The sequence below is a fragment of the Pseudomonas fluorescens genome, from assembly GCF_902498065.1.
GTDB classification, from domain to species: Bacteria; Pseudomonadota; Gammaproteobacteria; order Pseudomonadales; family Pseudomonadaceae; genus Aquipseudomonas; species Aquipseudomonas fluorescens_BJ.
The window spans coordinates 1,769,016-1,824,004 of sequence record NZ_CABVIR010000001.1 but is presented as its reverse complement, the minus strand read 5'-3'; the positions used below and the strand labels follow the sequence as shown (position 1 = coordinate 1,824,004).

Sequence of the window (54,989 nt, the reverse complement as noted above, 5' to 3'; positions counted from 1 at the left end):
GCGGACATCAAGGACTACGAGGAAAGCGAGCGGGTCGCGGCGCGCATTAGCGCGGCGTTGGCCATGTACATCAAAAAGGGCTTGCCTGACGACTTCGTCCCGCCGACCTCCGGCGAGAGCCGACCCGAACGAACATTCCCGATCGCGCCGGGCATCGTGATCGACACGCTGCTGCCCGGTGAAGACATCGGGATGATTGAAAGCAATCGACCAAACCCGTTCCTTGAGGGGTTTCGCAACGGCCAGCTTAAGGCGGTCGCGGCGGGCACGCGCAGTACCTATTCCAGTGTGGCGCGCAGCTACGACGGCACCTACTCGGCCCAGCGTCAGGAGCTGGTCGAGGGGCAGTTGGGTTATGACCTGCTACAGCACGAATTTATCGACTACTGGTGCCGTCCGGTTTATCGCGAATGGCTGCGCATCGCGATCATGAGCGGCCAATTGGTCGTGCCGGCGGATGTCGACCCGCGAACGATCTACGGCGCGTTTTATCAAGGCCCGGTGATGCCTTGGATCAATCCGGTGCATGAGGCCACGGCCTGGAAGCTGCTGGTCGAGGCCGGTTTTGCCGATGAGGCCGAAGTGGCCCGATCGCGGCAGCGCAACCCTTCAGAACTCAAGGCGTCGCGTCTGGCGGAAGTCGCCGCGAACCGCGAGGACGGGCTGGTATTCAGCTCCGACTACTACCACCAAATCTACGGGAAGAATCAGCCCAATGATGACGAAAAACAACGGGCCGCTGATGCGGCCTCAGGGGGCGGCCCCAAAGACGACTGAGCCGGACGGCGGGCAGAGCTGGTATCAGCTGCGCGCCGCGGCGCGGGGCGTGGTTGACCTGATGTTGTACGGCGATATCGGCGCCTGGGGGATTTCGGCCAATCAGTTCGCCCGGGATCTGAAAGCCCTCGGTGACGTGTCACAAATCAACCTGCACATTCATTCGCCCGGTGGCGACGTGTTCGAAGGCATGGCCATGTACAACCTGCTCAAGAACCACCCGGCGCGGGTGGAGGGCACCGTAGACGGTCTGGCGGCGTCCATGGGCAGCGTGGTGCTGATGGCCTCGGATGTGATTCGCATCCCGGCCAACGCCATGATCATGGTGCACAAGCCGTGGGGCATTCAGGGCGGTGACGCCGAGGAAATGCGCCGCTATGCCGACTTGCTGGACAAGGTCGAGGATTCGCTGGTGGCGGCCTACACCAGCAAGACCGGCAAGACGGTCGACGAGGTCAAGGCCTTGTTGGCCGCTGAAACATGGATGACCGGCGCCGAGGCGGTCGAGCTGGGTTTCGCCGATGCACTGGTGGATGCCCTGGAAACCTTCGCCAAACTCAATTCACAACGCATGCAGGACTTCAACAAAATGCCCGAGACCTTTAAAAACCTGTTCGGCCCGCGCGGCTCGGTAACCCCACCGGCCAATCCTGAGCCTACCCCTCCAGTGCTGAATGCGCTGACTCCCGAGCAAATCATGGCCCAAGGTGTGCAGGCCGAGGCGGCCCGCCGTACTGCCATCGGTGGCGCCTTTGCCCTGTTTGCCGGACATGAGGCGTTGCGCGATACCTGCCTGGGCGACACGGCGTGCACGCTGGAGCAAGCCAACGCCAAGCTGTTGGCGGCGATCGGTGCAAAGACCACCCCGACCGGCAGCCTCGGTCACCCGGGCCATGTCAGCAACGGCAATCTGGTGGGTGACTCGGTGCAGGCCTCGCTGTTGGGCCGCCTCGGCATCCAAGACAACCAAGCGGACAACGCTTACAACCACATGACCCTGCGTGAACTGGCCCGCGCGTCGCTGGCCGATCGCGGCATTGGTGTGGCGACCCTGCGCCCGATGGACATGGTCGGTCTGGCGTTTACCCACGATGCCAGCGACTTCGGCAACATCCTGCTCGATGCCTCGCATCGTTCGTTGTTGGCGGGCTGGGAGGATGCCGAAGAAACCTATCACCTGTGGACTCGCAAAGGCCGTTTGAGCGACTTCAAGGTGGCCAACCGCGTCGGCTTGGGCTCGATGTCGACCCTGCGTGAAGTTCGCCCCGGTGCTGAATACAAGTACATCACCCTCGGCGATACCGGCGAGACGATCCGCTTGGCCACCTACGGCGAGATTTTCAGCATCAACCGTCAGGCGATCATTAACGACGACCTTGATGCCTTGAGCGGGATTCCGCGGCTGATGGGTGCTGCCGCTCGCGCAACGGTCGGTGATCTGGTGTACGACACCCTGATCAACAACGGCAAGATGAAGGACGGCAAACCGCTGTTCGACGCCTCGCGTAAAAACCTGTTCACCGGTGCCGGCTCGGCGCTGTCGATCGCGGCAATGAGCGCGGCCAAAACCGCTATGGCGTTGCAGAAGGGCAAGGTGGCCAAAGAGGGCGAGAAGACTCGCACGCTGAATGTCCGTCCTGCATTCCTGTTGTGCCCGGTGGCGCTGGAAGATCAAGCCAAGCAGTTGATCCGTTCGACTTCGGTGCCGACCGCTCAGGTCAACGCCGGCGTAGTCAACCCGATTCAGAACTTCGCCCAGGTGATCGGCGAGCCGCGCCTGGACGACAATTCGTCGTCGGCCTGGTATCTGGCCGCGAAGCAAGGCAGCGACACCATCGAAGTGGCTTATTTGGATGGCGTTGACGTTCCGTACATCGACCAGATGGAAGGCTTCACCAGCGACGGCATTGCGACCAAGGTTCGCATTGACGCCGGTGTCTCTGCGCTCGATGCGCGCGGCCTGAACAAGTCCGCTGGCGCGTAACACGTCGCCCATCCCATGACCCCGCCCTGTGCGGGGTTTGTTGTTTCTGAAGAGGGAAAAAGTCTATGTCTACCAACTATGTAAGCAATGGCGAAACCGTCACCTTGCCGGCCCCCACCGGCGGTTCTGTCGCGGGTGTGCCGCAGGTGATCAATGATCTGGCTGTGATGCCCTTGCAGGGCGGCGCCAAGGGCACCGTGATCGTCTACCGCACCGGGGGCAACTGGAGCGTTCCGGCGGATGCCGGGCTGAAGGCGGGCATGAAAGCCAGTGTGAAAGCCGGCGCCTTGGTCGCCGACGGCACGGCGGATTCTGCCCCCTACGGCAAGCTGTTGACCGATTCGGTCGGCGGCTATGCCGAAGTGCTGATCGTTCAGTAATGCCGGGCGATCGCTTTCGGGCCATGGCCGATCGCATGGACGCCTTGCTGGTGAGTCGCCTGGGAGACCCGGCGACGCTTGCCGATGGGCGTCCAGTTTCGGGCGCCTTTGCTTCCCCGTTTGTCGGCGCCGAAATCGGTGGCGGCGGTCAGGGCGCGGGCAAGCGGTTGGGCGCGACGATCAATGCCGATGAAGTATTGGAGCCGACCTTTACCGTGCGGGTGGTCGACGTGATCGGTGTCAAAAGGGGCGATTTACTGACCATCGAGCTGCCGGCCAATGTGGGCGGCGGGCTCTATAAGGTCAGCCGGTTGCGCCCTGACGGCGCGGGCATGGTTGATCTGGTACTGAGTGCGAACGATGAGCGAGCTGACGACATTACATGACGCAATCACCGCCACGCTCAGCGCGGCGATGCCCAAGGTGCTGCACGTCGAGGCGTTTCCTGAGCTGGGCTCCAAGGTCAGGACGCCGGCGCTGTTGTATGGTCTGACCGACATGACGCTGGGCACCGATCGGGGCGAGGGGAAAACGGCGCTGATCGGCCGGTTTCAATCCTGCATTCTGATCGATGCCGATCGTGAAAAGGCGTCATTGCAGGCGGCCATTCTGGCGTCGCTAATGGCCGCGGCGCTGAAAGATCAATGGTGGGGTTTGGATTTTGTCCTGGGCCCGCCGTTGCATATTCATGCACAACCAGAAGCCCCGACCAAAGAGCTGGAGCAGTTTGTCATGTGGTCGGTGCAGTGGATTCAGCACTTTGAAGTGGGTGAGGCCGAATGGCTTTGGCCGGACGAGCCGCCGGGCTCGCTGGTGTTCGACATGGACCCCGGCGACGGGCCGGTGAATCCGGAGGATCTGTGAGTTACGCCAGTGCCGAGCATGACCGCATGATTGCGGCCATGCTGATGCCGTGCGTGGTGGTCGGCGTGGATCTGGCGGCGCCGGCGGTGCGGGTGTCGAATGGCGAATGGACGAGCGCCTGGGTGCGCTGGCACAGTCTCGCGGCCGGTAAGGCGCGTCACTGGCGGGCGCCCAGCCTGGGCGAGCAAGGGGTGTTGTTCAACCCCAGCGGGCAGGCGGGCATGGGCACCTTTATCCCTGGGTTGTACGGGGATGCCGGCAGCCAGCCCGACAACCGCGACCATGTGGAAGTCTGGCGGTTTGATGATGGCGGCTCGCTGGTCTACGACTGGCAGGCCAAGAGCTACACCATCACCTTGCCGAGCGGCACGGTCACCATCAAGGTCGGCAGTACCGAGGTGGTCGTTACGGATAACGCCGTGACGGCCAAGGTCGGCGGCACCGAGGCGGCGCTAATGCCTGATTCGATCACACTGACATCGACGGCCATCAAGCTGACCGGTGCGGTGGTGATCGACGGGACGTTACACGCCACGAAGAACATCACCAGTGCTGGCTCGATCATGGATACCACGGGTAACAGCAACCGTCACACGCACTAATCAATAACCCTCTGAGGCCCGCCGCGCGCGGGTTTTTTTATACCTGGAGAAAACATGGCCAAGACCACCGAACAGCCCGCCACGAAACACTCGCCGGCGGAGGATCTGCTGCTGACCTTTCGTGACAAGGTTTACACCTCGCGAACCCTGATCATTCCGGACACGGGCCGCACACTGGCAGTGGCCCGCGGTGTGGTCGAGGTGTCCGTGTCCGATGAACCGGCCGTGAGCTACCTCAAGGCCAACGAAGAATTTGCACAAGCGGAGTGAGTTAGATGATCGGAATGGACCGCCACACCGGCCAACCCATTTCCGGCATCGAGCACTTGCGGCAGTCCATGGGCGATGTCCTGGGTACGCGGCTCGACAGTCGTCGGCACCGGCCGGAATACGGCAGCAAGCTCCACGAATTTGTCGACCTGCCGGTTAACGCCGGCTGGAAAAGCTCGGTGCAGGCCGAGGCGGCCCGAGCCCTGGGGCGCTGGGAGCCGCGCTTGAGACTGGAGAGCGTGCGGGTGCTGGCGGTGCTGGGCGGGAAAATCGATCTGCGCATTGCCGGCGAATACCTCGGCGACCGCTTTATGGTGGAGGTGAGTGTATGAGTGGCTTGGATCTGTCGGCGCTGCCGGCGCCGGAAGTGCTGGAACCCCTGGACTTCGAAGACACTTACGAGGAAGGGCTGGCGGTGTTTCGTGGTTCCATGGGTGAAAACTGGACCGCCACACTGGAGAGCGACCCGGTCACCAAGGTGCTCGAGGTCGGGGCTTACATCAAGCTCGGCAACCGCGCCCGGGTCAACGACGCGGCCAAGGCCCTGCTGCTGGCCCATGCCATCGGCAGTGACTTGGATCAGTTGGGCGCGAACGTCAACCTGAAGCGCCTGGTGATTCAAGCCGAGGATCTGCTGGCGGTGCCGCCAGTGCCGGAGATCAAGGAAAAGGACGACCCGTTTCGTGAGCGCATCCAGTTGGCCTTTGAAGGGCTGACCACGGCGGGGCCGCGCAACAGCTACATCTTTCACGCGCGCAACGCTTCGGGGTTGGTGATGGATGCCACGGCGGAAAGTCCATCGCCGTGCGACGTTACGGTAACGGTGTTGAGTTCGGAAGGCGAAGGGGTGGCCAGCCCCGACTTGTTGGCCGCCGTCGCCGCGGCGCTAAATGATGAGAACGTGCGGCCGCTGGGTGATCGGGTCAAGGTGCAAAGCGCGGAGATTATTCACTACCGTATTGACGCCATTTTGCACATGAACAGCGCCGGTCCTGAGAGCGACGCCAGTCTGGCGGAAGCCGAAAAGCGCTTGGCCGCCTGGATCAACCCGCGCAAACGCTTGGGCGTGGAGGTCGCACGTTCGGCGGTCGATGCTCAGCTACACGTGGCCGGCGTTTCCCGGGTTGAGCTGACCGGGTGGGCGGATTTGGCCCCGACCAAGGCTCAGGCGGCGTATTGCACCGGCTACAGCGTGGTGCCGAAGGTGCCGGGATGAAGAGCCTGCTGCCGAGCAATAGCACGCAACTGGAGCGCGCCCTGGAGGAATCGTTCTACGAACGCACGATTGTCCCGCTACGCACGCTCTACAACGCTCAGACCTGTCCGGTGCATTTGTTGCCGCATCTGGCGTGGGCGTGGTCGGTCGATCGCTGGGATCACCGATGGCCGGAGGCAGCCAAGCGCCGGGCCATTGCCGCGTCGTATTACATCCATGCCCACAAGGGCACCATCGGCGCATTGCGCCGGGTGGTTGAGCCCTTGGGCTACCTGATCGAGATCGTCGAGTGGTTCAACACGGTGCCCGAAGGGGTGCCCGGCACCTTTGCGCTCAAGGTCGGCGTACTGGACACCGGGATCACCGAGGAAATGTATCAGGAGCTGGATCGCCTGATCGACGATGCCAAGCCTGTCAGTCGCAAGCTGACCGGGTTGGCGATCAGCCTCGAAACTCAGGGCAATTTGAACATTGCCGTTTCCCTTTTCGAGGGCGACGAAATCGACGTCTACCCGCCGGTGATGCGTGACATCGAGGTCACGGGCCGCTTTGGCGTGGTCGGTCGCGAACACTCCATAGACACCCTGGACGTTTATTATGATTGATGCGAATTCGAAGTTTTTTGCGATCCTCACGAACGTGGGGATGGTCAAGCAGGCGAACGCCGACGCGCTCGGCATTCCTTGGAAGATCACCGACATGGGCGTGGGGGATGCCAGCGGCACCGACCCGATCCCTAATGCAGCGCAAACCAAGCTGATCAATGAATGGCGCCGCCGTCCGCTGAATCAGCTCAAGATCGACCCGAACAATCCGGCGGTGATCATCGCCGAGCAGATCATTCCGGCCGATGAGGGCGGTAAGTGGATTCGCGAAATCGGTCTGTACGACGCGGACGGGGATCTGGTGGCGGTGGCCAACTGCGCGCCGAGCTTCAAGCCGGCCCTGTCGCAAGGTTCGGGCCGCACGCAAATCGTGCGCATGAACTTCATCGTCACCAGTGCCGGCAACATCACGCTAAAGATCGATCCGGCGATTGTGCTGGCTTCGCGGGCCTACGTGGATGCGGCGATTCTGGAGGTATTGCCGGCGAACAAGACGCCCGGTGTGTTCCGACGTGTCACCGTCAATAACCGTGGGGTGGTGGTGTCGGGTGATAACCCGGAAACACTGGCCGGTTTCGGGATCAAGGACACCTACACCAAGCCCGAAATTGATGCGATTATTGCTCAAGCCTCGGCATTGCCGGTCGGTAGCATGGTGGCGTTTCCAGTGCACAAGATCCCGCCCGGGTTTCTGGAAATTAACGGCGGCGAGTGGCCCATTGCGCAATACCCGGATCTGGCGGCATTTTTGGGAACGGCGTTCAATAAGGGCACCGAAACCGCCGGTTACTTTCGGCTACCAGAATCGCGCGGCGAGTTCCTGCGGGGTTGGGACCATGGGCGCGGGGTGGATGCTGGGCGGGCGATTGGTAGTAATCAGGCTGATGATTTTAAGTCTCACGCCCACGGCACGGGTCTGTTCTTTGGTAAAGATACTGGGCCTATGGCGAACGGCCCTAACTCACCGTACACGTCAGGTGGCTACGGCGCTTTTGTGACTACCGCAACCGGTGGCACTGAAACCCGCCCGCGCAACTTGGCGGTGATGTGGTGCATCAAGGCTTGGAACGCGCCGATCAATCAGGGAAATATCGACATTGCTGCTCTGGCGGCGCAGGTTGCCGTGGCGACCCCTCAGGGCCATTTGTCTGGCTTCTGCCTTGTGATGAACGGCGCCGCGCCGGGCACGACAATCGACGTTGGCCCTGGTGTAGCGCGAGAGGCTGGGAACCCGGTTATTTCGTCTGCAATTATCAGTGGTGTATTGCAGGCGGCAGGTGGATGGTCGGCAGGAACTGGCGGCAACAAGCTCGATACCGGTGTTCGTTCGGCCAGCAAGTGGTATCACGTTTTCGCTTTGCGCCGCGTTGCCGGTGGAGAGGCCGACGTGCTGTTTTCCTTGAGCCCTACGGCGCCACAAATTCCGGCCGGCTATGAGCTGGTTTCTCGGGTGGGGAGCATTTGCACCGACTCGGGAGGGGTTATCCGACCTTTCGTGATGGATTTGATGCGAGGTCGTCGCGCCTTTCGTTGGGTTACGCCAATTTTGGATGTGGCTGACACATCGATCAATACCACCGCTGTTTCCTTCGGGCTGTCGGTCCCTACCGGTGTTCCTGTGGTTGTTCAGCTAAACGCATTTGTGTGGGCAAATAACATGCTTGTGTACCTCAGCGGGCTCGATACCGCTGATTTGGCTCCTGCGAATTTCGGTATTTATACGGGCTTTACCTGCGGTTTCGGGGTTATCACTGACGGCGCTTCTGACTCTGGAGGCATGCAGCTTTTCATCAAGACAAATGCGAGCGGCCAAATTCGGGCAAGAGGAAACGGGTCAGGGAAGGTTTCGTTGCTAACACTAGGTTGGGAGGAATAGTTATGCCATTTGTGCAGCGCAATGAAGCGGGATATGTAACAGGTCGGTTCGCCAACTCTCAGCCTGGTTTCGCCGAAGAGTATTTGCCGGACGATAGTCCAGATTTGTTTGCGGTAGAGCCGTCCACGCTTGTAAATATTGAGCGTGAATGGCGTGACGGTGCGCTGTCGGCGGTGCTGTGGTTGCGCGAGCGGCACCGTGATCAGTTGGAAATTTCAGATTCAGCCACGCTGACGGCCGAGCAATTCAACGAGCTGTTGGTGTACATGCAGGGCCTGCGCGACTGGCCTCAGTCGCCTGACTTCCCTGATACCCAGCACCGGCCAACGGCGCCGGAGTGGATCGCCGAGCAACACGAATAAACGCCCCGCACTGACGGGGCGTTTTCTTTTCCGTTACGCGTAACACGAACATCCCTGACAGCCTCGCTCACGCGGGGCTTTTTTGTTTCTGGAGATTGAGCCCTATGAGTTTCTATCACGGCGTCACCACCTCGCTGATCGACACCGGCGCGCGGACGATTTCGCTGCCGTCGTCGTCGATCATCGGTCTGTGCGACACCTTCACCCCGGGTATTCTGGGCGGCGGCAACGCGCTGGCCGGCGAGCTGAAACTGATCACGACCGAGCGTGAAGCCATTGCGGCGTTCGGGGCGGATTCGGCGATTACCAAAGCGTGCCAGGCCATTTACGTGCGCGCCAAAGCGGTGATCGTCGCCATTGGCGTGCCGAAGCTAGAAGACGCCGCGCTGCAAACCTCGGCCATTATCGGTGGCGTGCTGGCCTCGGGGCAGCGTACCGGTCTGCAAGCGCTGCTGGACGGCAAAAGCAAGCACAACGCCCAGCCGAAACTGCTGATCGCGCCGAAGCATTCCGCCACGCAAGCGGTGGCCACCGCCATGGATGCCCTGGCCGGTAAATTGCGCGCGATCGCCATCCTCGACGGTCCGAACACCACCGATGAGGCGGCCATGGCCTACGCCCTGGAGTTCGGCAGCAAGCGCCTGTACATGGTTGATCCCGGCGTAAAGTACTGGGACACGATCGCCGGTGCGACGATCGACGCGCCGGGCTCGGCGTGGACGGCGGGGCTGTTTGCCTGGACCGATGCCAACTACGGCTATTGGGCATCGCCGTCGAACAAGGAGTTTGTCGGCATCACCGGCACCACCCGGCCGATTGAGTATTTGGACGGTGACGAAACCTGCCGGGCCAACCTGCTGAACAACGCCAACATCGCCACGATCATTCGTGATGGCGGTTATCGCTTGTGGGGCAACCGGACGCTGTCCAGCGATCCGAAGTGGGCATTCGTCACCCGCGTGCGCACCTGCGACATCCTCATGGATGCGATTCAGGCGGGGCACAAGTGGGCGGTTGACCGCTCGATCACTAAGACCTACGTGCAGGACGTGACCGAAGGCCTTCAGGCATTCATGCGCGATCAGAAGAACGCCGGCGCGATCATCAACTTCGAAGTCTACGCGGACAAGGAGCGGAACACGGCCAGCCAGATCGAGCAGGGCAAAATTTTCTGGCGCATCCGTTTCACCGACGTGCCGCCGGCCGAAAACCCGAATTTCCTCATTGAAGTCACCAACGAATGGCTGACCGAAGTTCTTGAAACCGCCTAAGGGGGCCGCTCAATGATTCCTCAAGTTCTCACCAACTGCGCCGCGTTTGTTGACGGCGTGAGTTTCGCCGGCGACGTGCCGACCTTGACCCTGCCGAAGCTGACGCAAAAGGTCGCCGACTATCAGGGCGGCGGTATGTCGGCGCCGATCGAGCTGGCCACCGGCCTCGACAAGCTGGAGGCGGCGTTTACCACCAACGGCATTCGTCGCGAGTCGCTGAAGTATTTCGGGCTGGCCGATCAGACCGCGTGCAACGTGGTGTTTCGTGCGGCCTACAGGGGTTTGAAGGGTGTGGTCACGCCGGTGGTGGTGACCATGCGCGGTGGCATCAAAGAGGTCGACATGGGCGACTGGAAGCCCTCCGATCCGGCCGAGATCAAGCACGCGCTGAAGCTCGTTTACTACAAGCTCGAAATCGACGGTCGCGTGATATACGAGATCGATCCCCTCAACATGATTCAGGTGGTCGACGGTGTCGATCAACTGGCGGCTGAACGCTCGGCCCTGGGCCTTTAAGGACATTTGAACATGACACAAGTAAGTCTGACTAAGCCGTTGCCGAAGTGGCTGGAACTGACCGAGGACGGCGTGACCGTAACACTGGCCTACAAGGCCAATATCAGTGGCGTCCTCGTCGACAAGGTCACCATGCGCGCGCCCAGCGTGAAAGACATGGAGGCCGCTACGGTGGCCGGTGGTGGCGCCATGGACAAGATGGAAAAGAACCTGTTTTGCAGCTTGATCATGGCCACTGACGCGGACCTGTCGACCATGAAAATCAAGGACTACAACCGCCTGCAGGCGGGCTATTTTCGCCTGGTCGAAGAAGACGAGCTGTAACGCACACACGCTTAAGGCACTGGCCCGGCGCTTGGCCAAAGAGACCAGTTTCTCGGCGGCCGAGATCAAGGCCATGCCTTTTTCGGAAATGGTGTGGTGGCTCACGGATTGAGCCGCCTTTGATTGACCCGACGTATAGGGCACGCACATGGCGAACAAACTCGCGCTCGGACTGGTCATTGGCGGGGCGGTCAGCTCCACCGTGGGCTCGGCGTTCAAGGACGTCACCAGTCGCATCAAACGCCTGGAAGCCGAGGGCAAAAAAGCCCGGGTGCTGGAAAAGACCATTGGCGACACCATGCGGTTGCGCGATGAATGGCGCAAGGCGCACATGGCCGGCGACAAAAACGCCTCGGCGTTGCAACGGCAGCTCGAAAGCAGTCTCAGCAGTCTGAAGAAACAAGGGGTCGAGGTTCGCAATCTGACCAAGGCCTATAGCGCCATGGGGCAGGCCGCGGCCAAAGCCGAGTTAAAGGCCAAGGGTCACCAGCAACTTGACGAAGGCAAACAGAAACTCAAAAGCAGCGTGGGGCAGGCGGTGGCCGCTACGGCGGCGATGGCCATCCCGACCAAAATCAGCGCCGACTATGGCGCGATCATTCGTGACATTGCGATCAAGTCGAATATTGCCAACAAGCCCGAAGAGGGCGAAATGTCGAGAAAGATCATCGACACGTCGCGCGATACCGGCATGGCACGCAATCAGGTGGCCGAGGTGGTCAACGCCCTGGTGGGCGCCGGCATGGAGCTGGACAAGGCGCTGAAGTACGCCCCAACCGCGGCCAAGTTTGCCATTGGCCAAGGCTCGGACGGCGGCGAAACCGCGCGCATGATCAACGCCCTGGGGCAGAACGCCAAGATCACCGACCCGGCCGAGATGCAAAAAGCCCTGGAGGCGATCGCCTACCAAGGTCAGGCCGGCAGTTTCGAGGCGGCCGACATGGCCCGTTGGTTCCCTGAGTTGTTGGCGGGCATGGGCAAGCTGGGCATCACCGGCATGGATTCGGTGACGCAACTGGGCGCCATGCTTCAGGTGCAAATGAAGACCGCCGGCGGCGCGGACGAAGCGGCCAACAACCTCAAGAACTGGATGGAAAAGATCGGTTCGGGCGATACGGTCGAGGCCTACAAAAAGGCCGGGATCGACTATCAGGGCTCGATGAATACCGGTCTGCAAAACGGCAAATCCACCTTGGAATCCAGCTTTGAGCTGGCCCAAAAATACATTGCCGCGACCGATCCGAAGAAAGCCGCGGCGATGGCCGAGGCCACGGCCAAGATCAGCAAAGAGACGGACCCGGCCAAAGCCCAGGCCATGATCGCGTCCCTGGAGAGCGCCTTGCGCACCGGCGACCTGTTCGCCGACATGCAGGTCAAGGGCGCGTTGACTGCGTTCATGCAGAACAAGGAGCTGTACGCCAAGCTGAAATCGGAGTCGGCCAGTGCCACCGGGATTCTGGACAAGAACCTGGAGGAGCGCCGGCAGTCGTCGGCGCAGAAGTGGTCGGAAATGGCTCAGGCCAGCGATGACGCCATGCGTGCGATCGGCGACGCGTTCCGACCGGTCACGGATACCGTGGCGGACGGGCTGACCTACGTCACCCAGGAGCTGAGCAAGCTGTCGGACGAATCGCCCAAGGTGGTGACTGGCATCGGTGCGGCCGTGGCGGCGGTGATTGCCTTCGGTGCGGTGATGGCCCACGTCAAGATGGCCAAAGGCCTGATGAACATTGGCCGCGGTTCGCTGATGGGCAATCCGAACATTCCGCAAAAGGTGATCGTCACCAACATGGGCGGCTTGGGTGGCGGTCTGGATGCGGGCGACCTCGATGCCGATGGCAAGCCCAAGAAAAGTGGCAAAGGCGGCAAGGGCGGTGGTCGTGGCGGGGTGGGCGGCGGTATCGGGTCCGTGGTGAAAGGCGCGGCCGTGGTGGCGGTGGTGGATGCGGGGTTTAAAGCCTACGACACCTATCAGAACGCCGAAACTCGGGACGAAAAGGCCGAAGGCTACGGCGCGGCCGCGGGCGGTCTGGCCGGTACGCTGGGAGGTGCTGCGGCCGGCGCCGCGTTGGGCACGCTATTGCTGCCGGTGGTCGGTACTGCGCTTGGTGGGCTGATCGGCGGTGTTATCGGCAGCATGGGCGGCGACGCCCTGGGCGGCTACCTCGGCAAGTCGATGTTTGGCAGCGACGACGCTCTAAAGCGTATGCCCGCGGCGGGGCCGTTGATGATGGCCAATGCCGGCAAGGACATCCCGCCGGTGATGGCCAACCTTGGCCAGTCGTTTGCCAAGCCTTCGGGGCAAGGCACCGGCGCGCTGCTGATGGCGCCGAAGCCCGGGGACGCCGCGCGGGCCATGATGATGCCGAGCGCCAGTGATGACGCCGCCGCGGCGAAACTCGCGCCACCGGCCCCGGCCAAAAGCGAAGGGGTCAAGGTCGACACCAAGGTGGACATTCAGGCGCCGTTTACGCTGACGGTCCAAGGCGACGTGAAGGACGCGGCGACGCTCTATAACCAGCTCAAACCGTTGCTCGATCAGCACTATCGCGACATGGCCGGCAAAGTGGGTAGTACCCAGCTCTACGACGCACCACACGTTTAATCAGGAGGGCATATGGAAGCGTTGGGCCAATTACAGTCGGGGCTGAAATACCTCGCCTCGGCCGGGGAAACCGGGCGGCGCAGCCTGGACGGCATGCTGGGGCCAATGAATGGCGCGATCGGCGAAATCACCGGTGCCGCGTCCGAGCTGGAGGATCTGCCCTTTGTCGGGCCCACGATGGGGGCCAAACTTCAGCGCGTCATGCGCGGGGTGCAGGCGGCTCAGGCCAAGGTCGGGCAAGTGGTGGCCACCTACAACAAGGCCAGTCGCGCGCTGTCGGGGATGGACGAGCGCGTGGGTACGCTGAAGGAACAAGCGGGCAAGGCGGCAACGGCAATCAACAAGATCGCCGGCAAGGTCAGTCCGTCGCTGGCCAACGTCGTGCCCACCGGCGCGTTGGCCACCGATGGCACGCCGGCACCGGAGGCGGTGAAGCCGTTCCCGCACCTGCTGATTCTTCAGCCGCTCGATCCGAAGGCGCAGCCGTATTACTTCAACCTCGACACGGCGGCCTTTGACTCGCTGCGTCGCTCGACCGAATTCCGCTGGGCCTCGCAGGAGCGCCTGTCGCGCCGGCCGGCGCAGCAGGGGGTGGGCATCGGTGACGAGAAAATCACCCTCAAGGGCAAGATTTTCCCCGGGTTCAAGGGCGGGCTGAAGCAACTCGACACGCTGCGCTCGATCGGCGGCCGGCTGCAACCGCTGACACTGACCACCGGCTATGGCGACGTGCTGGGCACCTGGTGCCTGAAGAGCGTCGACGAAGATCAAAGCGCGCTGATGCAAGGTGGCATCCCGCGCAAACAAGAGTTCACCCTGGAGTTCGTGCGCTATGGCGATGACATGCAGAACGTCTGACGGGGATCTGTTGGACACCATTTGCCATAACTACTACGGCCACCTGAACGGCAGTGTCGAGGCGGTCCTTGATGCCAATCAGGGGTTGGCCGACGAAGAACAACCGTTTCGCACCGGCTTGATTATCGTCCTGCCGGATCTGCCGAGCCCGGTCACTGAAGAAGTCACCCTCTGGGATTGATTCCGTCCGGAGTCGCCGCCGGCGGCCGATCGCGTTACGCGTAACGAGCCCTTTCCCCCCAAACCCGCCTTGAGCGGGTTTTCTTTTGGACGCACGCCATGACCCCAATGTTTCGCATCGTCGCCGATGGGGCCGACATCACCGGCCTGATCAATGATCGGCTGATCCAGCTCAGCACCACGGACAAGCCCGGGATGGATTCCGACGAGTTCGAGTTGCGCATTGATGACCGTGACGGGCTGGTAACGCTGCCCCGGCGCGGCGCCGGGATCGAGATCTACCTGGGCTATGCCGAGACGTCCTTGGCCCGCTTGGGTCGCTACGTGGTCGACGAGGTCACGGTATCGGGGCCGCCGGATACGATTTCCATCAAGGGCAAGGCCAGCGACATGCGCGGCAGCGGCAAGACCATTCGCAGCGGGAGCTGGGAAAACGTGCCGCTGTCGAAAATCGTCGCCGATATCGCCGCGCGTAACGGCTGGAAACCGGTGTGCCCGGTGACGACAAAAGTCGCCCGGGCGGACCAGCTCAGCGAATCCGATTTCAATTTCATCACGCGCCTGGCTAAGCAGTACGACTGCACGGCCAAGGTCGCGGACGGCAAGCTGTTGGTGATGCCGCGTCAAGGTGGCCAAAGCGCGAGCGGCAAGGCCTTCGGCGCGATCACGATCACGCGCAAGGACGTGAGCCGCTGGCAGTTTCGCCTGGGCGATCGCAACACGCACGGCAAGGTGGCCACCAAACACCAAGACAAGAAGGGCGGCAAGCTCGCGGTGGTGTCTCTGGACAACGACGACGCGCCGGCGGGCTTACCCTCGGTGCACACCGATCGGCACATTCACCCGAACAAGACCGCCGCCGAGTCGGCGGCCAAGGCGCGCTTGGCGGCGTTCAATCGCTCCAGCGCCGGGGTTCGTTTCGAAATGGAAGGCCGGACGGATCTGTTTGCCGAGCGGCCGATTATTGCCCAGGGCTTTAAGGTCGGGCTCGATGGCGAGTATCTGGCCGACTCCGTCGAGCAGGTTTACACCCAGGCGGGCTGGTCGACCACGGTCGAATGCAACGGCGGCAACAAGGGCAAAGCCAAAGCCAAGGGCAAGAAGAAAAAGGAGGTGAAGCCGGTCAAGGTCGTCAGTCTCGCCTAGCGCTATCGCGTCCCCATTAACCCGCCGAGTGCGGTTTTTTTATGCCTGGAGTTTGTATGCCTCTCACTCAACCGCAGTTGCTGCGGATCTTGCCCAACGCCCGCCCTGTCGCGGGCGTTTTTGTGCCTGCCCTCAATCGGGCTATGGCGCGCTTTGACATCGGTTCGCCGGTGCGGCAGGCGGCGTTTCTCGCCCAGGTCGGGCATGAGTCCGGCCACCTGACCAAGCTGTCGGAAAGCCTGTACTACAAGGACGCCGAGCGCGTCGCGCAGCTCTTCAAGTACGGCTTTGACCTCAATCGCAACGGCCGGGTCGACGCTACGGAGATCGAGGACGCCAAGGCCTACTTGCGCAACTCGCAGAAGCTGGCCAACCGCGTCTATGCCGATCGCATGGGCAACGGCCCCGAGGCCTCGGGCGATGGCTACCGTTACCGTGCCCGGGGCGCGGTCGGTATCACCGGCCGCGACATGTACCGGCTGTGTGGCCAAGCGTTGGGTTTGCCCCTGGTGGAGCAGCCCGAGCTGCTGGAGCAACCGGAGTTCGCGGCGTTGTCGGCCGCGTGGTTCTGGTGGGATCGTGGGTTGAACGAGCTGGCCGACGCCGGGCTGTTCGATCGTATTACCCGCGTGATCAATGGCGGCCACAACGGCGAGGCCGATCGCCGCGCCCTGTGGGCGGTGGCCAAGGAGGTGCTATGTCTGCCCTCGATCTGATTCCGCCAGCGCTGCGCGCCTGGGCGATCGCCCTTGTACTGCTGGCGATCGCGGCCGGCTCCGCGGCGGGAGCCTGGACGCTGCAAGACTGGCGTTATGGCGAGGCGCTGGCCGAGCAGGCCCGCCAGTCCGCCGATCAGGCCACGGCCCGCGTCGACGCGATGCTGGCCACCCTGACCGCCGAACAAGCCAAGCGCGCCGCCCTGGAGCTGCGCGTGAAGGTCAACGATGAAACCCATTACCGAGAGTTAGCCGATGCACAGAAAACTCAGCAACGCCTGTCTGATCGCCTTGCCACTTCTGATCTGCGGCTGTCAGTCCTACTCGACGCCACGGATCCAGCCGGTGGCTGTTCAGTGCCTGCCGGTACCGGCGCCGGCGGCGTGGTTCATGGAGGAGCGCGTGCCCGACTTGACCCAGCGCATGCTCAACGAATTATTGGAATCACCGACGCAGGTGACCAAGGACTGATCGCTTTGGCTGCTTGTCAGGCGTACGTGCTAGAAATATCTCGCCGATGAGGGAAAGGAACTGAGTTGTGCCAGCGATTACACTACTCCTGTGACTTTCCACCGGCGATAACGATATGTTCCTCCTTTTGGACCTGAACTTTCACATGTTTTAAAGATTGTTTTTACAAACCATACAGTGTCAGTGTCATAGACATCCACGGCCATCACGCGAGCTGAATTCTCAGCTGCCTGCTTGTCGTCATGCCATTCAGTTTCTAACTCTTCACCGGATGTTGTTTTTTGTGGGCCGCCATAATTTATACTTACCAGCCGAACTTGAGAAATCCTAGATAGTCTTTTCCTTTGACGTTCAACCTTAGCGTCGTGTGCCTCGGTAAGCTCATGGTCTCGCTGTCGTACGGCAAGCGTGCAGGAGGTAGAACAGGTAAATCCGGCAGACCTCAATGTTGTTTGATCACGAAATATTTTCGGCATTGAAGTTCCGCAAGCACTGCATAAAACTTTTTTGCAATTTATGCAGTTATGTGTCCATTTCATGCGCTTGTTACAAAGCGAGCATTCTCGGCCGAGCTTGTATCCCGCATATCCGATGACACTTGCCGCACCAGCGATGATGTATGGCAGCATGCCTACCTCCATTTATGACATTTATCGCAGAATTGTAGAGCTTTGAGTGGCCTTCCGCTATTACGACGTGATCATTCAAGGTTGGGCGCTCATGGCCGCGGTTCATCAGTACCAACTCTATGCGCTCGGCGGTCTGGCTAATTCGCTCCACTAAACAGGCTGGCCAGGTTACGAATGCCTTGCGTTCGTCGGTCCAGAATCGAGATCCGGCACTAATCCCTCGGTTTGACCCTGTTCGAGCAGACTGGGCCAAGCTGGATCAATTCGGTGTCATTAGCACCGCAAGCGTCAACTTAATGAACTCCTCATTACGGTCGATCGCTTCCAAAGCACCGCGCACGTTTTCCGCGACTTCGGCGGCGCCTTGCTGCTCGACCCAGTTGGACAGTTCGAGTATGGCGGCCTCAAGGGCCAGCTGGTTTTCGTTGATTTTGTAGAGCAGGGAAGGGAGCAGGTCTGAATTTGGCATCGCGATTCCTCCATGAAAGAAGGTCATCGTAGCAGTGGAAATGTGGTGTGACACATAGGGAAATGAAGCAGTCGGCAGGACGCCGGAGGAGGGAAAAAGCAGGAAAGTTTTGTAACGGTTACCAAATAGTTTTGTAACACCTCAAAAAATTGCCGCTGATTCTCAAAACCCAGAAACGACAAAGCCCTGAATAATCAGGGCTTTGTCGGTACAAATATGGCGGAGGCGATGGGATTCGAACTCATGGACCTGTTACAGTCGACGGTTTTCAAGACCGTTGCCTTAAACCACTCGGCCACACCTCCGTTTGCGTTGCGGGCGCCATAATACCTGAATGAAACACACTGTCAAACTCTCTGCATGGCTTGTTACAGAGCGTCTGTTATGATCTTTGCGACTGAACGTTTCAAACCAACAGGAGTGTCGCCATGCGCGAACAGGATTACGCAGTTAATAACAGCGTGCAGGCTGAGCAGCTAGAGGTTAGCCGCGTCCTGCGCAACACATACGGCTTGCTCGCTCTCACCCTCGCATTCAGCGGCGTGATGGCGTTTGTCGCCCAACAGATGCGTGTCGGCTACCCGAATATCTTCGTGGTGCTGATCGGTTTCTATGGCCTTTTCTTCCTCACCAACAAACTCCGTGATTCCGCGTGGGGCCTGGTGTCGGCGTTTGCCCTGACCGGTTTCATGGGTTTCCTGCTCGGCCCGATCCTTAACCGTTACCTGGGCATGCAGGGCGGCGCGGAAGTCGTGAGCTCGGCCTTCGCGATGACGGCGCTGGTGTTTGGCGGTCTGTCGGCTTACGTGCTGATCACCCGCAAGGACATGAGCTTCCTCGGCGGCTTCATCACCGCAGGTTTCTTCGTGCTGCTGGGCGCGACGCTGGCGAGCTTCTTCTTCCAGGTCAGCGGTCTGCAACTGGCGATCAGCGCAGGTTTCGTGCTGTTCTCTTCGGTCTGCATTCTGTTCCAGACCAGCGCCATCATTCACGGCGGTGAGCGTAACTACATCATGGCGACCATCAGCCTGTATGTATCGATCTACAACCTGTTCATCAGCTTGTTGCAGATCTTCGGCATCATGAGCCGCGATGATTAATCGTCGTCCATGAGTAAAAAACCCGCTTCGGCGGGTTTTTTCTTGTCTGCGATTTGGCTAAAGGCTCACGCCATCGGCGGCAATCGGCGTTTGACCGGGGTTTTCTTGACGATGGCGGTGTTCGTTTCGGCGTGTGTGTTCAGGCGGTCGAGGAGGGTGTCCAACTGCTCCATCGAACGCACATGCAGGCGGGCGATGAAGCAGTCGTCGCCGGTCACCTTGTCGCACTCGGTGAATTCGGGAATCGCCTGGATCTGCCGCTCCACCTCCTGCAACTGGCCCGGTAACGGACGGATTCGCACGATGGCCTGGAGTTGATAGCCGAAATATTTGGGATCAATCTCCACGGTATAGCCCTTGAGCACGCCCCGTTCTTCGAGACGGCGCAAACGCTCGGCGACACTTGGTGAAGACAGGCCGCTGAGGTGTGCCAGGGCTTTGAGCGAACGCCGCGAGTCTTCCATCAACGCCGTAATCAGCACCTGGTCGATATCGTCAGTCATGGCGCAACCCCTGTAAGGCAATTAATCGAAACCGCCTTGATAAAAAAGGCAGATATCGAGTTTAGCCTTTTTTTTGCGCTGGAGAAGCCCCCCTGCGGATGGGCATACTTTGGGCTCAAACATAGGAGTCTGATGATGGACAACACACTTCGTCGCGGGTCATTCGAGATGACCGCCGCCATGCTGATTTCCGGAACCATCGGCTGGTTCGTGCTGGTGTCCGGGCAACCGGTGCTGGACGTGGTGTTCTGGCGTTGCGTGTTCGGCGCCGGAACCTTGTTGCTGATTTGCGCGGCTTTCGGCTTCCTGCGCCCTGGCATTCTGACCCGTACCACCTTCCTGCTGGCCGTGCTCAGCGGCGTGGCGATTGTCGGCAACTGGGTGCTGTTGTTTGCCTCGTACTCCCGCGCCTCGATTGCCATCGGCACGGCGGTCTATAACGTTCAGCCGTTTATGCTGGTCGGGTTGGCCGCGCTGTTCCTCAACGAAAAAATCACCCTGCAGAAGCTGCTCTGGCTGGGCGTTTCGTTTCTGGGGATGCTGGCGATTGTCAGCGCTCACGGGCAACAGGGTGAGGGCGGCAACGATTACCTGATGGGCATCGGACTGGCGCTGGGTGCTGCATTCCTTTACGCGATTGCGGCGTTGATCATCAAACGCCTGACCGGCACGCCCCCGCACCTGATCGCGCTGATTCAAGTCAGCACCGGCGTGTTGTTGCTCGCGCCATTCGCGCACTTCTCGGCGTTGCCGCAAGCACCGAGCGCCTGGGCCAGCCTGGTGACCCTCGGCATTATTCACACCGGCGTGATGTACGTGTTGCTGTACGGTGCGATCCAAAAACTGCCGACGGCACTCACCGGTGCGTTGTCGTTCATTTACCCGATTGCGGCGATTTTCGTCGACTGGTTTGCCTTCGGCCATCGTCTGGAAATGCTGCAATGGATCGGTGTTGCTGCGATTCTGCTGGCTGCCGCCGGCATGCAACAAGGCTGGAGCCTGAAGTTTCGGCGGACAGTTACACAATAATCAGATGTTCCAGCGCGGCGCGGTCTTGGCCAGGCGCTGGCGCATCTCGCCAAGGTTGCTGGCCAGCTGCCGGATCAATAGCCGGTAGCCATCCAGCGGGTTATAGACCGGTGCGTCCAGGCTTGAATCAGCCGGCAGTTCGACGGGGCGACTCAGCCGCTGGGACGCGCCGGATTTCAGCGCCCGCGCCATCCCCACCAGTTGCACCCGAATCAGCCGATGCTCCGCTTTCAGCGCCGATTGCAGATGCGCCATTGCGTCAGGGTCGTTGGCATCCGGTCGGGTGTTGCCGAGGATTTCCAGGGTGCTGACACACATGCGCAAATGGCGCTGGATCGCATCGAGCTCGGTCATGGAAATCTTCACTTCCTTGGACACCGACGGCATCAACGAACGCAGTTGCACCATCACCGTGTTCAGGCGATTCATCAACTTCACGTGCTCGTCATCGGTGACGGGCTGTCCATTGATGATGCGCCCGTAAATCGTCGCGCAATCGCGCAGCGCATCGGCCAGGTTGTAGCGCCAGGAATACACCGCGTACAGCGGCAGCGCGAAGGAAAACGCCAGGGCCAGGGCAATGCCAATCAGGATGTCCACCCCGCGCCACAGCCCGTCGGTGACCGGATTATCGCCATGCCCGGCGACGATAAACACGGTGATCGCCGACAGCAGCGCCGTGTAACCGCCCTTGCCGATGGCGTGGTAAGAGAAGAATCCGCAGACCACCGACATCGCAAAATAGGTCAGCCACGGCATCCCGAGCCAGGCTTGTTGCGCCACCAACAACAGGCCGACACCGGCGCCGATCAAGGTGCCGATGGCGCGCTCGGCGGCTTTTTTGCCGATGTTGCCGTGGTGCTGCAAACCGCCAATCACCACCAGCATCGTCACCGACGCCCACTCACCGTGGGGCAGGTGGATGCCGGTAGTCAGTAGAATCGTCGCCAGCAACCCCAGTGATACGCGCACGGCGTGAATCAATTTGGCGTGGCGATAGCGCCGGTATGGATCCAGTAACGGACGCAGTACCCGGCGCAGCAGCGGTGGCAGTCGGTGGGCTCTGAATGTGCTCAGGCTCGTGCTCCTCAGAAGATGTAATCGGTGGTCAGGAAACTCGAGCTGCGGCCGCTGATGATCTCGCTGATGAGGTCCTTGTTGGTCTCCTGGAACTTGGTCGCGACCAGCGTACGAATCGAAAACACCCGCAGCGCATCATGCACCGACAGCGTGCCTTCGGCGGAATTCTTGCGGCCGTTGAACGGGAAGGTGTCCGGGCCACGCTGGCACTGGGCGTTGAGGTTGATCCGCCCGACCTGGTTGGCGAAGGTGTCCACCAGCCTGCCGACCGCCACCGGGTTGGTGCCGAAGATACTTAGCTGCTGGCCGAAATCCGACTCCAGGACGTAATCGATCACCGTGTCCAGATGCCGGTAAGGCACGATGGGCACTACCGGGCCGAACTGTTCTTCCTGATAGACGCGCATCTGCGGCGTCACCGGGTACAACACCGCTGGATAGAAGAAGGACGCACGGGCTTCACCGCCATTCGGGTTGACCACACGGGCACCCTTGCTCACGGCATCCGCCACCAGCCCGTGCAGATAATCGACCTTGCCCGACTCCGGCAACGGCGTCAGGGCGACGCCGCTTTCCCACGGCATACCGGGTTTGAGGCTGGCGAGTTTGGCGTTGAATTTGGCGATGAACGCCTCGACCACGTCTTCGTGGACGAAGAGGATTTTCAGCGCTGTGCAGCGCTGGCCATTGAAGGACAAGGAGCCGGTGACCGCTTCGTTCACCGCGTTGTCCAGGTCGACCTCAGGCAAAACGATGCCGGGATTTTTCGCGTCGAGGCCCAACGCTGCGCGCAAGCGATGCGGTTTCGGGTGGAGTTTTTTCAGGTCGCTGGCGGCCTTGTTGGTGCCGATGAACGCGAAGATATCGATCTTGCCGCTGGCCATCAGCGCGCTGACCGTTTCGCGGCCGCTGCCGTAGATGACGTTGATGACCCCGGCCGGGAAGCTGTCTCGGAACGCCTCCAGCAGCGGACGAATCAGCAGCACGCCGAGCTTGGCTGGTTTGAACACGACGGTGTTGCCCATGATCAGCGCCGGAATCAGCGTGGTGAAGGTTTCGTTCAGCGGGTAGTTGTAAGGTCCCATGCACAGCGCCACGCCCAGCGGCACGCGGCGGATCTGCCCCAGCGTGTCCTGTTCCAGCTCGAAACGACTGGATCGGCGGTCGAGTTCCTTGAGCGCGTTGATGGTGTCGACGATGTAGTCGCAGGTGCGGTCGAACTCTTTTTCCGAGTCCTTGAGGTTCTTGCCGATCTCCCACATCAACAACTTGACCACTGCTTCGCGCTGTTCGCGCATGCGTCCCAGGAACGCTTCGACGTGCTGGATGCGTTCAGCCACGCGCAGGGTCGGCCACAGGCCCTGGCCCCGGTCATAGGCGCGGACGGCGGCGTCGAGGGCGGTCAGCGCCGTGTCGGCATCGAGCAGCGGCGTGCTGCCGAGGATCACTTGTTCGTCGCCATTTTCGCCCGTCAGGTACACCGGGCTGCGAACTTGGGCGAGGGGGCCGGACCAGGTTTTCAGCTCGCCATCGACCAGGTATTCACGCTGTTCGGTCTGGCCGTCGAGGCGGTACTTTTCCGGGATGTCGCTGGAATCGGGAAACAGGTTGCCGAGGATGTGGGCTGTGGTCATGTCGCTACTCCATGTGATGTAAGCCAGGCGCTGGCGGCTTGCAGTTCAAAATTCACTTCAGAGGTTATACGCCTTATTGCCCCGACTTTTTAAGTGCCGATTTGATGAACCCGCGATCTTTTGACCTGAGAACACACAACGGCCGGCGCTGCGGGTAAACTTCGCGCTCTTTCTTAAGGAGTTCATATGAGTTACTACCAGCCGGGCATTCTCGCCACCCCCGTTCCACCTCAAGCCCGTCATATGTTCTTCGCGCTGGAATCCGTCGATGCACTGCCGGCCGCGCTCGAAAAATTGATGTCGCTGGTGGACGGGAAGTCGGCGGTGGTCGGTTTCGGTGAGTCCCTGGTCAAGGCGCTGCACATGCAGATCGAAGGGCTGCGGCCGTTTCCGGCGTTGACCGGTGTCGGCGTCGACAACCCGTCGACCCAACACGCGCTGTGGTGCTGGTTGCATGGCGTCGACCGTGGTGAGCTGCTCAATCGCGCCACCGCCATCGAAGCCGCGTTGGCACCGGCCCTGCGCCTGGTGCAGATGAACGAAACCTTCCGCCACCTGACCGGCCACGACCTGACCGGCTACGAAGATGGCACCGAAAACCCGCACGACGAAGCCGCCGTGGCCGCCGCGCTGGTCGGTGAGGGCGTTGACGGTCTGGTCGGTGGCAGCTTCGCCGCGATCCAGCAGTGGCAGCATGACCTGAAGGGTTTCCACGCGATGCCGCCCGAGGAAAAGGACAACATCATGGGTCGTCGCTTGAGCGACAACGAAGAAATCGATGACGCGCCGATCTCTGCCCACGTCAAACGCACCGCCCAGGAAAGCTTCGCCCCCGAGGCGTTCGTGGTCCGTCGTTCGATGCCGTGGATTGAAGGTGAGCGGGCCGGTCTGATGTTCCTCGCGTTCGGTTTCTCCCTCGACGCTTTCGAAGCGCAGCTGCGGCGCATGAGCGGACTGGAAGATGGCATCACCGACGGTTTGTACCGCATCAGTCGCCCGATCACCGGCGGCTACTACTGGTGCCCGCCGCTGAAGGACGGTCATCTGGATATGCGCGCACTGCGCATTGGCTGATCTGTAGAAGCCCGGCTTGCTGCGGGCGGCGTTCCGACGATCAATGCAGTGCGGTGCATCAAGTACGCCGGCCATGGCCGTATCTTTCGGGCCTGAGCTTATGAAGCGCTTCATCGGTGCATGGGCTCACCGATGAAGTGCTGCATCGGGGTCAGGCTTTGCTGGCGGCGAGGTAAGCGCCCAGTCGGCGTCCCATCTCTTCACCCAAGGCTTGCAAGCCACTCAAGGGACGGACCATCACCTCGAACTCAACGATTTTTCCCTGTTCGTTGAAGCGGATCATGTCGATGCCCTTGAGCTGCTTTTCGCCGACCCTGGCGCTGAACTCCAGGATGACGTTCAAGCCGTCCGCGGTCGCCAATTCGCGGTGGTACTGGAAATCCTCAAACACGCCGAACACCGTGGTGAGAATCATCGTGACCACCGGCGCCCCCGGATAAGGCGTGTGCGCCATCGGCGAGCGGAATACCGCTTGTGGGTCCAACAATTCGGGCAAGGCCTGCAAGTCAGCCTTGTTGATCATCGCGTGCCATTGGTTCAAGGATTCTGCGGCGTTTGGATGCAGTTTGAGTTCCGACATTTTTTAACTCCTGTATTTTTGTTGTTCTGCAAGCGTCGGCGAAGACTGTACATCAAAGGACTTGAAGGGAAACCTCTCTGTGGCAAAACCCTCAAGCATTGCCCTGACCGACCGGTTAGTCGTTTTCCGTCCTGGCACCCGTCGCCATGGACAAAATCGTTCTAAAAATTCAGCTTCGCGGTTCGGGAGGTGTACTACTCTTCAAGTTGTAGGTGAAGACGCAGACTGATGCGCAAGCGGATGGCAAGGACACGTGGGGCGCGTTCCGAAGGGTACACGGTTAGAAAGATCTCCGCGCTGAGATCCAGCCCTTATGCCGTGTGAAGCAGAAGAGCACAAAACTGTTCTGTGAGAGTCCTGATAAACCTTGTAAGCCGGAGACCAGCACCGGCCACCTACTCGAACCCCAAAGCCCGCCTTGTGCGGGCTTTGTCGTTTTTCCCATGTCCAGCAAACACCACAATTCCCTGTGGGAGCGAGCCTGCTCGCGATGAGGCCAGCAGCTTCAACATGGAATCTCCCACAGTTGCTCGATATCCCCTCGACCGGATCTACCGGGACACCGATATTGGCCATTTCGATCCCCTTTTGGCCGACCTCGCACTATGAACTCTCTCGTTCGTCAGCAAGAATCGAAGCGACGTAGCTGTTCCAGCACGCTCGCGAAACCAACTAGAAACCCGTTTTCCTTGCCCTTGGCAATTTTTAAGGCCTGCCGTGTACAGAACATAAAAACCAACGAGCGACATATTTGGGGAATTCATTCATGGTCATGATGAAACGCATACTGGGCGCCACTGTTTGTGGGCTGACGCTGTTGGCCAGTGCCGTGCACGCCGAACAGCGGGAATTGCGGGTGTACAACTGGGCGGACTACATCCTGCCGTCCGTGCCCAAGGACTTCGCCCAGAAAAGCGGAATCAAAGTGACCTGGGACACTTTCGACACCAACGAATCACTGGAAGCCAAGTTGCTCACCGGGAACTCGGGATACGACCTGGTAGTGCCGTCGAACCAGTTTATCGAAACCCAGATCAAGGCCGGGGTGTTCCAGAAACTGGACAAGTCCAAACTGCCGAACTGGAAGCATCAGGACCCGGCACTGCTCGCACTATTGGACAAGAACGATCCGGGCAACCAGTACGGCGTGCCCTACATGTACGGCACCGTGCTGATTGGTTTCAACCCGGCCAAGGTCAAGGCCGCGCTGGGCGAGAATGCGCCGGTGGACAGTTGGGATCTGGTGTTCAAACCGGAGAACATGGAGAAACTGAAATCCTGTGGCGTGGCCATGCTCGACTCACCTTCGGAAATCCTGCCGTTGGCGCTGCACTACCTGGGGCTGGACCCTAACAGCCAGAACCCGGACGACTACGAAAAAGCCAAGGCGTTGATGCTGAAGATTCGTCCGTACGTCACCTACTTCAACTCGGCCAAGTACATGACCGACATCGCCAACGGCGATATCTGCGTCGCCATCGGCTACTCCGGCAGCTTCTACCAGTTCGGCAATCGTGCCAAGGAAGCGGGTAACGGCGTAGTGGTTGATTGGCGCCTGCCGAAGGAAGGCGCGCCGATCTGGTTTGACACCTTTGCCATTCCCAAAAGCGCGAAGAACGTCGACGAAGCCCACGAGTTTCTTAACACCTTGCTGGACCCGAAAGTCATCGCCCCGATCAGTGATTTCCTCGGTTACCCCAACGCCAACAAAGACTCGATTGCGCTGATCAACAAAGAGATCACCGGCAACCCGAACCTGACGCCGACCAGCGAAGCGTTGAAAACCCTGTATGTAGTGCAACCGTTGCCGCAAAAGCTTGAGCGGGTGCGCACGCGGGTCTGGACCAGCATCAAGTCCGGCGAGTAACACTTCGGGCGGAGCGCGATTGGCCTGCCACCCGCGTTCCCCTGTAGGCGCCGGCTTGCCGGCTTCTACAGGGGTAGCATCCTCGTTTTGCTTAGATCCGCGCCAGCGCCTGGGCCAGGTCGGCACGCAGATCCTCGACATCCTCAACCCCCACGGACAACCGCACCAACCCATCGCCGATGCCGAGCTGCGCGCGGGTTTCCGCGGGGATGGTGGCGTGGGTCATGATCGCCGGGTGTTCGATCAGGCTTTCCACGCCGCCCAGACTCTCGGCCAGGGCGAAGATGCGCACGCTCTCGAGGAAACGCGTGGCTCCGGCCAGATCGCTCTTCAGATCGACAGAAATCATCCCGCCGAAACCGCGCATTTGCCGCTTTGCCAGTTCATGCTGCGGGTGCGACGGCAGGCCCGGATAGTAGACGCGCGCCACTTGCGGCTGGCGCTCCAGCCACTGCGCCAGTTCCAGCGCGTTGCTGCAGTGACGCTCCATGCGCAACGCCAGGGTTTTCACGCCGCGCAAGGTCAGAAACGCGTCGAACGGCCCGGCGATCGCGCCTACCGAGTTCTGCAGGAAACCCAGGCGTTCCGCCAGTTCCGGGTTCTGCCCGACCACGGCGATGCCGCCGATCACGTCGGAGTGGCCGTTGAGGTATTTGGTGGTCGAGTGCAGCACGATGTCGAAGCCCAGCTCCAGCGGCCGCTGAATCCACGGGCTGGCGAACGTGTTGTCGGCGACGCAAATGATGCCGCGGCCGCGGCAGATACGTGCGACGGCGGCAAGGTCGGTCAGGCTCAGCAGCGGATTGCTCGGCGTCTCGACCCAGACCATTTTTGTGTCGTCCTGCAAGGACGCTTCGAAGGCCGCGAGGTCCGTCAGATCGACGAAACTGAAACGATGCCCGGCGCTGCGTTTGCGCACCTTGTCGAACAGCCGGAAGGTGCCGCCATACAGATCATTGCCGGAGACAATGTGCGAGCCGGCGTCGAGCAGTTCCAGCACCGTGGAGATCGCCGCCAGGCCGGAGGCGAACGCGAAGGCCTGGGTACCGCTTTCAAGGTCGGCGACGCAACGTTCCAGGGCAAAGCGCGTCGGGTTATGCGAACGGCCGTAGTCGAAGCCCTTGTGCACGCCGGGGCTCTGTTGCAGGTAGGTGGAGTTGGCATAAATCGGCGGCATCAACGCGCCGGTGGTCGGGTCCGGCGTTTGCCCGGCGTGGATCACCCGAGTGGCGAAGGCGCGTGCCGCGGCGTTTTCATCGTGTTGACTCATGCAAGGGATCTCCGCAAATGATTGAGCAGGTCGACGCGGGTAATCAGACCGTGAAAGCCCGAGGCGTCGGCGATAATCGCCACCAGCCCGCGATCGAGTTCTGCCTGCAACTCGGCCATGTTGGCGCTGGCCGGCAGGGTTTGTACTTTGTCGGTCATGGCGCTGGACACGGTCAAGCGGAAGTGTGAAGGGTCTTCCTGCATGCCCAGCAAAATGTCGGATTCGTCGATCACGCCGACCAGTTTCTTGCCGTCCACCAGCACCGGCAATTGCGACACATCCGCCAGGCGCATGCGCTGGAACGCCGTCAGCAACGTGTCGTCGGGGCCGACGCTGATCACCCGGCCATCCTCGAAACGGCGTGCAATCACGTCGCGCAGATCGCCATAAGGTTTACGCTTGAGCAAGCCCTGATCGTTCATCCACTGGTCGTTGTAGACCTTCGACAGGTAGCGGGTGCCGGTGTCGCAGACGAAGCTGACCACGCGCTTCGGCGTGGTTTGTTCGCGGCAATAGCGCAGCGCCGCCGCCAGCAAGGTGCCGGTCGAAGAGCCGCCGAGAATGCCTTCGGCGCGCAGCAGTTGGCGGGCGTGGTCGAAGCTTTCCTCGTCGCTGATCGAATAGGCGTGGCGCACGCTGGAGAGGTCGGCAATCGAGGGGATGAAGTCTTCGCCGATGCCTTCCACCGCCCACGAGCCGGGCGTCTGCATGGTGCCGCTGCGGCTGTATTCGGCCATCACCGAACCGATGGGATCGGCCAGCACCATTTCCAGATTGGGCTGTACGCGTTTGAAGAAACGGGTCAGTCCGGTCAGCGTGCCGGCCGAACCGACACCGACGACAATCGCATCCACGTCATGCTGGGTTTGCGCCCAGATCTCCGGCGCGGTGCTGCATTCATGGGCGAGCGGGTTGGCCGGGTTGTTGAACTGGTCCGCGAAGAATGCGTCGGGAATCTCCAGCGCCAGCCGTGCCGCGACGTCCTGGTAATAATCGGGATGGCCCTTGCCGACGTCGGAGCGGGTGATGTGCACCTCGGCGCCCATGGCCTTGAGGTGGAGGACTTTCTCGGTGGACATCTTGTCCGGCACCACCAAGACCACCCGATAGCCCTTGGCGCGGCCGACCAGGGCCAGGCCGAGGCCGGTGTTGCCGGCGGTAGCCTCGACGATGGTGCCGCCAGACTTGAGCCGGCCGTCGCGCTCGGCTTCGTCGATCATCGCCAGGCCGATGCGGTCCTTGATCGAGCCGCCGGGGTTCTGTGATTCAAGCTTCAGAAACAGTGTGCACGGTCCCGTGTCAAAGCGGCTGACGCGCACCAGCGGCGTATTGCCGATCAGTTCAAGCACGGCAGGGCGGGAATCGTTCGGCATGTTGTCACCTCTTTGCGAAAAATCGCAGGGGAAGGACGGCAACTGGCGGCACGTCCTCGCGCGACCGTTGCCAACAATGCATCGCTTGGACCATAGGCCGCGATTGCCTCACTCGCAACCTTGTGCGGCCAGCCGGTCGCGAACGAAGGGGCGAACACCGGGCGATTGATGTGCATGAGGGCGATGCGATTGATGAGAAGGCGTTGAAGGCGCTCATTCGTGCGGCGGTGGTGCTCAACACTTCCAAGTGACCGGGCCCGTTTGTATCCCTACGTATCCTCCGCGCCCACAGCGATCTTCGCTTACAAATCCATGGTGTCCGCGACACGTACGGGATACACGGCGGCCGCCTAATGAGGGCACCACAACGGTATAACCGGAGAAGCGCCATGTTCCGCATCAATGCTCGTCACACCGTCAAAATGCTCGGTGTCGCTGTTGTCACCACTGCCGCGCTCGCCGCGTTGTCCGGCGTGTCTCAAGCCGAGGAAGTGAAGGCCCCTGCAAAAAGCTGGCAGACAGGGATTCATCGCACCGACCTCCTGAAAAAGGATCTCGACGTCGACGGTCGCGAAGTGATTCAGGTACGGGTTGATATCGATCCGGGCGTCTCGTCGCCCAACCACTCCCATCCAGGCGTGGAAGTGGCTTATGTCATCGACGGTACGTTCGAATATCAACTGGAAGGGCAACCCCCGGTCACGCTGAAGACCGGTGATTCGCTGTACATTCCGGCTGGCGTTGCGCATATCGCGAAGAACGTCGGCACGAAAACCGGTTCGGAACTGGCGACGTACATCGTGAAGAAAGGCGAGCCGCTGGTGGTGATCAAACAGTAAGTCAAAGCCGCCGAAAATCCCTTGTAGGAGCCAGCAAGCCAGCCCCTACAAGGATTTCAGCGTTCGGCGGGCTAGCACAACACCCAGTGCAACAACGATCAGCCCCAGCGCTACCGCGAAGGTGATCTGCATCCCGTGGGCCACGGCTTCGGGCTGCGCGGTGGTGATGTCGGCTGCCTGCGAGGCGATTGCGAACACGGCACCCAACGCCGAAGCCCCGGTGATCAATCCCAGATTTCGTGACAGATTGAGCATGCCCGAGACAACACCGCGCTGGTCTGGCGCAACATCGGTCATGACCGTGGTGTTGTTGGCCGTCTGGAAGACCGCATAGCCGAGGGTGATCACGACCATCGGCGCGACGTAGCCGCCGATGCCAAAGGTCTGCGGCAACACCGATAATGTGAAGCAACCGATGGCCATGGCGATCAGCCCGGCAACAGTCATCCGTGGTGCGCCGAAACGGTCGGCGATCCGGCCAGCAGGCACACCTGTCAGGGCCGCGACACAGGGCCCGACCGCGAGCACTATTCCCACCACAACCGCTTTCAACCCCAGCCCGTGGGCCAGATAAAACGGCCCGATCACCAGCGTTGCCATCATCACCGTCGCGACCAGCGTACTCATGGCCAGGCTTACGCTCAGCACCGGGTTGCGAAACATTGCCAGTCGAATCAGCGGCGAGGCGACTCGCGTCTCGACGAACGCAAAGAGCCCCACGCCGACCCCCGCCGCCAACAGCAAACCCATATTGAACAGCCCGAAATGGCCGCGTCCGAGGGTCATGGCCAGCGCATACGCCGCCAACGTCAGCGCCAACACCAGCGTGCCCCACGCGTCGAAACGGGTGCTCCCGGTGGTTGGTTTCTGGCGGTCGGCGGGCAGATAAAGATGCGCAAGCAGCAACGTCATCAGGCCCAAGGGCACGGTGACCAGGAAGAGCGCCCGCCAGCCGAAACCGGCAATCAGCAAACCGCCGAGCGACGGTCCCAGCGCGGTGCCAATCGCCGACATCGTCCCGAGCAAACCCATGGCGCTGCCGGTTTTGTTCTTCGCTACCGTTTCGCCCACGAAGGCCATGGTCAGCGCCATCATGATCGCCGCGCCGAGACCCTGCAGCGCTCGGGCGCCAATCAATATCCCCAGGGTCGGTGCCCAGGCGCACAGCGCCGAGGCCAGCGTAAACACGCCAATGCCCGCGAGCAACAGACGCTGGCGACCGATAAGGTCACCGAGCCGGCCCACGCTGACGATCAGCGTGGTAATCGCCAGCAGATAGGCGATGACGACCCACTGTACGTCCTGAAACGTCGCACCGAACACCTGGGCCAGCGTCGGCAAACCGACGTTGGCAACACTAGTGCCGAGCGAGGACAGCAGCATCGACAGCGAAAGGCTGACCAGCGCCCAGCGTACGGCGGGTGTCTGTGTTGCGTTGTCCACGATGGCGATAGTCGGCTTCATGCTGTCCCTCTGGTATCTGGCCACTCCCGAAGTGGAGCTATCAGAAATCTACGCCGGCGCCTAACATGGCGGAAGGCGCACGGGTTGCACTGTACTCGTGCGTTGAACGCCATCTCACCCGGCCATGGGGCAATGCATGTCGACTCCCGATTTCAATTTGCTGATCACCCTTGACGTGCTGCTCGCCGAAGGCAGCGTGGCGCGTGCCGCCAAACGCTTGCGGCTGAGCCCGTCGGCGATGAGTCGGGCGTTGGCGCGGTTGCGCGAAACCACGGGCGACCCGCTGCTGGTCAGGGCCGGGCGCGGACTGGTGGCCACGCCGCGGGCGCTGGAATTGCGCGAGCAGGTCAGCCAGTTGGTGCAGGATGTCGAAGCGGTGCTGCGCCCGGCGCAACAGCCTGACCTGAAACAGTTGATCCGCACGTTCACGTTGCGTACGAGCGAGGGTTTTGTGGAGAACTTTGGCGCGCCGCTCATCGCACGCGTCGCCGAGCAAGCGCCGGGCGTGCTGCTGCGCTTCGTGCACAAGCCTGACAAGGACAGCACGTCGCTGCGTGATGGCACCGTCGATCTGGAAACCGGAGTGGTGGGGAAGGCCGCCGGGCCTGAGCTACGGACGCAGGGCTTGTTTCGCGACCGCTTCATCGGCGTAGTGCGCAGTGGGCACCCCCTGAGTCAGGGTGAAATCACCCCGCAACGTTTTGCGGCGGGCGGTCACATCAGCGTCTCGCGGCGAGGGTTCGACAAGGGGGCTGTCGATGAAGCATTGGCGGCGCTGCAACTGCAACGGCAGGTCGTGACCATCGTCGGCGGTTTCTCGACGGCGTTGGCGCTCGCCCGTACAACCGACCTGGTCGCCACTGTTCCTGAGCGCCATACCGAAAACCTGCGGGCAGGCCTGCACAGTTTTGCGCTGCCGGTTGCCTTGCCGGCGTTCACTGTCGCGATGCTCTGGCATCCACGACTGGATGCCGATCCGGTGCATCGTTGGTTACGCGGTTGTGTTCGTGAGGTTTGTGCGCAATAGCGCGTTCTTCAAATAGAAAATTGACTCAAGTGGCTCTGATGAGGAAGCCATATGTTCCCAATGCTGCCTGAACCTCCCTCAGGCAGAAGTGCCGGTCGATGCACTGAATGAATGGCACTGAATGGCAGCACTCAAAAAGTGAACGAACGGGAGGCGTGTTGGGCCAGTTCGGCATCCAGCAGATGCTCGGCCAGCACATCATTCAAAAAGCGGAACTGATCGTTGAGACCGACCACTTCGTTACTGAAGTGGTTGGCAGCGGCCGGCATCAGCAGCGCCTCGAAATTCTTGTCGAACACCAGCGACAGCACTTTGCGCGAGACGACCTGCTGCGAGTAGTAGTTGTTGCCGAACACCGGAAAGCTCACGGCAAGGGTGACGGTGTGGATCATGATGTGCGCTCCTCGGTCAGGACGTACCACGAAAAAACGGTCAGCGTGAGGGCTGTCAGGGCCAGGCAGGTCAGCAGATGGATCAACATGATTTGCCCCTCCGGTTCGGGGTTGTGTGTCGGGTTGAGGTTGATCCTACGCTGACGGATTTTGAGCGGAAGGCATTCGCGGCGATGGTGAATATCGACGCAAGTGATGGTCGGGGTTTGTGGTGTTGCTGAGGGCCTCATCGCGGGCAAGCCCGCTCCCACAGTGATCGGTGGTGGGGCTCACATTCGTGAACGACGCTGGTCCTGTGGGAGCGGGCTTGCCCGCGATGAGGCCCTTGAGACACCATCAACCTCAGACCAGGCCCCCACCGCCGCCTATACTCAAATCAGGGTGCTTTAACCCCCGAATATCCTGTTCGGGGGAAGACTGTAGGACATGCGATCTTGAACCTGCGTTCGCTGATCGTCGCCGTGCTATTGGTGTTGGCGGGATGCGTCACGCCTGCGCGTGCCCCGGCGCCAGCGCCGCCGGTGATCATTTCCCAGAGCACCTGGCAGCAGGTGGACCGGGACATCGTCGCGGCGTCCCAGTCCGCTACCGAACAGGCGAAAATCTACTCGCGCGGCGCCATGGATTACTGGCGAACCCGGGTCTATCAATTGACCGAAGAAAACTTCATTCCCTGGTTCAGTAGTTACTGGACCCAGGAATGGCTGTCGATGAAGGTCAGCTGGTACTCCCTCAGTGCCAAGAACGAGCAGGATGCTTCGTCCAAGCGCCTGGCGGCCTATCTGCTGGAGCAATACCAGAAACGCGTGCTGGCCCCGGTCGCCGTCGAGATTGATCCCGACCAGATCCTCGGCCTGGCCACGGCGTTCTACGTGGACATTCTTCAGGAAGAGCTGCAGAAAATCTCCCAGCGCCACGGCGTACCCATGGCGCAACTCAACGGCCGTATCCAGAAAATCCCGGCCATCGCCCTGGGACCGCCGCCCGCGCGGGACGCTTCGCTGTATCAGATCGTGCACACCCAGCCGCTCAATACCCTGCCGGCGTACGCGGCGCTGATCGACAAGATCCACAAGGCTGGCGGTGACAAAGGCGTTGATTCCACCGACACGGCCATGGCGCCGGTGGCCAAGCGCGCCAGCCAACGCATGGAAGCCGAAATGGCCCCGCGCGGTGCCGCCAGCGTGGTATCCGCAGCGGCGGGCAAACTTGCCGGCGGCTTGATTACGCTGGGCGTAGCGGGGATTCGCGCATTGATTCAGGCCAGCGACCGGCCGGACAGTGAGGCGCTGATCCGCAGCAGTCTGGGCAACACGTTCGACAAGGCCTGGATAAAACTGGTGCAGAACCCGACCACCGGTGTGATGGCGGGGACGTTGTACATGGCAGGACAGATCGAGGGCAATCTGGCGGGGAGTGCCGAAATACCGTCGGTCAGTTCGGGCGGCGGCGCTGTCGATTGGAGCCCGCCCGAACCGACTAACCCGCAGATCGATCCTCTACCCCCAGCAGGAGAATGACCATGTCTTACGTCGATGGCTGTGTCTTTGCGGTGCCCAGCGCCAACCGCGAAAAATTCAAGCAACACGCCGAATCTGCCGCCGTGATTTTCAAGGAAAACGGCGCCCTGAGCATTGTCGAATGCTGGGGCGATGACGTGCCTGACGGCAAAGTGACCTCGTTTCCGCTGGCGGTGAAACTCAAGGATGACGAAACCGTGGTGTTTTCCTGGATCGTCTGGCCGGACAAGCCCACCCGCGATGCAGGCATGCAGAAAATGATGGCCGACCCGCGCATGCAGCAGGACGTCAACCCGATGCCGTTTGATGGTCAGCGAATGATCTTCGGCGGTTTCAACATCCTCCTGCAGGCGTGACACGTGAGGGGATCACTCCGATGCCGGGGTGATCCTGCAACTTTTTCGATTGCGGATCTCGCTGTCCGTCGGTCGCTCTTTGACAAACTCGAAACGCGGTTCACCTTCGCTATAGTGAACCAGCCAGCCCCATTCCAGCTCTGACTCATCCTGACCCGGTTGCGGTGGCATGGCCCACCATGGCTCTTTGCTGATGATCTCTCGCATGGCCCCGTCCCGTTTATTCGGTGGTTTCAACTATAACGTGCATGTCAGGAGGTGCCAGGCGTGAGCGACGAAACCCCGGAGCCGGTCAAGCGGCTGTTTTTCGCATTGGCTTGCCCGCCCGAGCAGCGCAGGGCAATTGCCCAATGGCGCAGCGCGCTGGCACTGCGCATTGGGCGCCCGGTGCCGGCGGAAAACTTCCATCTGACGTTGCTGTTTTTGGGCGCTGTGGAGGTGGCGCAGATTGCCGAGATCTGCGCGGTGGCAGCAAAGGTTCGCGTGCCGGGTATCGCGTTGCGGGTTGCACTGGATCGGCTGGATGTCTGGCGCAGGGCCGGGGCGTTGGTGCTCGCGACGGAGCAGGCGCCGCCGGAATTGCTGCGGCTGGTGTATGCGCTGGAGCAGGCGATGTTGCCGTTCGGGTTCGAAGACGCCCCCAAGGAATTCAGGCCGCATCTGACGTTGATGCGTGACTATCGGGTGCCGGTGCCTGAATCGGCGACGCCGCCGGAGTTTTTTCTGCGGGCAGACCGATTTGTCTTGTTTGAATCCCACAAGGGTCGCTATCGGGCGCTGGCCGAATGGCCGCTCGTCCCCGCATAAAAAAAGGCGCCCGAGGAGGGCGCCCGAATTCACCTGAACCGAGGAAGCCAGGTGAGGCCGTTCGTCAGAGAGGAGTGCAGCGGTGGTAAGGCGCTGCGTGAACGGAAACAGTTGAGTTTTGTGTTGGCAGTGATGGCCTCATCGCGGGCAAGCCCACTCCCACAGGGATTCGCGTCGTACCATGAATCGGTATTCCACCACCGACCACTGTGGGAGCGGGCTTGCCCGCGATGGCCATTTCAAATACCACGAATATATCGAGGGAATTACTTCCCGAGCTTCACCCGCGTCCAGCCGCGCGTCATCACCCGCTGAACCCCAATCGGCATGTCCGGAATCGCATACAACGTCGCCATCACGGCCAAAGGCGGATACGACCCCGGATCATTGCGAATTGCTTCATCCACCAACGGCGTCGCCGCCGCGTTGGCGTTGCTGTAGCCGATGTTGTTGGTGATCTCGGCGATGATGTCCGCACGCATCAGGAAGTTCATGAACAGGTAGGCGTTTTCGACGTTCGCCGCATCCCGGGGGATCGCGACCATGTCGTAAAAACTGCCGGCGCCTTCTTTCGGAATGCTGTAATCGATCTTCACCTTGTCGCCCGCTTCCTGCGCGCGAGCCTTGGCTTGCAGCACATCACCGGAGTAACCGACCGCCACGCAAATGTTGCCGTTGGCCAGGTCGGAGATGTACTTCGACGAATGGAAGTACGCCACCGATGGCCGGATCTTCATGAACAGCGCTTCTGCTTCGGCGATCTGCGCCTTGTCCTGCGAGTTCACCGGGTAGCCCAGGTAGTGCAGGGCGGCGGGCAGCATCTCGGTCGGCGAATCGAGGAAACTGATGCCACAGGCTTTCAGCTTCTCGGCGTTTTCCGGTTTGAACAGCAGATCCCACGAGTGGGTCGGCGCATTGGCACCCAGCACTTCTTTGACCTTGGCCGGGTTGAAACCAATGCCGATCGAGCCCCACATGTACGGGAAGGCGTGACTGTTACCGGGGTCGCTGGCCGAAGCGTTTTTCAGCAACACCGGGTTGAGGTTTTTCCAGTTCGACAGCTTCGATTTGTCCAGTTCCTGATAGACGCCCGCCTTGATCTGCTTGGCCAGGAAGCTGTTGGACGGCACGACAATGTCGTAGCCGGATTTGCCCGCGAGCAGGCGTGCTTCAAGGGTTTCATTGCTGTCGAACACATCGTAGGTCACGCGGATGCCGGTCTCGTCTTCGAACTTCTTGACGGTGTCCGGGGCGATGTAATCCGACCAGTTGTAGACGCGCAGTACCTTGTCATTGGCCTGGGCAACTGTGGCGATCGCGCCCAATAAGGACAGTGTCAGCAGAGTCCTGCCAAACATTTTCATCGGTACAACTCCATTCTTTTTATTCAGTACGCAAAGCTGTGAAACGCGACGGCACTAGGCCGTCGCTTCTACCATTTGCTTTTTCGGTTGTTGCCAGGATTCGCTGGCGGTCTGGTCCATCGCTTCCTGGATCGCCCGTTTGCGGGAGGCTTCGGCGCGACGGCTGAAGTACCAGACCATAAAGGTCACGATCGAAACGGCGAGCAGAATCAAGCTGGCCACGGCGTTGATCTCGGGTTTCACCCCCAGACGCACCGCCGAAAACACTTCCATCGGCAGGGTCGTGGAACCCGGGCCGGACACGAAGCTCGCCAACACCAAATCGTCGAGCGACAGGGCAAACGACATCATGCCGCCGGCCGCCAGTGACGGCGCGATCATCGGGATGGTAATCAGGAAAAACACCTTGAACGGTTTCGCCCCGAGGTCCATGGCCGCTTCTTCGATGGACAGGTCCAGCTCGCGAAGGCGGGCGGAGACTACCACCGCCACATAAGCGGCACAAAACGTGGTGTGGGCGATCCAGATGGTGACAATGCCACGCTCCATTGGCCAACCGATCAACTGCGCCATGGCCACGAACAGCAGCAACAGCGACAGACCGGTGATCACTTCCGGCATCACCAGCGGCGCAGTGACCAGGCCACCAAACAGCGTGCGACCCTTGAAGCGCGTGACGCGTGTCAGCACAAATGCCGCCAGTGTTCCCAACGCCACAGCGGCAATCGCGGTGTAGCAGGCGATTTCCAGCGAACGCACCACCGAGCCCATCAGTTGGGTGTTGTCGAGCAGGCCGGCGTACCACTTGAACGACCAGCCACCCCATACCGTCACCAGTTTCGAGGCGTTGAACGAGTAGATCACCAGAATCAGCATCGGCAGGTAGATAAACGACAGGCCGAACACCAGCATGAACTTTGAAAAACCGAAACGTTTCATCCCCGTGCCTCCATCTCTTTGGCCTGGCTGCGGTTGAACAGCAGAATCGGCACAATCAGGATCAACAGCATCACCACCGCCAGGGCGGACGCCACCGGCCAGTCGCGGTTATTGAAGAACTCTTGCCACAGCACACGGCCGATCATCAGGGTTTCCGGGCCGCCCAACAGTTCCGGAATCACGAACTCACCGACCACCGGAATGAACACCAGCATGCAGCCGGCGATGATCCCGTTCTTGGCCAGTGGCACGGTGATTTTCCAGAAGTTGTTGAAGTTGCTCGAACCCAGATCCGAACCCGCTTCCAGCAAGCTCTGATCGTGCTTGACCAGGTTGGCGTACAGCGGCAACACCATGAACGGCAGGTAGGCGTAAACCACCCCGATGTACACGGCGATGTTGGTGTTGAGGATCTCGATCGGGTGATCGGTCAGCCCGGTCCACATCAAAAATGCGTTGAGCAAACCGTTGTTGCTCAGGATGCCCATCCACGCGTAAACGCGGATCAGGATCGCCGTCCAGGTCGGCATCATGATCAACAGCAGCAAGACGTTCTGCGCTTCCTTGCTCGCCTTGGTGATCGCGTAGGCCATCGGGAAGCCGAGCACCAGACACATCAGCGTGCTGAAAAACGCGACCTTCAACGAACCGAAGTAAGCCGAGATGTACAACTCATCCTCGGTCAGCAGCAGGTAGTTGCCGACATTGAGGAACACCTGGAGTTTCTGTTCGGCGAAGGTGTAGATCTCGGAGTAGGGGGGAATGGCCAGCGCCGCTTCCGAGAAGCTGATCTTCATCACCAGGAAGAACGGCAACAGGAAAAACAGGCACAGCCACAGGAACGGAATCCCGATGACGAGCTTTCGACCACTCGGCATCAGCCGCATGAACTGCTGATTGAGTGTTTTCATGAGCGCAGTACCACGCCGCTGTCGTCTTCCCACCACACGTAGACCTTGTCGTCCCAGGTCGGACGCGCGCCACGGCGTTCGGCGTTGGCCATGAACGACTGCACGACTTTGCCGCCAGGCAATTCAACGTAGAACACCGAGTGACCTCCGAGGTAGGCGATGTCATGCACCTTGCCCTCGGACCAGTTGTAACGGGACTCGGGTTGGGTGGTGCTGACCAGCAGTTTTTCCGGGCGAATCGCGTAAGTGATCGACTTGTCCTCCACCGAAGTGCTGACACCGTGACCGACGTAAATCTTCTGCTGCAGATCCTTGCTGTGAATGATCGCGTGACCTTCAAGGTCTTCCACAACGGTGCCTTCGAAGGCGTTCACGTTGCCGATGAATTCGCAGACCATGCGGCTGACCGGGGCTTCGTAAATGTCCACCGGGCTGCCGATCTGGGCGATCCAGCCCAAGTGCATGATCGCAATGCGCTGGGCCATGGTCATGGCCTCTTCCTGATCGTGAGTCACCATCACGCAGGTCACGCCAACGCGCTCGATGATTTCCACCAGCTCAAGCTGCATCTGCGAGCGCAGTTTTTTATCCAGTGCGCCCATCGGTTCGTCGAGCAACAACAACTTCGGACGCTTGGCCAGGGAACGGGCCAACGCCACGCGCTGACGCTGACCGCCGGACAACTGATGGGGTTTGCGTTTGGCGTATTGAGTCATGTGCACCAGGCGCAGCATCTCTTCCACGCGGGCGTCGATTTCGCTGGTGGGCAAACGGTCCTGCTTGAGGCCGAAGGCAATGTTTTGCGCCACGGTCATGTGCGGGAACAAGGCGTACGACTGGAACATCATGTTGATCGGCCGTTCGTACGGCGGCATGTCGGTGATGTCCACGCCATCGAGCAGAATCCGCCCTTCGGTCGGGCGCTCGAAGCCGGCGAGCATGCGCAGAAGCGTCGATTTGCCGGAACCGGAACCGCCGAGCAGGGCGAAGATTTCGCCTTGATGAATCTCAAGCGAAACATCGTCCACTGCGGTGGTTTCGTCGAATTTCTTGGTGACGCGGTCGACTTTCACCAGCACCTTTTTTGGTGCCTGGTGACCTTCAAGAGCCTTCCTGTAAATGCTGGAGGCGTTTGCCATGTGAAACTCCCAACAGGTTTCAGTCGTCGGGCCAACGCGGCCTGACTTAAGAGTGGATTGCTAGCCCGGAGCGGGCGATACCAGTGAATCCAGCAGTGGTCACCTGTGGGAGCTAGCCCGCTAGCGATGGCGGTGTGTCAGTCGACATCAATGTGACTGGGCCGCCCTCATCGCTAGCAGGCTAGCTCCCACAGGGGGTATTGCGTTTGCTTCACTGGTATCGCCCGACCCGGGCTTATTCGGCGCCGCCGTCCTGGCTGCCTGGGTCGTACTTGTTGTTATTACAGTGTGTTGTTGTCGTGAGGGACGGACGCGCAAAGGCACGCCCGCCTGACTCGCGGGGGCAGTAAATTGGTTTTTCGGGTTTCAGGTCAGCGGGTTTTACGCAGCGCGGCCCGTCGCCGGCATGCATCGCCGAACGCCTGGAAAATACTCAAGTAGGGCGGGTTCGACAGCACCTGCCATTCCGGGTGCCATTGCACGCCGACGGCGAAGGTCGGGCTGTGGTTCACCGAAATCGCTTCGATCAGACCGTCCGGCGCAATCGCTTCGGCGCGCAGGCCTGGCGCGAGGCGGTCGATGCCCTGGCTGTGAATCGAATTGACCATGAACTCGGTCGGCAGCTCCAGCGCTTCAAACACGCCACCGGGTTGCACCGTTACCGCGTGCGCCGGGGCGTATTGCACCGCCAGCTCGGGGCTGTCCGCTTCCCGGTGATCGAGCATGCCCGGCAGTTCATGCACCTTCTGGTGCAGGCTGCCGCCGAACGCCACGTTCATTTCCTGGAAGCCGCGGCAGATGCCGAGCACCGGTACGCCCGCCGCAATGGCCGCACGCAATAAAGGAAGGGTCGTGGCGTCCCGCGCCGGATCGTGATCCGTGCCGGGAGCGCTGGCCGGGCCTTGATAGTGGAAGGGCTCCACATTCGACGGCGAGCCGGTCAGCAACAGGCCGTCGAGATGCGCGAGCACATCCTCGATGTCGGTCAGTTCAGCCAAGGAAGGAATAATGACGGGCAGCCCCAGGGCCGCGACGCTGACAGCACGCAAGTACTTGTCGCCGCTGACGTGGTAGGGGTGCAAGCCAATCTGTTTGACGCACGCTGTAACGCCGATCAATGGCTTGAATGCCATTTTTATCACCTCGAAGTTTCACACTTGAACGAGCTTTTCCGGAGCTTAGCCTTGTTGATTTTAATTAACAACTCTCATGTAAAAAATTCTAAACGCCGAACGTCCGATCTTCAGGATTTACAGGGCGCTCAAGGCTGATCTGGCACTCTAGTGCCTATAAAAGGCCTGAAAATAAAGGACGAGAGGCTGAGTGTTCGCTATTGACTTCACTTTGCCGTTCGGGTTGACTGGGCTCGCAACAAGGTAGTGAACATAATAATTAACAGCTAATAGGTGCATCATGTCGGTCCCTCTGCGTGCCGTTCAACTCAACGAAGCAAACGCATTCCTTAAGAAATATCCTGAGGTTTTGTACGTCGACCTTCTGATTGCGGATATGAACGGTGTGGTGCGCGGCAAGCGCATCGAGCGCACCAGTCTTCATAAGGTTTACGAAAAAGGCATCAACCTGCCGGCGTCTCTGTTTGCCCTGGACATCAACGGCTCCACGGTGGAAAGCACCGGCCTGGGTCTGGACATCGGCGACTCTGACCGGATCTGCTTCCCCATCCCTGGCACCCTGAGCATCGAGCCGTGGCAGAAGCGCCCCACCGCGCAGTTGCTGATGACCATGCACGAACTCGAAGGCGAGGCGTTTTTCGCTGACCCGCGTGAAGTGCTGGCCAACGTTGTGCGCAAGTTTGACGAACTGGGCCTGACCATCTGCGCCGCGTTCGAACTGGAGTTTTACCTGATCGACCAGGACAACGTGAACGGTCGTCCGCAGTCGCCGCGTTCGCCGGTCTCGGGCAAGCGTCCGGTGTCGACCCAGGTGTACCTGATCGACGACCTCGACGAATACGTTGATTGCCTGCAAGACATCCTCGAAGGCGCGAAAGAGCAGGGCATTCCTGCCGACGCCATCGTCAAGGAAAGCGCCCCGGCGCAATTCGAAGTGAACCTGCATCACGTCAACGACCCGATCAAGGCCTGCGACTACGCGGTGTTGCTCAAGCGTCTGGTGAAGAACATCGCCTACGACCACGAGATGGACACCACGTTTATGGCCAAGCCATATCCGGGCCAGGCGGGCAACGGTTTGCACGTGCACATTTCGATTCTCGACAAAGAAGGCAACAACATCTTTGCCAGCGAGGATCCCGAGCAGAACGCCGCGCTGCGACACGCGATCGGCGGTGTGCTCGAGACCCTGCCGGCGCAGATGGCGTTCCTCTGCCCGAACGTCAACTCCTACCGTCGTTTCGGCGCGCAGTTCTACGTGCCGAATTCGCCGAGCTGGGGCATCGACAACCGTACTGTTGCAGTCCGTGTGCCGACCGGTTCAGCGGACTCGGTGCGCATCGAACATCGCGTAGCCGGTGCCGATGCCAACCCGTACTTGCTGATGGCCTCGGTGCTGGCCGGTATCCACCACGGCCTGACCAACCAGATCGAACCGGGCGCTCCGGTGGAAGGCAACAGCTACGAGCAGAACGAGCAAAGCCTGCCGAACAACCTGCGCGATGCCCTGCGCGAATTGGACGACAGCGAAGTCATGGCCAAATACATCGACCCGCTGTACATCGACGTGTTCGTGGCGTGCAAGGAAAGCGAGCTGGCCGAGTTCGAGAACTCCATCTCGGACCTTGAGTACAACTGGTACCTGCACACTGTCTGACGGAATTGGCGGCGTACACAAGATTTGTGTACGCCGCCAACCCTGTGGGAGCTGGCAAGCCAGCTCCCACAGGGACCGCGTTTCAATTTTTTTGATTGGGCGGGCATCCCCCCCACGATCACTCAATTTCCTGCGTCGAGTCACAACAATGACAAACACTCGCAGCGACTGGGAACAACGCTTCCAGTCCCTAACCATCGAAAGCCGCGCCTTCATTGACGGCCAGTACCGCACAGCACTCAGCGGTGACACCTTCGAATGCATCAGCCCGGTCGATGGCCGCTTCCTGGCCAACGTCGCCAGCACCGACGAAGCCGACGCGAACGAGGCCGTGGCTGTCGCACGCCGCACCTTCGATTCCGGTATCTGGGCCAACCTCGCCCCGGCTGAACGCAAGCGCATCCTGATCCGCTTCGCCGACCTGATCCTGGCCAACCGGGAAGAACTCGCCCTGCTCGAAACCCTCGACATGGGCAAGCCAATCAACGATTCGATGAACATCGACATCCCGGCGACCGCCAACGCGATCCGCTGGACCGCCGAAGCCATCGACAAGATCTACGACGAAGTCGCCGCCACGCCCCACGATCAACTCGGCCTCATCACCCGCGAACCTGCCGGTGTGGTCGCCGCCATCGTGCCGTGGAACTTCCCGTTGATCATGGCCAGCTGGAAGTTCGCCCCGGCCCTCGCGGCGGGTAACTCGTTCATCTTGAAGCCTTCGGAAAAGTCGCCGCTCACCGCGATCCGCGTCGCTCAGTTGGCGCTGGAAGCGGGCATCCCGAAAGGCGTGTTCAACGTGCTGCCGGGCTACGGTCACACCGTCGGCAAGGCGCTGGCGTTGCACATGGACGTCGACGTGCTGGCCTTCACCGGTTCGACCGCGATTGCCAAGCAGCTGCTGATCTACGCCGGCCAAAGCAACATGAAACGCGTCTGGCTCGAAGCAGGGGGGAAGAGCCCGAACGTGGTGTTCGCCGACGCGCCGGATTTGCGCGCGGCAGCACAGGCAGCGGCGAGCGGGATTGCCTTCAACCAAGGCGAAGTCTGCACCGCCGGTTCGCGCTTGCTGGTCGAGCGTTCGATTCGCGAGCAGTTCATTCCTCTACTGGTGGAAGCGCTGCAGGCCTGGAAGCCAGGGCACGCCTTGGACCCGCAAACCACCGTCGGCGCGGTCGTCGATCAGCGTCAACTGGACAACGTGCTGCGCTACATCCAGGTCGGCAAGGACCAGGGCGCGCAACTGATCGCGGGCGGCAGCCGCACCCTCGAAGCCACTGGCGGCCTGTACGTGGAACCGGCGATTTTCGACGGTGTGACCAACGCCATGACCATCGCCCGGGAAGAAATCTTCGGCCCGGTGCTCTCGCTGATCACCTTCGACACCGCTGAAGAAGCCTTGGCCATCGCCAACGACAGCATCTTCGGGCTGGCCGCCGGCGTGTGGACCAGCAATCTGAGCAAGGCCCACACCTTCGCCCGCGGCTTGCGCGCCGGCAGCGTCTGGGTCAACCAGTACGACGGCGGCGACATGACCGCGCCGTTCGGCGGGTACAAGCAGTCGGGTAATGGTCGGGACAAATCGCTGCATGCGTTCGACAAATACACCGAACTCAAAGCGACCTGGATCAAGCTCTAATACTTCTACAACGGCGGTCGCCGGCGAGTGTTAGCGGCCATCGGAGAAACCTATGAAACACAGCTCTGTTGAACAAAAGCATGTAAACAGCTACTACGCCGCCACCCGCAACTTCACCGGCGACTTTCCGGTGCTGGAACACGCGGTGGATTGCGACGTCTGCATCATCGGTGCCGGCTACACCGGTTTGTCCTCGGCGCTGTTCCTTGCCGAAGCGGGCTACAGCGTCACCGTGCTCGAAGCCGCCAAAGTCGGTTTCGGCGCCAGCGGACGCAACGGCGGTCAACTGGTCAACTCCTACAGCCGCGACGTCGACGTCATTGAAGAACGCTACGGCGACAAGACCGCTGAAGTCCTCGGCAGCATGATCTTCGAAGGCGCCGATATCATCCGTCAGCGCATACAACACTACGACATCCAGTGCGACTACAAGCCGGGCGGCATCTTCGCCGCGCTGAACAAAAAGCAACTCAAAGGCCTGGCCGAGCAGAAAAGCAGCTGGGAACGCTACGGCAACAAAAACCTGAAAATGCTCGACGCGGCGGACATCAAGCGCGAAGTCGGTTGCGACAACTACGTTGGCGGCCTGCTCGACATGCAGGGCGGCCACATCCACCCGCTGAACCTGGCCCTCGGCGAAGCCTCGGCCATCATCGGCCTGGGCGGCAAAATCTACGAGCAATCGGCGGCGGTGGAAATCACCTACGGCGAACCGATCACCGTGCGCACGGCCAAAGGCGTGGTGAAGGCCAAGTACCTGCTGATCGCCGGTAACGCCTACTTGCCACAGGGTCTCGACAACCGCGTGACCAGCAAGAGCATGCCGTGCGGTTCGCAAATCGTCGTCACTGAACCGTTGTCGGAGAAGGTGGCGCGCGGCCTGATCAAAAACAACTACTGCGTTGAAGACTGCAATTACCTGCTCGACTACTACCGCCTCACCGCCGACAACCGCCTGTTGTACGGCGGCGGTGTGGTCTATGGCGCCCGTGAACCGGACGACATCGAGCAGTTGATCAAACCGAAAATCCTCAAGACCTTCCCGCAACTCAAGGACGTGAAGATCGACTACCGCTGGACCGGCAACTTCCTGCTGACCATGTCGCGCATGCCGCAATTCGGTCGCATCGAAAAAAATGCCTACTACATGCAAGGCTACAGCGGCCACGGCGTCACCTGCTCGCACCTGGCTGGCAAACTGATCTCGGAAATGATCCGCGGCGACGCTGAACGCTTCGATGCTTTCGCCTCCTTGCCGCACATGCCCATGATCGGTGGCCGCACCTTCCAGGCCCCACTCACCGCCATGGGCGCCGCGTACTACGCGCTGCGCGATCGGTTCGGCATCTAAGCCCAACGCAATCGGCGGCCATCCAATTGGCCGCCAGCGAATGTCATCGAGTGAAATGCAATCCATGTAGGAGCGAGCTTGCTCGCGATGACTGACTGTCAGCCGACATCAATGTTGAATGTGCTGCCCTCATCGCGAGCAAGCTCGCTCCCACAGGTTCTGCATCCGAACAGACTGGCATCGGGTCTACAGCCTTTTTTCCAGCCATTCATCGAACCTGCTGAGCAACACCCCCAAACGTGATTTAATACCCGCCTTTCACAATCCTGGGACAGGGAAGCGGTACTTTCGCGGCCAAAAGTCGCCCGCCATCCACCCCCATAACCCTTAAGTTTTCCTCGCATAAGGCTGTCATGGACACGGGCTCACGACTCAAACTAGTACGCGAAAGCTACAAACTCTCCCAGCGCGAGCTGGCCCGGCGTAGCGGCGTCACCAATGCCACCATCTCCCTGATCGAACAGAATCGCGTCAGTCCCTCCGTCAGCTCCCTGAAAAAACTGCTCGAAGGCATCCCCATGTCTCTGGCGGACTTCTTCACCTTCGACCAACCACCGCGTGAGCATCAATATGTATTCCGCGCCAATGAACAGCCGGATCTCGGGCGTCATGGGTTGCGGTTGCTGTTGATTGGCGCTTCGGTGCCAAGTCGGCAGATGCGCTTGCTGCGCGAGCAGTACGCGCCTGGGGCGAGTTCGGGGGAAGAGCCGATTGTGCACTCGGAAGGCGAGGAGTGTGGGTTGGTGACGCGGGGAACGGTTGAGTTGACGGTTGATGGGCAGATCAGTGTGCTTAATGCCGGGGATGGGTATTACTTTCCGACGACGTTGCCGCACAAGTTTCGCAATATTGGCCAGGATGAAGCGGAAATCATCAGCGCGAACACTCCGGCGAACTTTTGATTTCAGCTACGGACGCCAGCCTGTAGCCGGTGCCAAAGGCTGCGTCCGCAGCCAACACCAATGTCGAATTGAGGCAGCGGCTACAGGGATTTATCAAAGTAAATGGACTTCACATCATGACCACGCAACGCATCCGCGCTCTAGCACTCTGCATCTTCCATCACGATGGCAAGATATTGGTCAACGAAGCTCGCGACCCCCTCACTGAAAAGCCATTCTTCCGTCCGATCGGTGGCGGTATCGAATTCGGCGAAACCAGTACCCAAGCCATTGTGCGTGAAGTACAGGAAGAACTCGGTTTGCCCATCACCGATGTTCGCTTGCTTGGCACGCTTGAAAGCCTCTTTACGTATAACGGCACGCCAGGGCACGAAATCGTGCAGGTCTACGATGCGAAGTTCGTGGATGCCGGTGTCTATGAGTTGTCGCACTTGAATGCTCAAGAAAGCGATGGCGCGGCCTTCGTCGCGAAGTGGCTTCCGTGGGCAAGTTTTACTGAGGACGCGCCGTTGGTTCCTGAAGGGCTTCACGAATTGCTGAATAAGGTAGCACTGCTGGACTGACGCCCGGCACCCAATAATCCCGGAGCAATCAGCGTCAGGCTGTTTCCTGACAAATCATGGAAGAACGAGATGAGAGCCATTATTGCGGTGTTGTTGATGCTTAGCGGTTACGCCTACGCCAGTTGTTCCACCATCAATGACAGTGATCAGCGCCGACTCTGCGAAGCAAGGACTAACGGCGGTAGCTGCGCCACTATCGACAACGCCGACCTTCGCCGTACCTGCGAAGCAGAAACCAGCGGCGGCACCTGTAACACCATCGATAACGCTGACCAGCGCAGATACTGCGAAGCCAAGAAAGGCGGTGGTAACTGCGAGACCATCGACAACGCCGACCTTCGCCGTACCTGCAATGCTGAGACGGGCCATGGCGGGTGTAACAGTATCGACAACCATGACCAGCGCTTATTGTGCGAAGCCAAAACAGGTAGTGGTAGTTGCGCAAGTATTGACAATGCGGATGTGCGCAATGAGTGTGAGAGCTATAAACGCTGATTGAGTGGTTAATTGCGAAACTGCACTCCACTTGACCACCTGATTGCATCGGTACTGACCAGTCGTTTGCATTGCACTTGACCAGACGTTTGCATTCGATCTGACCACCGATTGCATCAGATTAGGCCAGCACACTTAGTAACCATGGTCAGGAGAGAGCTGCCTACTGCTGCCGGTGGCGACAGGCAGAAATCGACCCAAAGCCGTCATTCGAATTGAACCCTTGGGGGCCTTCGATTATTTCGTAATTGTGAAACGATACGCTTGTTCCTGCAGGCTCGTTTTGATTAGTGCGGCCAATTGTTGGGTAGCTGGTGTTGGGTCGTCGCCATTGCTGTGAAGCACATAGCCAAGGCTTGGCACGGGGGGTAAGCCAGAAACAACGGTGAGATGGCTCGGCAGCCCGATGCGGGTTCGCAGCGTCAGGCCCAATCCGGCGGCGACGGCCGCCCAGATACCGCCGACGCTGGGGCTGGTCAGGGCGATCCGCCAAGGTATTTGCGCGGCATCCAGCGCCTGGGTGGCGGCGCTGCGCAATACGCAAGGTGCGTCGAACATGATCAATGGCAACGATGAGTCATCAAGGGCCGCCAGCAATGGCACATCGCGGGCCCCGATCCAGTGCATTTGTGTTTCGCCCAAACGTGTGGCGTAGGGCGACAGGTGCCCGGTGTCCCAGGTCAGGGCCAGGTCCAGATCGGCGCTTTCGAGCAGAGCAAGCAGTTCGGCGTTACGGGCAATCCTGACTTCGAGATTCACACTCGGGTAAGTCTGGACGAAGCGTCGCAGGATATCGCTCAGGAAATGTTCCCCAAAGTCCTCTTGAAGCCCGAGGCGTACGGTCCCGGCGGTTTGGCTTTCATGCAGGGTCTGGAAAATGCTGTCGTTCAGTTCCAGCAACCGGCGGGCATGGCTGAGTAGTGTTTCTCCCGTGGGGGTCAAGACCAGTCCGCGACCGGATTTAGTCAGTACCGGCGTGCCGACCTGCTCCTCGAGTTTTTTCAATTGAGCGCTTACGGCAGACGTCGACCGACCGAGACGATCCGCCGCTTTGGCAAAACTGTTGAACTCCACGCCGGTGACGAAGGTGCGCAATACGTCAAGATCGAACGTTGGGCGGCGCATTCAATGGTCCACTAATTCGGGATGATTGGCGCTATTAAATCTGATATTCGGAATTGTCGCGACTTGATAGTTTTCCCCCGTCAATTGGGACATCAGGGGAAAAACATCATGAGTGCTTCGATGATCACGGGGCGGGAGCATCAGAACAGCTACCCGCAGAAGTTTACCGAGCTGACCGACAACGTATTGTTTGGCGACATTTGGACGCGTACGCAATTGAAGCCCCGTGAACGCAGTCTGGCGACGGTGGCCGCGCTGGTGGCGATGTACCGTCTGGAGCAACTGCCATTTCATTTGAAACGTGCATTGGATAACGGCTTGTGTGTTGACGAACTGGCCGAAGTCATAACCCATCTGGCGTTTTATTCAGGTTGGCCGACAGCCGCCTCGGCGCTGAGTTTGCTCAGTGAGCTACAGGCTTGCCTTCCAATACGTCAGGAGTAACCGTTGATGCCGTTTGCACGAATTTCATTGCACCGCGGGAAGTCGGTCGAGTATTTACAGGCATTGTCTGAGGGGTTACACGACGCCTTGGTCGAGAGCTTCGAAGTACCGAAGACTGATCGCTTCCAGGCCATTCACCAACATGAGATCGGCGAGCTGATATTTGATCCCCACTACTTGGGTGGGCCGCGTAGCCATGACTTTGTGCTAATCGCGATTACCGCAGGCCGTCCTCGAAGTGTTGAGACCAAACAGCGTTTTTACCGCGATCTGGTCGAGAAGTTGGGGCGGGCGACGGGACTGAACGGGGAGGATGTCATGGTGGTGATTTCCACTACGGCCGGCGATGAGTGGTCGTTTGGAGGAGGGCGGGGCAACTAGCCTTCGGGTTTGTGCAGCGCCTGTATCCCATAAATACGGGCCGTCTGTGTCTATCGGCACCATCGCCAGATTGATACGGTCTGCATTTATTGTATTTCGATGAGGTAACCATGGATCTTACTGCAATCCCCTTCGGTACCACCGATTGGTTAACGATAGAGCCGGTGACGCATGCCGGCCAGACAGGCACAGCCTATTGGCGTACCTGCCAGTTCGGTTCAACGCGTGTGCGGATGGTCGAGTACAGCCCTGGATATTTGGCCGATCATTGGTGTTGGAGGGGGCACATCCTGTTGTGCCTGGAGGGTCAGTTGCATACAGAACTGGAAGATGGTCGTCAGTTCACGCTGACACCGGGCATGAGTTATCAGGTGGGTAACAATGCTGAGGGACATCGGTCATTCACCACCACCGGGGCGAAGTTGTTCATCGTGGATTAGTCGTGGGGGGCGGACCTGCATAACGCGCCCACACAATCCGTTTGTGGTCCATGCAGCCGCAATCATTGGGTCTGGAATATACGTGTGCGAATGACTGATTCTGACCGATTGCTGTCTGTAAGGAAGGGCCGCAAACCGCCAGAGAGATTACAACGCAACAGCGATGCTGGAGCGTGTTTGTAATGGCGAACACATCGCTGTCATTCTCAAGCATTGCTGTTTTACGTTGGTTTCTCTGCCTCTAAATCATGGAGAGGCCGACCAGACGGCTAGCTCATAGCCATCTGGGTCGATGAAGTGGAAACGGCGCCCACCTGGGAACGAGAAAACTTCACGACTGATCGTAGCGCCTGCTGCCTTGAGCCTCAGCTCGGTACGGTCTAGATCTTCCGCGTAGAGGATGACCAATGGCCCGCCCGTTCGCACAGGTTCTCCTGTAGTGAATCCACCTGTTATACGACCGTCGCTGAACTCGCTATAAGTCGGGCCGTAGTCGACGAAACTCCAGTCGAATACGCTCCCGTAAAAGGCTTTGCTTCGAGCTATGTCGACGACATTGAACTCGATGTTGTCGATCTGACGGTCTTTTCCTCGAATGCCCATTGACGCTTCCTTGAGTGATTGGGAGGAAGCGAGTTTAGGGCATTCGCCAATATATGTGTTCATGCATAGGGCTATCACCACCTCTTTGAACTGGCGGAGTTGATGAATGACAGCTTTTGGCCGAGAGTGTTTAAAAACGTCAGATTTAGTTTTTTATATCGACGCCAGGAGACCGTGCTCACGGTTCGCAAACTGATCAAGGCCACAACGCTTCCAGGAACAGTTAAAACGGCTCAGCAGCCTATTAAAGTCATTTGGACGGGGTAAAAAAGACCGGTTTTTACGCCGTTAACGCTTTCATCAAGCCAGTGGTGCGGATGATTTTCATGACCCTTTTCAGGTTGTCAGCGAGCACGTTCAGGCTCATCTCTGCACTCACCCCGTTAAGCTTTCGGGTCAGGAAGTGTGTCGCGCCCATCCATTGCTTGAGCGTCCCGAAGGGATGCTCAACCGTCCGTTTTCGGATCCGCATCATTTCCGGCGCGTTGCTCAGCCGGCTCTGCATCTCCTCCAATACGGCCTCATGCTCCCAGCGTCGAACCCGCCGTTGTGTGTTTGGTGTGCACTGCGGCTTCATTGCGCAGGCCCGGCATTACGAACGCCAGTAACGGTGCAACGTCAGGTCTTTTTCAACGTTGGTATAGCGCCAGATCAGCGCCTCTCCAGCCGGGCAAATGTATTCGTTTTTTGCCGCGTCATAGATGAGGCATCGTTATTGAAACGCCCGTCAGCCTTGGCTCCAGAGGTCATCGGCTTGGGCACATAGGCGGTGATGCCTGCATCGTGACAAGCGAGGACTTGTTCGCTTTTGAAGTAACCTCGGTCAGCCACTACCGATAACGTATCTGACTCCATCGCCTCGCGGGCCTGCTTGGCCATCGAGCTGAGTTGATCGCGGTCGGAACCGATGTTGGTCACCTCATGCGCAACGATCAAATGGTGCTGCGTATCGACCGCTGTCTGCACGTTGTAGCCAACGATTCCCGCGCCGCGCGTCATCATGGAGCGGCTGTCTGGATCGGTCAGTGAGACCTGTTTATCCGGCGATTCGTTGAGCTGAATTTCAATGACCTGTAACTCTTTCATCTGAGCTTTGAGCTTGTCTATTTTCTCTTGCAGACGAGCAGCCTTGGGCTGAGCGATTGAGGGTTTTTGCTGATCGGCTTCGTCGAGCGCAGTCAGGTACCGATTGATACTCGATTCAATTTCTTCCATTCGCCGCTTAAGCTTGGCGCTGGTGAAATTGCGGTCGCGGGAAGTCCGGCATCCAACGCCCGGTCAACCACATCAGTTCGATGTTGCGTTGAGCTTCTCGCTCCAAACGTCGGCTCGATTGGATGCGGTTGAGATAGCCGTAGATGTAGATCTTCAGCAAGATCGCGGGGTGGCAAGCAGGCCGGCCAGTATCGGCTGGAATGGCACCTTCAAAACCCAGATTGACCAGGTTGAGTTCGTCGACAAAGACATCGACTACGCGTACCGGATTGGTATCGCTGACGCAGTCGTCGAGGCTCTCGGGAAGTTAGGTGCCTTGGCCTCGATGTTCACCTTGAATGAAGCGCTTCATGGGCGATCCCTGCGATGAAATCCTCAGAAATCATAGCAAGGGTTCTCGACAATGTTTTGTTCACGATTTCAGCCAAAAATAGATCCTACACTTGACCTACTCCGGATCGTGACAACAGACGCAAAGCTTGTTTCCTTCAGGGTCTCGAAAATACGCCCCATAAAAATTCGGGTGGTATTCGGGTCGCAAGCCCGGAACGCCTTCACATGTTCCATCCAATGCCAACGCCAAGGCATGGGCGTTGTGTACGATCTGTCGATTAGGTGCCAGCAGAGCAATCATTTGCCCATTTCCTAGCGTCGCAGATTCGCCGTCGAACGGTTTGCCCACCACGAAAAGAGGGCGTGCAGTGTCGGGGTGTTTCCAGCCCGCCCATGGGCGTTCAAGGTCTGTGAACTTGAGATCAAGTCCGAGTATCTGCATGACCCCTTGATAAAACACAAGTGCTCGATTGAAGTCATTCACTCCGATGAATACATGTGAAATCATTTTTTGTCCTAAAAAGAGGAAGCCTTCTCGCACCATACCAAGAAATGTCAGGCTGTTTTCAACTCCTAGCCTGAAACATACTCCGTCGGTCTTGGAAGCAGTTTTTACACACTCTGGGCCAGAAGCTGTCAACCATTATCGATAAAAAAGTGGGTGATTTCGATCGTAAATAAACCGTGGAAATTGTCGGTTTGATCTAGGCTTGAGTGAAATGATGCTGGAGAAAGCACCATGTCTATCGCTTTCAGAAATCCGTTGGCCCTAGCCTTGGCTGTCTTCTTTTGCACAGCCGTGTCCGGAGAGGCTGCAGCAGACAGCAATGCTCCACCGGCAATACTTCCGTTAGAATCGGAGGCTGCGCCGAAACTCATTGCTTATCCGCCGCTTGCCGAGCCACTCGCCCGTGGTGTTGTCATCATCCAGTATCGAACAGAACACTCCAGGATCATGCCGGTATTTGGCAAGGCGGCTGCTGATGTATCACCACGTCTCAGTCACCTTCACGTGACCGTCGATGACTGGAAAGGTACATGGGCGCACACCAGTGAAGACCCGATTATCTTGGTTGGACTTACTCCTGGCACGCACAAGGTTCTTCTTGAGGTGGCCGACCCAACTCACAAAATCATCACCAATACGACCTTGAGTTTTATTGTGCCGGAGAAGATACCAACGGCGGCCGCCCACATTGAGGATGAACACGCAGTAAAACCATAACTATTGGATGTTCATCGCTAACAGCGGTGGTGTGAGTAGCAGTTGATTTCGAAAAAACATCTGACTGCTACTCAGCCGATTTCTGCCTTTCGTCACCGTCAGCTTTGGGTCGAAAGCTATTTGCTCCGCTATTGCAGCGGAACATACACATCTGTTTGCCATTGATCCTGTGGCGTCTCAGGATGGACGCTCAGGTAATTGAAGAATAGCGGCTGGTCACGAAGTTCCTCACCACTGGCAGGTAGCCAATCGCGGTAAATCGGATAGATCGTTTCGCCGATGTGATCCGGCGACCCCGCGTGTCGCACCACGACGTATCGACCGGCAGGAATGACGATCTCGTGCACGCCGAACTCATTCGGCGCCACGGCCTCGTGAATCTCGCCGCAGATTGCGAAGCGGAATGCTTGTGGAGGTGTCGTATCGGGGTTGCTATAGGGAATGCCAAAGGTGCGACTCGATGCCACCGGCGACTGTCCGCTCTGCATACGCCACTCGATGAACGTGCGCACGCTCTCATTGACGAGCCCGGCTGGTCCGCAGTGCTGAAGCGCTGCTACCTTGACTTCAGGGAAATCTATGATTCGTACTAGCATGATGATAGTCCTGGAAAAGTGAGGGATTGCGAATACCGCATTCCAGACCTGCCAGTTCGGTTCCTTCCTGAACGCGCTCGGCGACATACCGAACGCCCGCCTGAACGCCCTGCAAAATGCCTCGGGACTTTCAAAGCTGGCATCGAGTGCGGCGTCCAGTACCGAGTGATCAGCGAGGGCGGCCAGTCTATGTGCCGCGCGTCGTAGTCGCATCAGTTGCACATAACGTGAGACAGGCACTCCTACGAACGCGGTGAATTGTCGATGGAAGTGAAACGCCGAAAAGTTCGCCACATGGCTCAACGTCTTCACCGACAGGTCACCTTCAAGATTGGCATCAATGTAGGCGAGTACGGCGTTGAAGCGTTTTGTGTAAGCGAAATTGGTCGGCATGTCAGACACTGGAAAAAGCTCCTGGAGGGACGGTCGGCAATAGAGTCGACTATAGCGGCGTGAACGCGCCTAGCCGCGTTTGCTCAAGGCACGTTTTGGGTTAGC

60 protein-coding genes, 1 tRNA gene and 2 pseudogenes (1 of these 63 only partly in view) are annotated in these 54,989 nt (G+C 59.6%); 41 read left to right on the top strand and 22 right to left on the bottom strand.

The annotated features are described in order from the left end of the window. The 21 genes from F8N43_RS08555 to F8N43_RS08455 all read left to right on the top strand — a co-directional run. Positions 1-777, top strand: the 3' portion of a protein-coding gene (locus F8N43_RS08555) for a phage portal protein (RefSeq protein ID WP_150653592.1). Its footprint begins 759 nt before the window's first position; the window shows 777 of its 1,536 coding nt (coding positions 760-1,536); its start codon lies beyond the left edge, outside the window; it ends in the stop codon at positions 775-777. After that, positions 716-2,761: a ClpP-like prohead protease/major capsid protein fusion protein gene (locus F8N43_RS08550; RefSeq protein ID WP_150653591.1), complete on the top strand. Its 2,046-nt coding sequence runs from the start codon at positions 716-718 to the stop codon at positions 2,759-2,761. The genes F8N43_RS08555 and F8N43_RS08550 overlap by 62 nt, the downstream gene beginning before the upstream one ends. A gap of 65 nt (positions 2,762-2,826) precedes the next feature. Continuing rightward, on the top strand, positions 2,827-3,141 hold the full coding sequence (locus F8N43_RS08545; protein ID WP_150653590.1) for a hypothetical protein: 315 nt from the start codon (positions 2,827-2,829) through the stop codon (positions 3,139-3,141). A gap of 23 nt (positions 3,142-3,164) precedes the next feature. Next, entirely contained in the window at positions 3,165-3,527 is a 363-nt protein-coding gene (locus F8N43_RS08540) for a hypothetical protein (protein ID WP_224787800.1), read from the top strand. Next, positions 3,502-4,005 carry a hypothetical protein gene (locus tag F8N43_RS08535; protein WP_224787799.1) on the top strand — a complete coding sequence of 168 codons (504 nt, stop codon included), beginning with the start codon at positions 3,502-3,504 and terminating at the stop codon, positions 4,003-4,005. The genes F8N43_RS08540 and F8N43_RS08535 overlap by 26 nt, the downstream gene beginning before the upstream one ends. Next, positions 4,002-4,607, top strand: coding sequence for a phage baseplate assembly protein V (locus F8N43_RS08530; RefSeq protein ID WP_150653588.1), 606 nt, complete (start codon positions 4,002-4,004; stop codon positions 4,605-4,607). The genes F8N43_RS08535 and F8N43_RS08530 overlap by 4 nt, the downstream gene beginning before the upstream one ends. Positions 4,608-4,661: 54 nt before the next feature. Then, positions 4,662-4,877: a hypothetical protein gene (locus F8N43_RS08525; RefSeq protein WP_150653587.1), complete on the top strand. Its 216-nt coding sequence runs from the start codon at positions 4,662-4,664 to the stop codon at positions 4,875-4,877. 5 nt (positions 4,878-4,882) lie between these two features. Then, positions 4,883-5,209 carry a GPW/gp25 family protein gene (locus F8N43_RS08520; RefSeq protein ID WP_150653586.1) on the top strand — a complete coding sequence of 109 codons (327 nt, stop codon included), beginning with the start codon at positions 4,883-4,885 and terminating at the stop codon, positions 5,207-5,209. Continuing rightward, complete coding sequence (locus tag F8N43_RS08515; RefSeq protein ID WP_150653585.1) at positions 5,206-6,093, top strand: baseplate J/gp47 family protein; 888 nt, start codon at positions 5,206-5,208, stop codon at positions 6,091-6,093. Before F8N43_RS08520 ends, F8N43_RS08515 begins: the two co-directional genes overlap by 4 nt. Continuing rightward, positions 6,090-6,698 (top strand): phage tail protein I, encoded by a 609-nt coding sequence (locus tag F8N43_RS08510; protein WP_150653584.1) that lies wholly within the window; start codon positions 6,090-6,092, stop codon positions 6,696-6,698. The genes F8N43_RS08515 and F8N43_RS08510 overlap by 4 nt, the downstream gene beginning before the upstream one ends. Next, entirely contained in the window at positions 6,691-8,574 is a 1,884-nt protein-coding gene (locus F8N43_RS29500; protein ID WP_224787798.1) for a phage tail protein, read from the top strand. The genes F8N43_RS08510 and F8N43_RS29500 overlap by 8 nt, the downstream gene beginning before the upstream one ends. A gap of 2 nt (positions 8,575-8,576) precedes the next feature. Continuing rightward, the gene (locus F8N43_RS08500) at positions 8,577-8,936 is read left to right on the top strand and encodes a phage tail assembly chaperone (protein WP_150653583.1); all 360 of its coding nucleotides are present in this window, start codon (positions 8,577-8,579) and stop codon (positions 8,934-8,936) included. A 104-nt stretch (positions 8,937-9,040) separates the two neighbouring features. Then, positions 9,041-10,207: a phage tail sheath family protein gene (locus F8N43_RS08495; RefSeq protein ID WP_150653582.1), complete on the top strand. Its 1,167-nt coding sequence runs from the start codon at positions 9,041-9,043 to the stop codon at positions 10,205-10,207. A gap of 12 nt (positions 10,208-10,219) precedes the next feature. Next, complete coding sequence (locus F8N43_RS08490; RefSeq protein ID WP_150653581.1) at positions 10,220-10,723, top strand: phage major tail tube protein; 504 nt, start codon at positions 10,220-10,222, stop codon at positions 10,721-10,723. Between the two features lie 12 nt (positions 10,724-10,735). After that, positions 10,736-11,047, top strand: a complete 312-nt coding sequence (locus F8N43_RS08485) for a phage tail assembly protein (protein WP_150653580.1) — start codon at positions 10,736-10,738, stop codon at positions 11,045-11,047. A gap of 148 nt (positions 11,048-11,195) precedes the next feature. Further along, entirely contained in the window at positions 11,196-13,652 is a 2,457-nt protein-coding gene (locus F8N43_RS08480) for a phage tail tape measure protein (RefSeq protein WP_150653579.1), read from the top strand. A gap of 12 nt (positions 13,653-13,664) precedes the next feature. Continuing rightward, on the top strand, positions 13,665-14,510 hold the full coding sequence (locus F8N43_RS08475; RefSeq protein ID WP_150653578.1) for a phage tail protein: 846 nt from the start codon (positions 13,665-13,667) through the stop codon (positions 14,508-14,510). Next, positions 14,485-14,691: a tail protein X gene (locus tag F8N43_RS08470; protein ID WP_150653577.1), complete on the top strand. Its 207-nt coding sequence runs from the start codon at positions 14,485-14,487 to the stop codon at positions 14,689-14,691. Before F8N43_RS08475 ends, F8N43_RS08470 begins: the two co-directional genes overlap by 26 nt. Positions 14,692-14,789: 98 nt before the next feature. Further along, the gene (locus tag F8N43_RS08465; RefSeq protein WP_150653576.1) at positions 14,790-15,836 is read left to right on the top strand and encodes a phage late control D family protein; all 1,047 of its coding nucleotides are present in this window, start codon (positions 14,790-14,792) and stop codon (positions 15,834-15,836) included. Positions 15,837-15,892: 56 nt separating this feature from the next. Beyond that, complete coding sequence (locus F8N43_RS08460; RefSeq protein WP_150653575.1) at positions 15,893-16,552, top strand: glycoside hydrolase family 19 protein; 660 nt, start codon at positions 15,893-15,895, stop codon at positions 16,550-16,552. Continuing rightward, the gene (locus F8N43_RS08455) at positions 16,534-17,073 is read left to right on the top strand and encodes a lysis system i-spanin subunit Rz (protein ID WP_150653574.1); all 540 of its coding nucleotides are present in this window, start codon (positions 16,534-16,536) and stop codon (positions 17,071-17,073) included. The genes F8N43_RS08460 and F8N43_RS08455 overlap by 19 nt, the downstream gene beginning before the upstream one ends. Positions 17,074-17,100: 27 nt before the next feature. Here F8N43_RS08455 and F8N43_RS08450 read toward each other — a convergent pair whose 3' ends face one another. From F8N43_RS08450 to F8N43_RS08440, 3 genes are all read right to left on the bottom strand, one after another. Then, entirely contained in the window at positions 17,101-17,652 is a 552-nt protein-coding gene (locus tag F8N43_RS08450) for a hypothetical protein (protein WP_150653573.1), read from the bottom strand. Positions 17,653-17,911: 259 nt separating this feature from the next. Beyond that, complete coding sequence (locus F8N43_RS08445; RefSeq protein WP_150653572.1) at positions 17,912-18,121, bottom strand: hypothetical protein; 210 nt, start codon at positions 18,119-18,121, stop codon at positions 17,912-17,914. Positions 18,122-18,338: 217 nt separating this feature from the next. Continuing rightward, positions 18,339-18,426: transfer RNA gene (locus F8N43_RS08440), tRNA-Ser, on the bottom strand. 123 nt (positions 18,427-18,549) lie between these two features. Here F8N43_RS08440 and F8N43_RS08435 point away from each other — a divergent pair. Further along, positions 18,550-19,221, top strand: coding sequence for a Bax inhibitor-1/YccA family protein (locus tag F8N43_RS08435; protein ID WP_007915443.1), 672 nt, complete (start codon positions 18,550-18,552; stop codon positions 19,219-19,221). Between the two features lie 65 nt (positions 19,222-19,286). On the opposite strand, the gene F8N43_RS08430 is transcribed toward F8N43_RS08435, so the two are convergent. Next, positions 19,287-19,724: an Lrp/AsnC family transcriptional regulator gene (locus tag F8N43_RS08430; RefSeq protein ID WP_150639485.1), complete on the bottom strand. Its 438-nt coding sequence runs from the start codon at positions 19,722-19,724 to the stop codon at positions 19,287-19,289. Between the two features lie 135 nt (positions 19,725-19,859). On the opposite strand from F8N43_RS08430, the gene F8N43_RS08425 reads away from it, so the two are divergent. After that, positions 19,860-20,753 (top strand): DMT family transporter, encoded by an 894-nt coding sequence (locus F8N43_RS08425; RefSeq protein WP_150633872.1) that lies wholly within the window; start codon positions 19,860-19,862, stop codon positions 20,751-20,753. Here F8N43_RS08425 and F8N43_RS08420 read toward each other — a convergent pair whose 3' ends face one another. Next, a complete protein-coding gene (locus tag F8N43_RS08420; RefSeq protein WP_150633871.1) occupies positions 20,754-21,797 on the bottom strand; it encodes an FUSC family protein in 1,044 nt (347 codons plus the stop codon). A gap of 44 nt (positions 21,798-21,841) precedes the next feature. Then, positions 21,842-23,467, bottom strand: a complete 1,626-nt coding sequence (locus F8N43_RS08415) for an NADP-dependent glyceraldehyde-3-phosphate dehydrogenase (RefSeq protein WP_150633870.1) — start codon at positions 23,465-23,467, stop codon at positions 21,842-21,844. A 186-nt stretch (positions 23,468-23,653) separates the two neighbouring features. Between F8N43_RS08415 and F8N43_RS08410 the strand changes: the two genes are divergently transcribed. Further along, the gene (locus F8N43_RS08410; RefSeq protein ID WP_150653571.1) at positions 23,654-24,541 is read left to right on the top strand and encodes a Dyp-type peroxidase; all 888 of its coding nucleotides are present in this window, start codon (positions 23,654-23,656) and stop codon (positions 24,539-24,541) included. Between the two features lie 151 nt (positions 24,542-24,692). Here the strand turns inward: F8N43_RS08410 and F8N43_RS08405 are convergent, their stop codons facing one another. After that, entirely contained in the window at positions 24,693-25,121 is a 429-nt protein-coding gene (locus F8N43_RS08405) for a nuclear transport factor 2 family protein (RefSeq protein WP_150633868.1), read from the bottom strand. Positions 25,122-25,887: 766 nt separating this feature from the next. Here F8N43_RS08405 and F8N43_RS08400 point away from each other — a divergent pair. Next, on the top strand, positions 25,888-26,988 hold the full coding sequence (locus F8N43_RS08400) for a polyamine ABC transporter substrate-binding protein (protein WP_150633867.1): 1,101 nt from the start codon (positions 25,888-25,890) through the stop codon (positions 26,986-26,988). 91 nt (positions 26,989-27,079) lie between these two features. Here F8N43_RS08400 and F8N43_RS08395 read toward each other — a convergent pair whose 3' ends face one another. Beyond that, positions 27,080-28,258 (bottom strand): cystathionine gamma-synthase, encoded by a 1,179-nt coding sequence (locus tag F8N43_RS08395; protein WP_150653570.1) that lies wholly within the window; start codon positions 28,256-28,258, stop codon positions 27,080-27,082. Continuing rightward, entirely contained in the window at positions 28,255-29,631 is a 1,377-nt protein-coding gene (locus tag F8N43_RS08390) for a pyridoxal-phosphate dependent enzyme (RefSeq protein ID WP_150633865.1), read from the bottom strand. The genes F8N43_RS08395 and F8N43_RS08390 overlap by 4 nt, the downstream gene beginning before the upstream one ends. Before the next feature lie 158 nt (positions 29,632-29,789). Here F8N43_RS08390 and F8N43_RS29495 point away from each other — a divergent pair. Together F8N43_RS29495 and F8N43_RS08380 are read left to right on the top strand one after the other, a co-directional pair. Further along, a pseudogene (locus F8N43_RS29495) lies at positions 29,790-29,882 on the top strand (DUF1801 domain-containing protein); the annotation flags it as partial. Positions 29,883-30,020: 138 nt separating this feature from the next. After that, a complete protein-coding gene (locus F8N43_RS08380; protein ID WP_150633864.1) occupies positions 30,021-30,470 on the top strand; it encodes a cupin domain-containing protein in 450 nt (149 codons plus the stop codon). 45 nt (positions 30,471-30,515) lie between these two features. On the opposite strand, the gene F8N43_RS08375 is transcribed toward F8N43_RS08380, so the two are convergent. After that, on the bottom strand, positions 30,516-31,934 hold the full coding sequence (locus F8N43_RS08375) for an MFS transporter (RefSeq protein WP_150653569.1): 1,419 nt from the start codon (positions 31,932-31,934) through the stop codon (positions 30,516-30,518). 136 nt (positions 31,935-32,070) lie between these two features. On the opposite strand from F8N43_RS08375, the gene F8N43_RS08370 reads away from it, so the two are divergent. Continuing rightward, on the top strand, positions 32,071-32,961 hold the full coding sequence (locus tag F8N43_RS08370; RefSeq protein WP_150653568.1) for a LysR family transcriptional regulator: 891 nt from the start codon (positions 32,071-32,073) through the stop codon (positions 32,959-32,961). A gap of 131 nt (positions 32,962-33,092) precedes the next feature. On the opposite strand, the gene F8N43_RS08365 is transcribed toward F8N43_RS08370, so the two are convergent. Further along, complete coding sequence (locus tag F8N43_RS08365) at positions 33,093-33,353, bottom strand: hypothetical protein (RefSeq protein WP_150633861.1); 261 nt, start codon at positions 33,351-33,353, stop codon at positions 33,093-33,095. Positions 33,354-33,787: 434 nt separating this feature from the next. On the opposite strand from F8N43_RS08365, the gene F8N43_RS08360 reads away from it, so the two are divergent. Together F8N43_RS08360 and F8N43_RS08355 are read left to right on the top strand one after the other, a co-directional pair. Further along, on the top strand, positions 33,788-34,873 hold the full coding sequence (locus F8N43_RS08360; RefSeq protein WP_150639479.1) for a hypothetical protein: 1,086 nt from the start codon (positions 33,788-33,790) through the stop codon (positions 34,871-34,873). Positions 34,874-34,875: 2 nt separating this feature from the next. Next, positions 34,876-35,229: a DUF1428 domain-containing protein gene (locus tag F8N43_RS08355; RefSeq protein WP_150633859.1), complete on the top strand. Its 354-nt coding sequence runs from the start codon at positions 34,876-34,878 to the stop codon at positions 35,227-35,229. A 12-nt stretch (positions 35,230-35,241) separates the two neighbouring features. On the opposite strand, the gene F8N43_RS08350 is transcribed toward F8N43_RS08355, so the two are convergent. Then, entirely contained in the window at positions 35,242-35,436 is a 195-nt protein-coding gene (locus F8N43_RS08350) for a hypothetical protein (RefSeq protein ID WP_150633858.1), read from the bottom strand. A gap of 60 nt (positions 35,437-35,496) precedes the next feature. On the opposite strand from F8N43_RS08350, the gene thpR reads away from it, so the two are divergent. Then, positions 35,497-36,036, top strand: coding sequence for an RNA 2',3'-cyclic phosphodiesterase (gene thpR, locus F8N43_RS08345; protein ID WP_150653567.1), 540 nt, complete (start codon positions 35,497-35,499; stop codon positions 36,034-36,036). A gap of 266 nt (positions 36,037-36,302) precedes the next feature. Here thpR and F8N43_RS08340 read toward each other — a convergent pair whose 3' ends face one another. The 5 genes from F8N43_RS08340 to F8N43_RS08320 all read right to left on the bottom strand — a co-directional run bounded on the left by F8N43_RS08340 (position 36,303) and on the right by F8N43_RS08320 (position 41,522). Then, positions 36,303-37,400 carry a polyamine ABC transporter substrate-binding protein gene (locus F8N43_RS08340; RefSeq protein ID WP_150639477.1) on the bottom strand — a complete coding sequence of 366 codons (1,098 nt, stop codon included), beginning with the start codon at positions 37,398-37,400 and terminating at the stop codon, positions 36,303-36,305. Positions 37,401-37,454: 54 nt separating this feature from the next. Beyond that, complete coding sequence (locus F8N43_RS08335; RefSeq protein WP_150633855.1) at positions 37,455-38,339, bottom strand: ABC transporter permease subunit; 885 nt, start codon at positions 38,337-38,339, stop codon at positions 37,455-37,457. Then, the gene (locus F8N43_RS08330; protein WP_191630120.1) at positions 38,336-39,217 is read right to left on the bottom strand and encodes an ABC transporter permease subunit; all 882 of its coding nucleotides are present in this window, start codon (positions 39,215-39,217) and stop codon (positions 38,336-38,338) included. Before F8N43_RS08330 ends, F8N43_RS08335 begins: the two co-directional genes overlap by 4 nt. A 29-nt stretch (positions 39,218-39,246) precedes the next feature. Continuing rightward, positions 39,247-40,389, bottom strand: a complete 1,143-nt coding sequence (gene potA / locus F8N43_RS08325) for a polyamine ABC transporter ATP-binding protein (protein ID WP_150639475.1) — start codon at positions 40,387-40,389, stop codon at positions 39,247-39,249. A 371-nt stretch (positions 40,390-40,760) separates the two neighbouring features. Next, entirely contained in the window at positions 40,761-41,522 is a 762-nt protein-coding gene (locus F8N43_RS08320; RefSeq protein WP_150653566.1) for a gamma-glutamyl-gamma-aminobutyrate hydrolase family protein, read from the bottom strand. 280 nt (positions 41,523-41,802) lie between these two features. Here F8N43_RS08320 and F8N43_RS08315 point away from each other — a divergent pair, with 280 nt between their 5' ends. The 6 genes from F8N43_RS08315 to F8N43_RS08285 all read left to right on the top strand — a co-directional run bounded on the left by F8N43_RS08315 (position 41,803) and on the right by F8N43_RS08285 (position 48,129). Continuing rightward, positions 41,803-43,179, top strand: coding sequence for a glutamine synthetase family protein (locus tag F8N43_RS08315; RefSeq protein WP_150633851.1), 1,377 nt, complete (start codon positions 41,803-41,805; stop codon positions 43,177-43,179). Positions 43,180-43,327: 148 nt separating this feature from the next. Beyond that, positions 43,328-44,818, top strand: coding sequence for an aldehyde dehydrogenase (locus tag F8N43_RS08310; RefSeq protein ID WP_150633850.1), 1,491 nt, complete (start codon positions 43,328-43,330; stop codon positions 44,816-44,818). A gap of 52 nt (positions 44,819-44,870) precedes the next feature. Then, positions 44,871-46,169, top strand: a complete 1,299-nt coding sequence (locus F8N43_RS08305) for an NAD(P)/FAD-dependent oxidoreductase (protein WP_150639473.1) — start codon at positions 44,871-44,873, stop codon at positions 46,167-46,169. 353 nt (positions 46,170-46,522) lie between these two features. Then, positions 46,523-47,071 carry a cupin domain-containing protein gene (locus tag F8N43_RS08295; RefSeq protein ID WP_007946335.1) on the top strand — a complete coding sequence of 183 codons (549 nt, stop codon included), beginning with the start codon at positions 46,523-46,525 and terminating at the stop codon, positions 47,069-47,071. A gap of 116 nt (positions 47,072-47,187) precedes the next feature. Then, positions 47,188-47,634 carry an NUDIX hydrolase gene (locus F8N43_RS08290; RefSeq protein ID WP_150633848.1) on the top strand — a complete coding sequence of 149 codons (447 nt, stop codon included), beginning with the start codon at positions 47,188-47,190 and terminating at the stop codon, positions 47,632-47,634. Between the two features lie 69 nt (positions 47,635-47,703). Beyond that, positions 47,704-48,129: a hypothetical protein gene (locus tag F8N43_RS08285; protein WP_150653565.1), complete on the top strand. Its 426-nt coding sequence runs from the start codon at positions 47,704-47,706 to the stop codon at positions 48,127-48,129. 237 nt (positions 48,130-48,366) lie between these two features. Here the strand turns inward: F8N43_RS08285 and F8N43_RS08280 are convergent, their stop codons facing one another. Then, complete coding sequence (locus F8N43_RS08280) at positions 48,367-49,254, bottom strand: LysR substrate-binding domain-containing protein (protein WP_150639471.1); 888 nt, start codon at positions 49,252-49,254, stop codon at positions 48,367-48,369. A gap of 108 nt (positions 49,255-49,362) precedes the next feature. Between F8N43_RS08280 and F8N43_RS08275 the strand changes: the two genes are divergently transcribed. The 3 genes from F8N43_RS08275 (at position 49,363) to F8N43_RS08265 (ending at position 50,519) form a co-directional block, all read left to right on the top strand. Continuing rightward, positions 49,363-49,698 (top strand): carboxymuconolactone decarboxylase family protein, encoded by a 336-nt coding sequence (locus F8N43_RS08275; RefSeq protein ID WP_150639470.1) that lies wholly within the window; start codon positions 49,363-49,365, stop codon positions 49,696-49,698. A gap of 6 nt (positions 49,699-49,704) precedes the next feature. Further along, positions 49,705-50,079: a tautomerase family protein gene (locus F8N43_RS08270; protein ID WP_150633841.1), complete on the top strand. Its 375-nt coding sequence runs from the start codon at positions 49,705-49,707 to the stop codon at positions 50,077-50,079. Positions 50,080-50,189: 110 nt separating this feature from the next. Beyond that, entirely contained in the window at positions 50,190-50,519 is a 330-nt protein-coding gene (locus F8N43_RS08265) for a DHCW motif cupin fold protein (RefSeq protein WP_150633840.1), read from the top strand. A 246-nt stretch (positions 50,520-50,765) separates the two neighbouring features. On the opposite strand, the gene F8N43_RS08260 is transcribed toward F8N43_RS08265, so the two are convergent. The 3 genes and pseudogenes from F8N43_RS08260 to F8N43_RS08250 form a co-directional block, all read right to left on the bottom strand. Further along, the gene (locus F8N43_RS08260; protein WP_150653662.1) at positions 50,766-51,122 is read right to left on the bottom strand and encodes a VOC family protein; all 357 of its coding nucleotides are present in this window, start codon (positions 51,120-51,122) and stop codon (positions 50,766-50,768) included. Positions 51,123-51,402: 280 nt separating this feature from the next. Next, positions 51,403-52,689: pseudogene (locus F8N43_RS08255) on the bottom strand (IS1182 family transposase). Between the two features lie 96 nt (positions 52,690-52,785). After that, a complete protein-coding gene (locus F8N43_RS08250; protein ID WP_224787797.1) occupies positions 52,786-53,310 on the bottom strand; it encodes a VOC family protein in 525 nt (174 codons plus the stop codon). Between the two features lie 99 nt (positions 53,311-53,409). Here F8N43_RS08250 and F8N43_RS08245 point away from each other — a divergent pair, with 99 nt between their 5' ends. Next, complete coding sequence (locus F8N43_RS08245) at positions 53,410-53,895, top strand: DUF6130 family protein (protein ID WP_150639469.1); 486 nt, start codon at positions 53,410-53,412, stop codon at positions 53,893-53,895. 128 nt (positions 53,896-54,023) lie between these two features. Here F8N43_RS08245 and F8N43_RS08240 read toward each other — a convergent pair whose 3' ends face one another. Next, the gene (locus tag F8N43_RS08240; protein WP_150653564.1) at positions 54,024-54,893 is read right to left on the bottom strand and encodes an AraC family transcriptional regulator; all 870 of its coding nucleotides are present in this window, start codon (positions 54,891-54,893) and stop codon (positions 54,024-54,026) included. Positions 54,894-54,989: the final 96 nt, after the last annotated feature.

What these genes read in the sequence shown, in the direction of transcription:
- F8N43_RS08295 (WP_007946335.1), top strand. Translation starts at nt 46,523, where the DNA reads ATGGACACGGGCTCACGACTCAAACTAGTACGCGAAAGCTACAAACTC.
- F8N43_RS08365 (WP_150633861.1), bottom strand. Translation starts at nt 33,353, where the DNA reads ATGATCCACACCGTCACCCTTGCCGTGAGCTTTCCGGTGTTCGGCAAC.
- F8N43_RS08525 (WP_150653587.1), top strand. Translation starts at nt 4,662, where the DNA reads ATGGCCAAGACCACCGAACAGCCCGCCACGAAACACTCGCCGGCGGAG.
- F8N43_RS08535 (WP_224787799.1), top strand. Translation starts at nt 3,502, where the DNA reads ATGAGCGAGCTGACGACATTACATGACGCAATCACCGCCACGCTCAGC.
- F8N43_RS08430 (WP_150639485.1), bottom strand. Translation starts at nt 19,724, where the DNA reads ATGACTGACGATATCGACCAGGTGCTGATTACGGCGTTGATGGAAGAC.
- F8N43_RS08495 (WP_150653582.1), top strand. Translation starts at nt 9,041, where the DNA reads ATGAGTTTCTATCACGGCGTCACCACCTCGCTGATCGACACCGGCGCG.
- F8N43_RS08285 (WP_150653565.1), top strand. Translation starts at nt 47,704, where the DNA reads ATGAGAGCCATTATTGCGGTGTTGTTGATGCTTAGCGGTTACGCCTAC.
- F8N43_RS08515 (WP_150653585.1), top strand. Translation starts at nt 5,206, where the DNA reads ATGAGTGGCTTGGATCTGTCGGCGCTGCCGGCGCCGGAAGTGCTGGAA.
- F8N43_RS08375 (WP_150653569.1), bottom strand. Translation starts at nt 31,934, where the DNA reads ATGAAGCCGACTATCGCCATCGTGGACAACGCAACACAGACACCCGCC.
- F8N43_RS29500 (WP_224787798.1), top strand. Translation starts at nt 6,691, where the DNA reads ATGATTGATGCGAATTCGAAGTTTTTTGCGATCCTCACGAACGTGGGG.
- F8N43_RS08335 (WP_150633855.1), bottom strand. Translation starts at nt 38,339, where the DNA reads ATGAAACGTTTCGGTTTTTCAAAGTTCATGCTGGTGTTCGGCCTGTCG.
- F8N43_RS08550 (WP_150653591.1), top strand. Translation starts at nt 716, where the DNA reads ATGATGACGAAAAACAACGGGCCGCTGATGCGGCCTCAGGGGGCGGCC.
- F8N43_RS08510 (WP_150653584.1), top strand. Translation starts at nt 6,090, where the DNA reads ATGAAGAGCCTGCTGCCGAGCAATAGCACGCAACTGGAGCGCGCCCTG.
- F8N43_RS08290 (WP_150633848.1), top strand. Translation starts at nt 47,188, where the DNA reads ATGACCACGCAACGCATCCGCGCTCTAGCACTCTGCATCTTCCATCAC.
- F8N43_RS08450 (WP_150653573.1), bottom strand. Translation starts at nt 17,652, where the DNA reads ATGCTGCCATACATCATCGCTGGTGCGGCAAGTGTCATCGGATATGCG.
- F8N43_RS08305 (WP_150639473.1), top strand. Translation starts at nt 44,871, where the DNA reads ATGAAACACAGCTCTGTTGAACAAAAGCATGTAAACAGCTACTACGCC.
- F8N43_RS08260 (WP_150653662.1), bottom strand. Translation starts at nt 51,122, where the DNA reads ATGGGCATTCGAGGAAAAGACCGTCAGATCGACAACATCGAGTTCAAT.
- F8N43_RS08355 (WP_150633859.1), top strand. Translation starts at nt 34,876, where the DNA reads ATGTCTTACGTCGATGGCTGTGTCTTTGCGGTGCCCAGCGCCAACCGC.
- F8N43_RS08465 (WP_150653576.1), top strand. Translation starts at nt 14,790, where the DNA reads ATGACCCCAATGTTTCGCATCGTCGCCGATGGGGCCGACATCACCGGC.
- F8N43_RS08315 (WP_150633851.1), top strand. Translation starts at nt 41,803, where the DNA reads ATGTCGGTCCCTCTGCGTGCCGTTCAACTCAACGAAGCAAACGCATTC.
- F8N43_RS08455 (WP_150653574.1), top strand. Translation starts at nt 16,534, where the DNA reads ATGTCTGCCCTCGATCTGATTCCGCCAGCGCTGCGCGCCTGGGCGATC.
- F8N43_RS08435 (WP_007915443.1), top strand. Translation starts at nt 18,550, where the DNA reads ATGCGCGAACAGGATTACGCAGTTAATAACAGCGTGCAGGCTGAGCAG.
- F8N43_RS08460 (WP_150653575.1), top strand. Translation starts at nt 15,893, where the DNA reads ATGCCTCTCACTCAACCGCAGTTGCTGCGGATCTTGCCCAACGCCCGC.
- F8N43_RS08500 (WP_150653583.1), top strand. Translation starts at nt 8,577, where the DNA reads ATGCCATTTGTGCAGCGCAATGAAGCGGGATATGTAACAGGTCGGTTC.
- potA (WP_150639475.1), bottom strand. Translation starts at nt 40,389, where the DNA reads ATGGCAAACGCCTCCAGCATTTACAGGAAGGCTCTTGAAGGTCACCAG.
- F8N43_RS08340 (WP_150639477.1), bottom strand. Translation starts at nt 37,400, where the DNA reads ATGAAAATGTTTGGCAGGACTCTGCTGACACTGTCCTTATTGGGCGCG.
- F8N43_RS08540 (WP_224787800.1), top strand. Translation starts at nt 3,165, where the DNA reads ATGGCCGATCGCATGGACGCCTTGCTGGTGAGTCGCCTGGGAGACCCG.
- F8N43_RS08425 (WP_150633872.1), top strand. Translation starts at nt 19,860, where the DNA reads ATGGACAACACACTTCGTCGCGGGTCATTCGAGATGACCGCCGCCATG.
- F8N43_RS08415 (WP_150633870.1), bottom strand. Translation starts at nt 23,467, where the DNA reads ATGACCACAGCCCACATCCTCGGCAACCTGTTTCCCGATTCCAGCGAC.
- F8N43_RS08520 (WP_150653586.1), top strand. Translation starts at nt 4,883, where the DNA reads ATGATCGGAATGGACCGCCACACCGGCCAACCCATTTCCGGCATCGAG.
- F8N43_RS08320 (WP_150653566.1), bottom strand. Translation starts at nt 41,522, where the DNA reads ATGGCATTCAAGCCATTGATCGGCGTTACAGCGTGCGTCAAACAGATT.
- F8N43_RS08275 (WP_150639470.1), top strand. Translation starts at nt 49,363, where the DNA reads ATGAGTGCTTCGATGATCACGGGGCGGGAGCATCAGAACAGCTACCCG.
- F8N43_RS08400 (WP_150633867.1), top strand. Translation starts at nt 25,888, where the DNA reads ATGGTCATGATGAAACGCATACTGGGCGCCACTGTTTGTGGGCTGACG.
- F8N43_RS08280 (WP_150639471.1), bottom strand. Translation starts at nt 49,254, where the DNA reads ATGCGCCGCCCAACGTTCGATCTTGACGTATTGCGCACCTTCGTCACC.
- F8N43_RS08370 (WP_150653568.1), top strand. Translation starts at nt 32,071, where the DNA reads ATGTCGACTCCCGATTTCAATTTGCTGATCACCCTTGACGTGCTGCTC.
- F8N43_RS08405 (WP_150633868.1), bottom strand. Translation starts at nt 25,121, where the DNA reads ATGTCGGAACTCAAACTGCATCCAAACGCCGCAGAATCCTTGAACCAA.
- F8N43_RS08395 (WP_150653570.1), bottom strand. Translation starts at nt 28,258, where the DNA reads ATGAGTCAACACGATGAAAACGCCGCGGCACGCGCCTTCGCCACTCGG.
- F8N43_RS08445 (WP_150653572.1), bottom strand. Translation starts at nt 18,121, where the DNA reads ATGCCAAATTCAGACCTGCTCCCTTCCCTGCTCTACAAAATCAACGAA.
- F8N43_RS08545 (WP_150653590.1), top strand. Translation starts at nt 2,827, where the DNA reads ATGTCTACCAACTATGTAAGCAATGGCGAAACCGTCACCTTGCCGGCC.
- F8N43_RS08380 (WP_150633864.1), top strand. Translation starts at nt 30,021, where the DNA reads ATGTTCCGCATCAATGCTCGTCACACCGTCAAAATGCTCGGTGTCGCT.
- F8N43_RS08270 (WP_150633841.1), top strand. Translation starts at nt 49,705, where the DNA reads ATGCCGTTTGCACGAATTTCATTGCACCGCGGGAAGTCGGTCGAGTAT.
- F8N43_RS08485 (WP_150653580.1), top strand. Translation starts at nt 10,736, where the DNA reads ATGACACAAGTAAGTCTGACTAAGCCGTTGCCGAAGTGGCTGGAACTG.
- F8N43_RS08490 (WP_150653581.1), top strand. Translation starts at nt 10,220, where the DNA reads ATGATTCCTCAAGTTCTCACCAACTGCGCCGCGTTTGTTGACGGCGTG.
- F8N43_RS08475 (WP_150653578.1), top strand. Translation starts at nt 13,665, where the DNA reads ATGGAAGCGTTGGGCCAATTACAGTCGGGGCTGAAATACCTCGCCTCG.
- F8N43_RS08480 (WP_150653579.1), top strand. Translation starts at nt 11,196, where the DNA reads ATGGCGAACAAACTCGCGCTCGGACTGGTCATTGGCGGGGCGGTCAGC.
- F8N43_RS08350 (WP_150633858.1), bottom strand. Translation starts at nt 35,436, where the DNA reads ATGCGAGAGATCATCAGCAAAGAGCCATGGTGGGCCATGCCACCGCAA.
- F8N43_RS08390 (WP_150633865.1), bottom strand. Translation starts at nt 29,631, where the DNA reads ATGCCGAACGATTCCCGCCCTGCCGTGCTTGAACTGATCGGCAATACG.
- F8N43_RS08265 (WP_150633840.1), top strand. Translation starts at nt 50,190, where the DNA reads ATGGATCTTACTGCAATCCCCTTCGGTACCACCGATTGGTTAACGATA.
- F8N43_RS08470 (WP_150653577.1), top strand. Translation starts at nt 14,485, where the DNA reads ATGGCGATGACATGCAGAACGTCTGACGGGGATCTGTTGGACACCATT.
- F8N43_RS08410 (WP_150653571.1), top strand. Translation starts at nt 23,654, where the DNA reads ATGAGTTACTACCAGCCGGGCATTCTCGCCACCCCCGTTCCACCTCAA.
- F8N43_RS08245 (WP_150639469.1), top strand. Translation starts at nt 53,410, where the DNA reads ATGTCTATCGCTTTCAGAAATCCGTTGGCCCTAGCCTTGGCTGTCTTC.
- F8N43_RS08310 (WP_150633850.1), top strand. Translation starts at nt 43,328, where the DNA reads ATGACAAACACTCGCAGCGACTGGGAACAACGCTTCCAGTCCCTAACC.
- F8N43_RS08330 (WP_191630120.1), bottom strand. Translation starts at nt 39,217, where the DNA reads ATGCCGAGTGGTCGAAAGCTCGTCATCGGGATTCCGTTCCTGTGGCTG.